This is a genomic window from Parvibaculum sp. (genome assembly GCF_045863935.1).
Lineage (GTDB): Bacteria > Pseudomonadota > Alphaproteobacteria > Parvibaculales > Parvibaculaceae > Parvibaculum.
The window spans coordinates 1-57,325 of record NZ_BTVP01000009.1 but is presented as its reverse complement, the minus strand read 5'-3'; the positions used below and the strand labels follow the sequence as shown (position 1 = coordinate 57,325).

Annotated in this window: 51 protein-coding genes, 1 tRNA gene and 1 pseudogene (1 of these 53 cut by a window edge); 25 read left to right on the top strand and 28 right to left on the bottom strand. The window is 63.3% G+C overall.

Going from position 1 to position 57,325, the window contains the following annotated elements; all coding sequences use genetic code 11:
* Together ACKUUH_RS05745 and ACKUUH_RS05740 are read right to left on the bottom strand one after the other, a co-directional pair.
* Positions 1-1,511, bottom strand: partial view of an autotransporter domain-containing protein gene (locus ACKUUH_RS05745; RefSeq protein WP_407948918.1) — the start only. Its footprint begins 4,186 nt before the window's first position; 1,511 of the gene's 5,697 nt are visible here — the first part of the coding sequence; it begins with the start codon at positions 1,509-1,511; its stop codon lies beyond the left edge, outside the window.
* Between the two features lie 293 nt (positions 1,512-1,804).
* The gene (locus tag ACKUUH_RS05740; protein ID WP_407948917.1) at positions 1,805-2,971 is read right to left on the bottom strand and encodes a TIGR03032 family protein; all 1,167 of its coding nucleotides are present in this window, start codon (positions 2,969-2,971) and stop codon (positions 1,805-1,807) included.
* A gap of 211 nt (positions 2,972-3,182) precedes the next feature.
* Here ACKUUH_RS05740 and ACKUUH_RS05735 point away from each other — a divergent pair, with 211 nt between their 5' ends.
* Together ACKUUH_RS05735 and katG are read left to right on the top strand one after the other, a co-directional pair.
* Positions 3,183-3,899 carry a TIGR02466 family protein gene (locus ACKUUH_RS05735; protein ID WP_407948916.1) on the top strand — a complete coding sequence of 239 codons (717 nt, stop codon included), beginning with the start codon at positions 3,183-3,185 and terminating at the stop codon, positions 3,897-3,899.
* A gap of 180 nt (positions 3,900-4,079) precedes the next feature.
* Complete coding sequence (katG, locus tag ACKUUH_RS05730) at positions 4,080-6,263, top strand: catalase/peroxidase HPI (RefSeq protein ID WP_407948915.1); 2,184 nt, start codon at positions 4,080-4,082, stop codon at positions 6,261-6,263.
* An 840-nt stretch (positions 6,264-7,103) separates the two neighbouring features.
* Here katG and ACKUUH_RS05725 read toward each other — a convergent pair.
* On the bottom strand, positions 7,104-7,532 hold the full coding sequence (locus ACKUUH_RS05725) for a hypothetical protein (protein ID WP_407948914.1): 429 nt from the start codon (positions 7,530-7,532) through the stop codon (positions 7,104-7,106).
* A gap of 386 nt (positions 7,533-7,918) precedes the next feature.
* Positions 7,919-8,008, bottom strand: a tRNA-Ser gene (locus ACKUUH_RS05720).
* A gap of 163 nt (positions 8,009-8,171) precedes the next feature.
* Between ACKUUH_RS05720 and ACKUUH_RS05715 the strand changes: the two genes are divergently transcribed.
* From ACKUUH_RS05715 to ACKUUH_RS05645, 15 genes and pseudogenes are all read left to right on the top strand, one after another.
* A complete protein-coding gene (locus ACKUUH_RS05715; protein WP_407948913.1) occupies positions 8,172-8,939 on the top strand; it encodes a CDP-alcohol phosphatidyltransferase family protein in 768 nt (255 codons plus the stop codon).
* Between the two features lie 119 nt (positions 8,940-9,058).
* Complete coding sequence (gene rplU / locus ACKUUH_RS05710; protein WP_407948912.1) at positions 9,059-9,373, top strand: 50S ribosomal protein L21; 315 nt, start codon at positions 9,059-9,061, stop codon at positions 9,371-9,373.
* Positions 9,374-9,394: 21 nt separating this feature from the next.
* Positions 9,395-9,670 (top strand): 50S ribosomal protein L27, encoded by a 276-nt coding sequence (gene rpmA / locus ACKUUH_RS05705; RefSeq protein WP_407948911.1) that lies wholly within the window; start codon positions 9,395-9,397, stop codon positions 9,668-9,670.
* Positions 9,671-9,779: 109 nt separating this feature from the next.
* Positions 9,780-10,304, top strand: coding sequence for a GNAT family N-acetyltransferase (locus ACKUUH_RS05700; RefSeq protein ID WP_407948910.1), 525 nt, complete (start codon positions 9,780-9,782; stop codon positions 10,302-10,304).
* 1 nt (position 10,305) lies between these two features.
* The gene (gene obgE / locus ACKUUH_RS05695) at positions 10,306-11,346 is read left to right on the top strand and encodes a GTPase ObgE (protein WP_407948908.1); all 1,041 of its coding nucleotides are present in this window, start codon (positions 10,306-10,308) and stop codon (positions 11,344-11,346) included.
* The gene (proB, locus tag ACKUUH_RS05690; protein ID WP_407948962.1) at positions 11,334-12,461 is read left to right on the top strand and encodes a glutamate 5-kinase; all 1,128 of its coding nucleotides are present in this window, start codon (positions 11,334-11,336) and stop codon (positions 12,459-12,461) included. The genes obgE and proB overlap by 13 nt, the downstream gene beginning before the upstream one ends.
* Before the next feature lie 153 nt (positions 12,462-12,614).
* Positions 12,615-13,856: a glutamate-5-semialdehyde dehydrogenase gene (locus ACKUUH_RS05685; protein WP_407948961.1), complete on the top strand. Its 1,242-nt coding sequence runs from the start codon at positions 12,615-12,617 to the stop codon at positions 13,854-13,856.
* 1 nt (position 13,857) lies between these two features.
* Positions 13,858-14,454, top strand: a complete 597-nt coding sequence (locus tag ACKUUH_RS05680) for a nicotinate-nucleotide adenylyltransferase (RefSeq protein ID WP_407948907.1) — start codon at positions 13,858-13,860, stop codon at positions 14,452-14,454.
* A gap of 270 nt (positions 14,455-14,724) precedes the next feature.
* Positions 14,725-15,057 carry a ribosome silencing factor gene (gene rsfS / locus ACKUUH_RS05675; protein ID WP_407948905.1) on the top strand — a complete coding sequence of 111 codons (333 nt, stop codon included), beginning with the start codon at positions 14,725-14,727 and terminating at the stop codon, positions 15,055-15,057.
* 78 nt (positions 15,058-15,135) lie between these two features.
* Positions 15,136-15,618 carry a 23S rRNA (pseudouridine(1915)-N(3))-methyltransferase RlmH gene (rlmH, locus tag ACKUUH_RS05670; RefSeq protein WP_407948904.1) on the top strand — a complete coding sequence of 161 codons (483 nt, stop codon included), beginning with the start codon at positions 15,136-15,138 and terminating at the stop codon, positions 15,616-15,618.
* A 151-nt stretch (positions 15,619-15,769) separates the two neighbouring features.
* Complete coding sequence (locus ACKUUH_RS05665) at positions 15,770-17,323, top strand: hypothetical protein (RefSeq protein WP_407948903.1); 1,554 nt, start codon at positions 15,770-15,772, stop codon at positions 17,321-17,323.
* Between the two features lie 49 nt (positions 17,324-17,372).
* Positions 17,373-18,656, top strand: coding sequence for a murein hydrolase activator EnvC family protein (locus ACKUUH_RS05660; RefSeq protein WP_407948902.1), 1,284 nt, complete (start codon positions 17,373-17,375; stop codon positions 18,654-18,656).
* Positions 18,657-19,985, top strand: coding sequence for a S41 family peptidase (locus tag ACKUUH_RS05655; RefSeq protein ID WP_407948901.1), 1,329 nt, complete (start codon positions 18,657-18,659; stop codon positions 19,983-19,985).
* Between the two features lie 41 nt (positions 19,986-20,026).
* On the top strand, positions 20,027-21,292 hold the full coding sequence (locus ACKUUH_RS05650; protein WP_407948900.1) for a divergent polysaccharide deacetylase family protein: 1,266 nt from the start codon (positions 20,027-20,029) through the stop codon (positions 21,290-21,292).
* A gap of 37 nt (positions 21,293-21,329) precedes the next feature.
* A pseudogene (locus ACKUUH_RS05645) lies at positions 21,330-21,824 on the top strand (RNA pyrophosphohydrolase).
* 3 nt (positions 21,825-21,827) lie between these two features.
* Here the strand turns inward: ACKUUH_RS05645 and ACKUUH_RS05640 are convergent.
* A complete protein-coding gene (locus ACKUUH_RS05640) occupies positions 21,828-22,730 on the bottom strand; it encodes a hypothetical protein (protein WP_407948899.1) in 903 nt (300 codons plus the stop codon).
* Between the two features lie 410 nt (positions 22,731-23,140).
* Here ACKUUH_RS05640 and ACKUUH_RS05635 point away from each other — a divergent pair, with 410 nt between their 5' ends.
* Positions 23,141-23,926 (top strand): peptidoglycan DD-metalloendopeptidase family protein, encoded by a 786-nt coding sequence (locus tag ACKUUH_RS05635; RefSeq protein WP_407948898.1) that lies wholly within the window; start codon positions 23,141-23,143, stop codon positions 23,924-23,926.
* On the opposite strand, the gene ACKUUH_RS05630 is transcribed toward ACKUUH_RS05635, so the two are convergent.
* The 7 genes from ACKUUH_RS05630 to ACKUUH_RS05600 form a co-directional block, all read right to left on the bottom strand.
* Positions 23,927-24,751, bottom strand: coding sequence for a ferritin-like domain-containing protein (locus tag ACKUUH_RS05630; RefSeq protein WP_407948897.1), 825 nt, complete (start codon positions 24,749-24,751; stop codon positions 23,927-23,929).
* Positions 24,752-24,957: 206 nt separating this feature from the next.
* The gene (locus ACKUUH_RS05625) at positions 24,958-25,356 is read right to left on the bottom strand and encodes a F0F1 ATP synthase subunit epsilon (protein ID WP_407948896.1); all 399 of its coding nucleotides are present in this window, start codon (positions 25,354-25,356) and stop codon (positions 24,958-24,960) included.
* A 28-nt stretch (positions 25,357-25,384) separates the two neighbouring features.
* Complete coding sequence (gene atpD / locus ACKUUH_RS05620) at positions 25,385-26,821, bottom strand: F0F1 ATP synthase subunit beta (RefSeq protein WP_407948895.1); 1,437 nt, start codon at positions 26,819-26,821, stop codon at positions 25,385-25,387.
* A 93-nt stretch (positions 26,822-26,914) separates the two neighbouring features.
* On the bottom strand, positions 26,915-27,799 hold the full coding sequence (locus tag ACKUUH_RS05615; RefSeq protein WP_407948894.1) for a F0F1 ATP synthase subunit gamma: 885 nt from the start codon (positions 27,797-27,799) through the stop codon (positions 26,915-26,917).
* A gap of 22 nt (positions 27,800-27,821) precedes the next feature.
* Positions 27,822-29,351 (bottom strand): F0F1 ATP synthase subunit alpha, encoded by a 1,530-nt coding sequence (gene atpA, locus ACKUUH_RS05610; RefSeq protein ID WP_407948893.1) that lies wholly within the window; start codon positions 29,349-29,351, stop codon positions 27,822-27,824.
* Positions 29,351-29,908: a F0F1 ATP synthase subunit delta gene (locus ACKUUH_RS05605; RefSeq protein ID WP_407948892.1), complete on the bottom strand. Its 558-nt coding sequence runs from the start codon at positions 29,906-29,908 to the stop codon at positions 29,351-29,353. The genes atpA and ACKUUH_RS05605 overlap by 1 nt, the downstream gene beginning before the upstream one ends.
* A 265-nt stretch (positions 29,909-30,173) precedes the next feature.
* Positions 30,174-32,369: a primosomal protein N' gene (locus ACKUUH_RS05600; RefSeq protein ID WP_407948891.1), complete on the bottom strand. Its 2,196-nt coding sequence runs from the start codon at positions 32,367-32,369 to the stop codon at positions 30,174-30,176.
* Positions 32,370-32,555: 186 nt separating this feature from the next.
* On the opposite strand from ACKUUH_RS05600, the gene fsa reads away from it, so the two are divergent.
* Genes fsa through ACKUUH_RS05585 form a run of 3 tightly spaced genes read left to right on the top strand, consistent with a single transcriptional unit; the run spans position 32,556 to position 34,947 of the window.
* Entirely contained in the window at positions 32,556-33,212 is a 657-nt protein-coding gene (gene fsa, locus ACKUUH_RS05595; RefSeq protein WP_407948890.1) for a fructose-6-phosphate aldolase, read from the top strand.
* A gap of 41 nt (positions 33,213-33,253) precedes the next feature.
* A complete protein-coding gene (locus ACKUUH_RS05590) occupies positions 33,254-33,994 on the top strand; it encodes a DUF484 family protein (RefSeq protein ID WP_407948889.1) in 741 nt (246 codons plus the stop codon).
* Positions 33,967-34,947 carry a tyrosine recombinase XerC gene (locus tag ACKUUH_RS05585; RefSeq protein ID WP_407948888.1) on the top strand — a complete coding sequence of 327 codons (981 nt, stop codon included), beginning with the start codon at positions 33,967-33,969 and terminating at the stop codon, positions 34,945-34,947. The genes ACKUUH_RS05590 and ACKUUH_RS05585 overlap by 28 nt, the downstream gene beginning before the upstream one ends.
* Positions 34,948-34,952: 5 nt before the next feature.
* On the opposite strand, the gene lpdA is transcribed toward ACKUUH_RS05585, so the two are convergent.
* The 7 genes from lpdA to mdh form a co-directional block, all read right to left on the bottom strand.
* The gene (lpdA, locus tag ACKUUH_RS05580; RefSeq protein ID WP_407948887.1) at positions 34,953-36,344 is read right to left on the bottom strand and encodes a dihydrolipoyl dehydrogenase; all 1,392 of its coding nucleotides are present in this window, start codon (positions 36,342-36,344) and stop codon (positions 34,953-34,955) included.
* Between the two features lie 9 nt (positions 36,345-36,353).
* A complete protein-coding gene (gene odhB, locus ACKUUH_RS05575; RefSeq protein ID WP_407948886.1) occupies positions 36,354-37,574 on the bottom strand; it encodes a 2-oxoglutarate dehydrogenase complex dihydrolipoyllysine-residue succinyltransferase in 1,221 nt (406 codons plus the stop codon).
* Positions 37,575-37,612: 38 nt separating this feature from the next.
* Positions 37,613-40,804, bottom strand: a complete 3,192-nt coding sequence (locus ACKUUH_RS05570) for a 2-oxoglutarate dehydrogenase E1 component (protein WP_407948885.1) — start codon at positions 40,802-40,804, stop codon at positions 37,613-37,615.
* Between the two features lie 236 nt (positions 40,805-41,040).
* The gene (gene sucD / locus ACKUUH_RS05565; RefSeq protein WP_407948884.1) at positions 41,041-41,916 is read right to left on the bottom strand and encodes a succinate--CoA ligase subunit alpha; all 876 of its coding nucleotides are present in this window, start codon (positions 41,914-41,916) and stop codon (positions 41,041-41,043) included.
* On the bottom strand, positions 41,916-43,085 hold the full coding sequence (gene sucC / locus ACKUUH_RS05560) for an ADP-forming succinate--CoA ligase subunit beta (RefSeq protein ID WP_407948883.1): 1,170 nt from the start codon (positions 43,083-43,085) through the stop codon (positions 41,916-41,918). Before sucC ends, sucD begins: the two co-directional genes overlap by 1 nt.
* A 215-nt stretch (positions 43,086-43,300) precedes the next feature.
* Complete coding sequence (locus ACKUUH_RS05555; RefSeq protein WP_407948882.1) at positions 43,301-44,377, bottom strand: MBL fold metallo-hydrolase; 1,077 nt, start codon at positions 44,375-44,377, stop codon at positions 43,301-43,303.
* Positions 44,378-44,519: 142 nt separating this feature from the next.
* Entirely contained in the window at positions 44,520-45,524 is a 1,005-nt protein-coding gene (gene mdh / locus ACKUUH_RS05550; protein WP_407948881.1) for a malate dehydrogenase, read from the bottom strand.
* Positions 45,525-45,832: 308 nt separating this feature from the next.
* Here mdh and ACKUUH_RS05545 point away from each other — a divergent pair, with 308 nt between their 5' ends.
* On the top strand, positions 45,833-46,474 hold the full coding sequence (locus ACKUUH_RS05545) for a hypothetical protein (RefSeq protein WP_407948880.1): 642 nt from the start codon (positions 45,833-45,835) through the stop codon (positions 46,472-46,474).
* 12 nt (positions 46,475-46,486) lie between these two features.
* On the opposite strand, the gene zapE is transcribed toward ACKUUH_RS05545, so the two are convergent.
* From zapE to ACKUUH_RS05530, 3 genes are all read right to left on the bottom strand, one after another.
* The gene (zapE, locus tag ACKUUH_RS05540) at positions 46,487-47,608 is read right to left on the bottom strand and encodes a cell division protein ZapE (RefSeq protein WP_407948879.1); all 1,122 of its coding nucleotides are present in this window, start codon (positions 47,606-47,608) and stop codon (positions 46,487-46,489) included.
* A 98-nt stretch (positions 47,609-47,706) separates the two neighbouring features.
* Positions 47,707-48,549 carry an arylamine N-acetyltransferase family protein gene (locus ACKUUH_RS05535; protein WP_407948878.1) on the bottom strand — a complete coding sequence of 281 codons (843 nt, stop codon included), beginning with the start codon at positions 48,547-48,549 and terminating at the stop codon, positions 47,707-47,709.
* A gap of 88 nt (positions 48,550-48,637) precedes the next feature.
* Positions 48,638-50,140, bottom strand: a complete 1,503-nt coding sequence (locus tag ACKUUH_RS05530; RefSeq protein WP_407948877.1) for a CoA-acylating methylmalonate-semialdehyde dehydrogenase — start codon at positions 50,138-50,140, stop codon at positions 48,638-48,640.
* Positions 50,141-50,482: 342 nt separating this feature from the next.
* On the opposite strand from ACKUUH_RS05530, the gene ACKUUH_RS05525 reads away from it, so the two are divergent.
* A complete protein-coding gene (locus tag ACKUUH_RS05525) occupies positions 50,483-50,833 on the top strand; it encodes a hypothetical protein (RefSeq protein WP_407948876.1) in 351 nt (116 codons plus the stop codon).
* Positions 50,834-50,893: 60 nt separating this feature from the next.
* On the opposite strand, the gene arsB is transcribed toward ACKUUH_RS05525, so the two are convergent.
* Genes arsB through ACKUUH_RS05510 form a run of 3 tightly spaced genes read right to left on the bottom strand, consistent with a single transcriptional unit; the run spans position 50,894 to position 52,873 of the window.
* The gene (gene arsB / locus ACKUUH_RS05520; RefSeq protein ID WP_407948875.1) at positions 50,894-51,964 is read right to left on the bottom strand and encodes an ACR3 family arsenite efflux transporter; all 1,071 of its coding nucleotides are present in this window, start codon (positions 51,962-51,964) and stop codon (positions 50,894-50,896) included.
* A complete protein-coding gene (locus tag ACKUUH_RS05515) occupies positions 51,965-52,480 on the bottom strand; it encodes an arsenate reductase ArsC (protein WP_407948874.1) in 516 nt (171 codons plus the stop codon).
* 27 nt (positions 52,481-52,507) lie between these two features.
* On the bottom strand, positions 52,508-52,873 hold the full coding sequence (locus tag ACKUUH_RS05510; RefSeq protein WP_407948873.1) for an ArsR/SmtB family transcription factor: 366 nt from the start codon (positions 52,871-52,873) through the stop codon (positions 52,508-52,510).
* Positions 52,874-53,372: 499 nt separating this feature from the next.
* Between ACKUUH_RS05510 and ACKUUH_RS05505 the strand changes: the two genes are divergently transcribed.
* Positions 53,373-53,669, top strand: a complete 297-nt coding sequence (locus ACKUUH_RS05505; RefSeq protein WP_407948872.1) for a putative quinol monooxygenase — start codon at positions 53,373-53,375, stop codon at positions 53,667-53,669.
* Between the two features lie 274 nt (positions 53,670-53,943).
* Positions 53,944-54,477 (top strand): hypothetical protein, encoded by a 534-nt coding sequence (locus tag ACKUUH_RS05500; RefSeq protein ID WP_407948871.1) that lies wholly within the window; start codon positions 53,944-53,946, stop codon positions 54,475-54,477.
* Positions 54,478-54,645: 168 nt separating this feature from the next.
* On the opposite strand, the gene ACKUUH_RS05495 is transcribed toward ACKUUH_RS05500, so the two are convergent.
* The 3 genes from ACKUUH_RS05495 to ACKUUH_RS05485 form a co-directional block, all read right to left on the bottom strand.
* Positions 54,646-55,008, bottom strand: a complete 363-nt coding sequence (locus ACKUUH_RS05495) for a hypothetical protein (RefSeq protein ID WP_407948870.1) — start codon at positions 55,006-55,008, stop codon at positions 54,646-54,648.
* A gap of 10 nt (positions 55,009-55,018) precedes the next feature.
* On the bottom strand, positions 55,019-55,798 hold the full coding sequence (locus ACKUUH_RS05490; protein ID WP_407948869.1) for a succinate dehydrogenase iron-sulfur subunit: 780 nt from the start codon (positions 55,796-55,798) through the stop codon (positions 55,019-55,021).
* Between the two features lie 436 nt (positions 55,799-56,234).
* Positions 56,235-57,325: FAD-binding protein (locus ACKUUH_RS05485; RefSeq protein ID WP_407948868.1), on the bottom strand; the 1,091-nt coding region annotated here is incomplete at its 5' end.

Genomic DNA, 57,325 nt, shown 5'->3' with positions numbered 1-57,325 from the left:
TTGCGCAGATCGGCGAAACCTTCTTCGGCAGTGACGTTCACGGCATCGGAGTAGTCCTCGGTGGCCGTGACCGTTCCGCCCTCGCGGTTGATGAAATAGGCATTGCCTTCATAGACATTGATGGAGAGGGTCGTCTCGTCGTAACGATCCGAGAAAATGGAGCCGCTATTGTCGACCAGGGCGTATTCGTCGACATCGATGTCGACATTGCCGATGATCGAACCGTTGTTATAGAGATAGGCGGCATCCGACTCGTCGATATCGATGGCCTTGTCTTCGGCCGAATAGATCAGGCCCGTCGCGACGATTTCCTCGTCCACGATGACGACGTCGTTGGTGATGCGGACGGTCGGCCCGAAGGCTTCGATGGCCCCCGAATCCTCGCCATAGGATGCGATGATGCCTGTGTTGACGATCGTCGTGGTGGTGTAGCCATGGGATCCGGCCCTGACGGCATCCACGTCGTAGCCGTAGGTCTTGATGCTGCCGCTGTTGTCCAGCGAGACCGAATAACCATAGATGGCGACACCGTCGGCATCCTCGCCATAAGTGAGGATGGTCCCGGCATTCGTCACACTGACGCTGTCGCCGCTCCCATAGATGCCGTCCGAATCCTCGCCCGAGGTGCGAATGATACCGTCTTCGGCATTGACGATTTCGACGTCGCCGCTGCCCCATTCGAAATAGCCGTCCGCGACGGCGCGGATGCCGTCGGAGTAATCGCCTTCCGTTTCGACCTCGCCCGAATTGTAGACATAGACTTCGTACTTGCCGTAGGCGTAGAGGCCGTGCGCTTCATAGCCGTCGGTGAAAACAAGACCCGTATTCTCGACATTGGCGTATTTGCCGTCGGCATGGACGCCGTGGCTCCCCTCGCCCGTCGTGGAAACCGAGCCCGCATTGACCGCCGTGGCCGTGCCGTACCAGCCCCATTCTGTCGACGCATAGACGCCGTAGGAACTTTCGCCCGTGGTGGCGATGATGCCGGTCGAGCCGTTTTCGGCGCGCGCGTCGTAGCCTTCCGACGCATAGGCGACGATACCGTGATGTCCGCCATATTCGTCGAAATAGTCCCCCGTCAGCACCGTGCCGTTGTTGATGACGGTCTGGTCGCCTTCGCCGCTGACGATGATGCCGATATTGTCGCCGTACCAGCTCGCTTCCTCGTTCGTCGTATCGACCATCGCCCCATCGCCGAGCGTGACCGTCGCGTCCTCGACGTCGATGTCGATGGTTTCGTTGAAATCGCCGATGCAGAGGATCTGCGTGCCGGGGCCCGCCTGCGGCACGCAGGTGCCCGCCCGCGCGGCTCCCGTGCCGGCAAGGCCGACCGCCGCGATCGACGCGCCGGAAAGAAGCGCCGCGGCAAGGAGACGCCGCACACCGCCAGCCGTTGTTGCCCGGCCGCTCGTTCGTACGACGCCGCCGTAATAGCTGTAGGCGGAGTTGAGCAGTGTCTGCTCTTCGCTCCGCACCTTGCCGGTGTTCTTTTCGTTGTTTCGCTTCGTCATCGGGGGCCCCCAAAAAGAGTCAATTCGGGAGCCAGACTGCGCGAGCGGGAAAAGGCGCTCCACTTGAGTCTAAGCCAAATAGGCAAGTGCTTTCGCACCATTGCGGATGAATTCCGCGCGTTAACGGAGTCAATCCGTAGACAGATGGAGTTTTCGGGAGAAAGCCGCGGAAATTGCGGGAATTTGAGTTTTGAAAAGTTAGCGGAGTATGGAAAACCGATTCAATCCGGCACGCGAAACGGACGAAATGACGGGGTGGCGCGGACGGCGGGGGGACACCGTCCGCGCGCCTTTCAGGCGACCGCTTCCTTCGCGGGTGCCTTTTCCATGTTTCCGTCGGCGCCGCGCATATCCTGCGGCGCCCAGTTCTCGATGGAAATTTCGTTTCGAATCGATCCATCGAGAAGGCCCGTCGCCTTGGGGCAGGTGACGCCCGGCAGCACGAAGACGTCGAACAGCTCGCGCACTTCGCCCTTGAGCCTGATCCATTCCACGATGTCGCCATTGCGCATGTCGACGATCTGCACGCCGCACCAGGGATCGGCGTCGCGTTTGGCAAGCTCGTCGTCGAGCTCGAGACCGGAGAAGCTGCCGTCGCGCGGGAGCGACAGGCCGACAAAGGCGTAGGGCCCGTGAAAACCGAGGCCGCGCGCAAATCCCGGCAGGAAGGTGATGACCTCGCGCTTGCCCGTCTGCTCATCGACGCGGCAGAGTTCGCCCCGTCCGGAATTGAGCACATAGAGAGAACCCTCGTGCAGACGCGGCGAATGCGGCATGGAAAGCTCTTCGGTGATCATGCGGTCGTCGCGCACATCCATGACGAAACCGCCCGACGCGCGCCTGTCGCGCCAGCCCGTGACGACATCGCTGCGGCAGACCGCCGTGACGTAGCGCGCCTCGCCATCGGCCATGGCAAGCCCGTTGAGGTGGCAACGGTCTTCCGGCGCGAGGCGCGAAATGAAGGGCGGCTTCCAGATCGGCCTGAAACTGTGCGTGAGGCTGAAGGTTGCGAGGCAGGAGAATTTCGTGTTGACGAAGATGACGCGGCCGCCCTTTTCGACGCCGATCTCATGCGCATCGAGGTCGCCCGTCGTTTGCGCATTGCGCGGCACATAATTGCGGTCGAAGCCGTCAAGCGTCTGCCCCTCGCGAAGGACGTTTTCGAGCCGCCATATCTGGTGCTGGCCCGCGAGATAGAGACGCTGCGGCGTGGCGGCAACGCCCATGGCATGCATGAAGTGGCGCTCGTGGAAGCTGACCTTGCCCCGGGGCAGGCGGCCGACGAGATAGAGCCGGCCGCTCTGATAGGAAGTGAAGCCGAAGCTCAGCCTGTTGCGCTCCATGAAACTGTGAAGCCCGCGCGAGCAGGAAATCTGCGTCGGCTTCTTCTCCGCCGGTTTCTGTTGGGCGGGTTTCAGTTCGGTCACGTTGGGCGCGCCCTTTTTCGGTTTCTCCGTCATCGCGAATTCGTTTCCTTCCATTCGGATGCGATAGCGCGTTGCGCCCGCGGGAGCTTCGCTATGCTTCGCAAATCACGCGGCGGTGACCGGCCCCGCGCCGGATACAACCGCCTGCAACGGAGACAGATTGCAGCATGGCCAACACACGATTCTCGACACGAGTTGCCTCCATTTCCGCATTCATCTGCGGGCGCACGGGGAGGATCTCCGCATGACCCGCATGGCAAAGCCGGCCCGGAACCCAGACACCAGGGCAGAAACGAAGAGCGCCTCGAAGGCAGCGCCGGCGAGGCTGACGGAGGTGGCGCCCGCCGCCGAGAAGCGCCGCAGCTTCACGCCCGAGACATGGTTCCCCTCGCCCGTCTGGTCGCGCCGGGTGCCCGACCATGAGCGCATCAACGCACATATTCTCTCCGTTATGGAGGAACTGGAGACGAAGGGCCGCGCGATCAAGCGCTCCAATGTCGGCGGCTGGCACAGCGCCGCGAACCTGCACGGCATGCCCGCGCTCGGCGAGATTCGCCGCATCATCGGCAACGCGGTCGCGGGCTGCGCGACGCAACTCGCATTCGACTTCGACCACTTCGAGCTTTTCTTTCAGGAGATGTGGCTGAACAAGAACGGCCCCGGCGACTTCAACAAGGCGCATGTGCATCCGAACTCGCTGCTGTCCGGCGCCTATTACGCGAAGGTGCCCGAGGGGAGCGGCAATATCGAGTTCTACGACCCCGTGCGCGAGCGCGTCATGTGCACCTTCCCCGTGAAGGAGCGCACCCGCATCAACAGCCAGGAGATGGAATACAAGGGCAAGGAAGGCCTGCTGCTGATCTTCCCCGGCTGGCTGCAGCATTCCGTGCAGCCGAACCGGAGCGAGGAGTTCCGCGTCTCGATCAGCTTCAACATGGGGTTCAGGCGGAAAGGCGGGTGACGGCCCCGCCCTCTCCCCAAAAGCCCCCGGAAAACGGGGGTTTTTTTGTTTTCCATCAAGGCTGCCGCTGCCCGCGCGCAATAGCGTGGCAGGGGCTTGCTTTTTCGGCAGCGGATGTTACTTTTGAATTATTATAATTCTAAAGTAAGACGATCCAAGGCAACAAAAGGAGCCAACCAGATGAGCACGGCCCAGAAACCCTCAACCGGCGGCAAGTGCCCTGTGATGCATGGCGGCGCCACCACCATGTCGGCGGGGACCACGAACATGGAATGGTGGCCGAACGCCCTCAATCTCGACATTCTCCACCAGCACGACAGCAAGACGAACCCGCTCGGGCAGGACTTCGACTATCGCGAGGAGCTGAAGGAGCTCGACGTGGCGGCGCTGAAGAAGGACCTCCACGCGCTGATGACGGACAGCCAGGCCTGGTGGCCGGCCGACTGGGGCCATTATGGCGGCTTGATGATCCGCATGGCATGGCACGCGGCGGGCTCCTACCGCCTCGCCGACGGGCGCGGCGGCGGCGGCACCGGCAACCAGCGCTTCGCCCCCCTCAATTCCTGGCCGGACAACGTCAATCTCGACAAGGCGCGGCGCCTGCTCTGGCCGGTGAAGAGGAAGTACGGCAACAAGGTGAGCTGGGCCGACCTCATCATCCTGGCGGGCAACATCGCCTATGAATCCATGGGCCTCAAAACCTTCGGCTTCGGCTTCGGCCGCGAGGACATCTGGCACCCGGAAAAGGATGTCTACTGGGGCTCGGAAAAGGAATGGCTCGGGCGCGAACGCTATCGCAGCGACGAGGACGCGACGTCGCTCGCCAACCCGCTGGCCGCCGTGCAGATGGGCCTCATCTATGTGAACCCGGAAGGCGTGGGCGGTAAACCCGACCCGATGAAGACCGCGCAGGAAGTCCGCGAGACCTTCGCGCGCATGGCGATGGACGACGAGGAGACCGCCGCGCTGACGGCAGGCGGCCACACGGTCGGCAAGACGCATGGCAATGGCGATGCGGCGCTGCTCGGCGCCGACCCGGAAAGCGCCGGCCCCGAGACGCAGGGGCTGGGCTGGCTCAACCCGAAGCAGGAAGGCCTCGCGAACCACACGGTGACCTCCGGTCTCGAAGGCGCATGGACGACGCATCCGACGGTGTTCGACATGGGCTTCTTCGAGATGCTCTTCGGCCATGAATGGGAACTGCGCAAGTCGCCCGCCGGCGCCTGGCAGTGGGAACCGGTCGACATCGAGGAAGAGGACAAGCCCGTCGACGCGAGCAACCCCTCCATCCGTCACAACCCGATAATGACCGATGCCGACATGGCGATGAAGGTGGACCCGGTCTACAACGCGATCTGCCGCAAGTTCATGGCCGATCCCGAATATTTCAGGGACACTTTCGCGCGCGCCTGGTTCAAGCTCACGCATCGCGACATGGGCCCGAAGGCGCGCTATGTCGGCCCCGACGTGCCGAAGGAAGACCTGATCTGGCAGGACCCCGTTCCCGCCGGAAGCACGAGTTACGACGTGAACGCGGTGAAGGCGAAGATCGCGGGCTCGGGCCTCACGGTTCCCGAACTCGTCGCAACCGCATGGGACAGCGCCCGCACATATCGCGGCTCCGACATGCGCGGCGGCGCGAACGGCGCGCGCATCCGGCTTGCGCCCCAGAAGGACTGGGCGGGCAACGAGCCCGACCGTCTCGCAAAGGTGCTCTCCGTGCTCGAACCGATCGCCAAGGCGGCGGGCGCGAGCGTCGCGGACACCATCGTGCTCGCGGGCAATGTTGGCGTCGAGAAGGCGGCAAAGGCCGGCGGCTTCGACATCGAGGTGCCCTTCGCGCCGGGCCGCGGCGACGCGACCGGCGAGATGACGGATGCCGCTTCCTTCGACGTGCTGGAACCGGTCCATGACGGCTACCGCAACTGGCTGAAGGAAGATTATGCCGCCACGCCCGAGGAACTGATGCTCGACCGCACGCAGCTCATGGGCCTGACCGCGCCGGAAATGACGGTGCTGGTGGGCGGCCTGCGCGTCATCGGCGTCAATCACGGGGGCGCGAAGCACGGCGTCTTCACCGGCCGCGAAGGCACGCTGACGAACGACTTCTTCGTCAACCTGACGGACATGAGCTATGCGTGGACGCCGAAGGAAACGAACCTCTACGAGTTGCGCGACCGCAAGACCGGCGCGGTCAAGTGGACGGCGACGCGCATCGACCTCGTCTTCGGCTCGAACTCGATCCTGCGGGCCTACGCCGAAGTCTATGCGCAGGACGACGGACACGAGAAGTTCGTGAAGGACTTCGTGGCCGCCTGGGTCAAGGTGATGAACGCGGACCGGTTTGACCTGAAGGTCGCCTAACATCTTTCAGGCTTGATGACAGAAAATGCGCCGCTCACGGAGAAATCCGCGGGCGGCGTTTTTTTGAGTCGTTTACCGTTTCGTGGAAACAATACCGTCATTGCGAGCCTCCCGTAAGGGAGGCGTGGCAATCCATAGGGCGCCTGCTACGGATTGCGGTCGCATGGATTGCCGCGTCGCATCTGCGATGCTCCTCGCAATGACGAGATTGGATTGCCTTTCCAATCTTGAACTCAGCACTTGAATGACGATTCCAGAGAAATTTGGAGAAAAAATTCTCGACAGATTTATAGGTGTCGGCTTTTTCTTGATAACTCCGACTCATCGTTGACAAGGTGAGCCTTGGAGGCATACGCGGATGGGCGATGTCAAAGCACAGATTCGTATCCAGCCGAATGTCGCACGCCTCATAACAAAGCGCGGAAATTAAATATTTTTGAAAATTGGTTTTACCTGTTTTGTCGTTCCCAACTAGTATGTAAGCCCAATATGAAAACATCTGGGTCTCCTATGATTCCAGGCCGTCACACTCACTTGAAAATCAGCGAGGTGTTGACGCCGCCGAAGCGCGATAAACTGCACCAACAATGATCTGCACAAAGAGCAACATGCCCTCCCGGCACAAAATCCCCGCGCGCAAATCCGACCGGGTGAACGGCGAAAGACAGCGTCGCGGGCGCAGAATCTCGCTGACCTTCCGGACCCTCACACTCTCTTGATCTCCGTTTCCCAAAAATCGGGTGGGATTGACGCCCGGCGGATTGCGCTGCTTGCACACCGCATTCAGGCCGAAAATGGAAGACGGACGGGCAATCGATGCAGCCCGTCCGTCGCCAGATTCTATTTCGGTTCCGGCGGCAAAGCCGTATCCGCCGACGACACGGCAACCTCGGGCACCAGCGTTATGTTCACCGGGCTTTCGTATTTGTTGTCGGCGCCGGAAGCGCTGTCGATGGCCCATCCGATGCCGCCGCCGAGGAGCACGTTCCCGACAGTGGCACCCGCAACGTCCGAATGATTCAGATAAGTGACATCGCTGTAGCCGCTCTTCGTGCATTCAATCGTTATGTCGTGTTTGGTTTTTTTGATTGTCGCAGCCCCCGGCGTCGGATTGACACGGGCGATGGAAACACCCTCCCGCATCAGCGAACAATCGGCACCGGCCGGATTGGTATTGACGAGAATTTCCTGACTTGTGCCTTCGATAATCGACGAGCACGCAGACAGAGAAATCAGCAGAATCAGTGCAGCAGATATCTTGGAAAACATAGGCACACCCCCCAGTATGTCCTTCGTAGACTGACGATTTATATTACAATGAACGGTGGGTAAAGACGAACCTCTCTGGCAGTCATGTGCAAATTTCCAGGGATTGAAGAGCGGGATTGACTGGAACCGTATCTGGAACAACGCTCAAGCTCGCGCGAGAGAGAGTGGGCGTGCGTTGCACAATGTCCGAAGCGAGATCGAGGTTCAGCGAGGGTGGGATTGGCGAAAACAGGCTTTGGCCTGTTTTCGTCCTTGGCCTGACGGCCTGCGGATCGAGCGGCGGGGCCGCTCGCCCCAAAACGCCTCCGGCGTTTTGTCGAACATGGGTTCTTTCCGCCCGCTCTTCCGCCATTAAAAAAGGCCCCCGTGAAGGGGGCCGTTTTTAATGGCGGAGAGGGTGGGATTCGAACCCACGGTACCCTTGCGAGTACGCCGCATTTCGAGTGCGGTACTTTCAACCACTCAGCCACCTCTCCGCAGAGGACGGGCAGACCGTTGAGGCCGCCCGTGAGGTCGAAACGGCGCGGAATGTAAACGCCACGCGGGTCCGGCACAAGGCCGGATCGAGGCTTTTGCAGCCCGTAGGTGAAGGCCGTCCGTCCTGCTAGACTGCATGGCTTCGGGGGAGCGGGAAGGGACATGAGCGAAGCGGAACGAGAGCGCGGCGAAGGGGACAAGCGGCCGGCGGCACGCGTGGCGGCGGCCTGGGCGGTTCACGCCTTTACGGCATCGGGCGTCGTCACCGCGCTTCTGGCGATCGCCGCGTTGATCGCGGGCGATCTTCGCCTCGCCCTCTTGTGGCTCGGCGCCGCGCTCATCATCGACGGTTTCGACGGGCCCATGGCCCGCAAGGTCCGGGTAACGGAATTCGCGCCGCGCTTCGACGGGGCCGTGCTCGACCTCGTGATCGACTATCTCACCTATACGGTGATCCCGGCGCTGCTGATCTACCGTTTCGGCCTGGTGCCGCCGGGATGGGAGATCCCCGCCGCCGCCTGGATCATGACGACCTCGCTCTATTGCTTCGGCAACCGGGAGATGAAGACGGCGGACAATTATTTTTCGGGCTTTCCGGCGACCTGGAACCTGATCGTGCTCTGCTTTTACGTGCTGGGCACCGGGCCTTGGGCAAATCTGGCGGTGATCGCCTTGCTCGGTGTCCTTACTTTCGTGCCTTTCAAATATATCCACCCCTTCCGGGTGACGACATTCCGGCCGCTCACGCTGGCCGTAACGGCCCTCTGGGCGCTCTCGACCTTCTGGCTGGTGCTGAGGAGCGGCGCGGGCACTCCCCCGGCGGTGGCCTCCCCCGCCGCCTGGTGGACCTTTCTGGCAGCATCGCTCTATTTTCTGGCGATCTGCGCCTGGCGCACGGCGAAGGACCGGGAAGGGCCGGGAAAGCCTTGAAATCAGGCCCTTTCGCGGCTTGACAGGGCGACCTCCCCCTGTATATTGCGCGCCAATTCGGCCCGTGCCGCTGTCACCGGCGGCCGCAGGGCCTTTTTCGTTACATGGTGGTATCAACGATGTTCGCAGTCATCCGGACAGGCGGCAAGCAATACAAGGTCGCGAAAGACGATCTCCTCGAGATCGAACGCCTCGACGCCAAGGCCGGCGACAAGATCGATCTGGGCGAAGTCCTCATGCTCGGCGCCGAAGGCGGCGAGACGAAGGTCGGCGCGCCGCTCGTCGATGGCGCGACGGTGAAGGCCGAGGTCGTAGACCTCACCCGCGGCCCGAAGCTCACGATCTTCAAGAAGCGCCGCCGCCAGAACTATCGCCGCAAGAATGGCCATCGCCAGGATCTGATGCTCGTCAAGATCCTCGACATCGCCGGCTAAGCGGACTGAAGGAGTAGAAACATGGCTCACAAAAAGGCAGGCGGTTCCTCCCGCAACGGTCGCGACAGCGCCGGCCGACGCCTCGGCGTGAAGAAGTTCGGTGGCGAAGCCGTCATTCCGGGCAACATCATCATCCGCCAGCGCGGCACGAAGTGGCATCCGGGCCGCAATGTCGGCATCGGCAAGGACCACACGATCTTCGCGAAGGTCGAGGGCGTGGTGTCATTTCACAAAGGCAAGAACGAGCGCGCCTTCGTGTCGGTCGTGACCGCCGGCATGCCGGAAGCGGCGGACTGAAACGCGAGGTGAGCCACCTCGCAAAGGTGGCGGCCATCGGGAATTCAAAGGGAGATGGGCCGCCATCTCCCTTTTTTCATGCCCTCACGAGAAGCGAGGGAGGAGCCCGATGCTGGAAGAACTGAAGACGGAAAGACTGCTCTTGAGGCCGCTCGCGCCGGCGGATGCCGAACGCCTGACGGGCCTCGCCAACAACTGGAACGTGGCGGCGATGCTCGCCCGCATGCCTTATCCCTACTCGCTCGACATGGCTGAGGGCTGGATCGCCCGGCAGGCGGCGCAGCGCGCGGACGGCGAGGAATTCGCCTATGCGGTGACCAATGGCGATGGCTTCATCGGCTGCTGCGGCGTGCAATCCCATGCCGACGGCACGCATGAGATCGGCTACTGGATCGGCGAACCTTACTGGAACCGGGGCTATGCGAGCGAGGCGGCAAGCGCGGTGCTCGGCGAGGCGACGAGACGCTTTGGCGCCGGAACGGTCATTGCCGGACATCAGGCCGACAATCATGCGTCAGGACGCGTGCTGACGAAACTCGGCTTCCGCTATACTGGCGAGGAAAGCCGCTGGTGCGAGGCAAGGCAGGAAAAGGTGCGCTGCCTCACCATGAAGCTGGCGCAAACAGGCAAGTGACATGAAGTTCCTCGACGAGGCGAAAATCCATATCCGCTCGGGCAATGGCGGCGCGGGCTGCGTGAGCTTCCGCCGCGAGAAGTTCATCGAGTTCGGCGGACCGGACGGCGGCGATGGCGGCCGGGGCGGCGATGTCGTTGTCGAATGCGTCGAGGGCCTCAACACACTCATCGACTACCGCTTCCAGCAGCACTTCAGGGCCAAGACCGGCATGCACGGCATGGGCAAGAACCGCTCCGGCGCGAACGGCGCCGACGTCGTGCTGAAGGTGCCTGTCGGTACGCAGATATTCGAGGAAGACGGGGAAACGCTGATCGCCGACATGATCGAACCCGGCCAGCGCCTCGTGCTCGCCAAGGGCGGCAATGGCGGCTTCGGCAATACCTATTTCAAGAGTTCGACCAACCAGGCGCCACGGCGCGCCAACCCGGGCCTTGAGGGCGTGGAAAAGACGGTCGTGCTGCGCCTGAAGCTCATCGCCGATGCGGGGCTGGTGGGGCTGCCCAATGCGGGCAAGTCGACCTTCCTCGCGGCGGTGAGCGCGGCGAAACCGAAGATCGCCGACTATCCCTTCACCACGCTGACGCCGGGGCTCGGCGTCGTCACCGTCGACACACGCAGCTTCGTGCTGGCCGACATTCCCGGCCTCATCGAAGGCGCGCATGAAGGCGCCGGCCTCGGCGACCGCTTCCTTGGACATCTGGAGCGCTGCCGCATCCTGATCCACCTGGTCGACGGCACCTCGGACGATGTGGGCGAGGCCTATGGCATCATCCGCAGCGAGATCGAGGCCTATGGCGCGGGGCTGGAGGAAAAGCCCGAAATTCTCTGCCTCAACAAGGCAGATGCACTGAGCGAGGAAGAGCGCGAGGCGAAGAAAGCGATTCTCGCGGCGGAAAGCGGCGGCGAGGTGTATGTGATTTCCGGCGTGTCCGGCGAAGGTGTCACCGACGTATTGCGGCTCGCGGCGGACGAAATCGGCGTACGGCGCGCGGAAGAACGCGCCGAAGAAGCGGATGAAGAAGAGGGCTGGCGGCCTTGAGCATGCAACTTGAAAAAGCGCAGCGCGTCGTCGTGAAGATCGGCTCCGCGCTGCTGACGGACGCGGAGACGGGCAAGCTCAACCGCACCTGGCTGCAGGCGATGGTCGAGGATGTGGCGAGGATGCGCGCGCGCGGGCAGGAAATGCTGATCGTTTCCTCCGGCGCCATCGCGCTTGGACGCCGCGCACTGAAACTGCCCGCCGGAAAGCTGAAACTCGAAGAAAGTCAGGCTGCTGCCGCTGTCGGCCAGATCGGCCTGGCGCAGGCCTTTCAGGAAATCCTTTCGGCATATGGCTTTTCCTGCGCGCAGATACTGCTGACGCTCGAGGACACGGAGGAGCGCCGCCGCTACCTCAACGCGCGCTCGACCCTGCAGACGCTGCTGAAACTCGGCGCCGTGCCCGTCATCAACGAGAACGACACGGTGGCAACGTCGGAAATCCGCTATGGCGACAATGACCGCCTCGCCGCCCGCGTGGCCAGCATGGTGTCGGCGGACTGCCTCGTGCTTTTGTCCGACGTCGACGGCCTCTACACCGCGCCGCCACACCTGCCCGGCGCGAAGCATCTCGCCGAAGTCGCCGAAATCACGCCCGAAATCGAGGCGATGGCGGGCGATGCGGCAAGCATCTATTCGCGCGGCGGCATGAAGACCAAGATCGCAGCGGCGCGCATTGCAACCGAAGGCGGCGCGCGCATGGCGATCGCGAACGGCCGCGCGCTGCATCCGCTGAAGGCGATCGAGGACGGCACACGCTGCACCTGGTTCGCGGCGCATTCGACGCCCTTTGCCGCGCGAAAGCGGTGGATATCGGGCTCACTGAAAAGCCTCGGCACCATCATCATCGACGATGGCGCCGTGAAGGCGCTGACCCAGGGCCGCAGCCTGCTGCCGGCAGGCGTGACCGCCGTCGAGGGAGAGTTCGGGCGCGGCGACGCCGTGACCGTGCGCGATGGCGCGGGCCACGAGATTGCGCGGGGGTTGAGCGCCTATGCAAGCGAGGATGCGCGCGCGATCATGGGCCATCCAAGCCAGGAGATCGAGGAGCTGCTGGGCTTTTCCGGTCGCGCGGAAATGATCCATCGCGACGATCTGGTGCTTAAAAAGCCGTGAAATGAGCAAGGCCCGGGCCCATATGACGCTGGGCCCTGCGGCATTGAAAGACGTGAGGCTGCCTGAAATACTCTTCCAGCCTATCGACGTAGACAGGTGACGACCGTGAGCATCGTGAAACTGAATACCGGCGAGACGAACATCGCGGGCCTGATGGCCGAAATCGGCGAGAAGGCGCGCGCGGCGGCGACGGCGCTTGCCACGACGCCGACGAAGCAGAAGGATGCCGCGCTGCTGGCCGCCGCCATGTGCGTTCGCGCCAATGCGGACGACATCCTGAAGGCCAATGCCGACGATGTGGCGGATGCTCTGAAGAATGGCCTCGCGCCTTCCATGATCGACCGGCTGACGCTCGATGCGAAGCGCGTGGAAGCGATTGCGAAGGCGCTGGAGGAAATCGCCGCTCTGCCCGACCCCGTGGGCTCGAAGATCGCGGAATGGGACCGCCCGAACGGTCTTCACATCGAACGCGTGCGCGTGCCCCTGGGCGTCATCGGCATCGTTTACGAGAGCCGCCCGAACGTGACGGCGGATGCCGGCGCACTCTGCCTGAAGGCCGGCAATGCCGCCGTGCTGCGCGGCGGCTCGGAAGCATCGCGCTCGAACAAGGCAATCCATGCCTCGCTTGTCGAGGGCATTCTCGCCGCGAACCTTCCCGAAGCCTCGATCCAGCTCGTGCCCGTGACGGATCGCGCGGCGGTTGGCGAAATGCTGAAAGGGCTCAACGGCAATATCGACGTCATCGTGCCGCGCGGCGGCAAGAGCCTCGTCGCGCGCGTGCAGGAAGAAGCGCGCGTACCGGTCTTCGCGCATCTCGAAGGCGTCTGCCATGTCTATGTGGATGGCGAGGCCGACCTCGACATGGCGCGCAACATCGTGCTGAACGCGAAGCTTCGGCGCACCGGCGTATGCGGCGCGGCCGAGACGTTGCTTGTGGACGAAGCCTGCAAGGACACGCATCTCGCCCCTCTCGTCCAGGCCCTGATCGCCGAAGGCTGCGAGGTGCGCGGCGATGAGGCGACGCAGAAGACGGACGCGCGCGTGAAGCCCGCCGCGGAAGAAGACTGGTACACGGAATATCTGGACGCGATCATCGCGGTACGCGTGGTGAAGGGCGTCGGCGGCGCCATTGCCCATATCGGCAAATACGGCTCCAGCCACACCGAGTGCATCGTGACCGCGAACGGCAAGACGGCCGACCGCTTCTTCGCCGAAGTGGACAGCGCGATCCTGCTGCACAACGCCTCGACGCAATTCGCCGATGGCGGCGAGTTCGGCATGGGCGCGGAAATCGGCATCGCGACCGGCAAGTTCCATGCGCGCGGTCCCGTCGGCGTCGAGCAGCTCACGAGCTTCAAATATCTGGTGCGCGGCAGCGGTCAGGTTCGTCCCTGACATGCGCCGCGAGATGCTGACGCCGGGACTGAAGGTGGGCCTCCTCGGTGGCTCCTTCAATCCCGCGCATGAAGGCCACCTGCATCTGACACGCATGTGCCTGCAATCTCTCAGGCTCGACCGCGTCTGGTGGCTCGTCTCGCCCGGCAATCCGCTGAAGCCCGAAAAGGACATGGCGCCCTATGCCAGGCGCTTCGCCTCGGCGGAAAAGATGGCCCGCGATCCGCGCATCGTGGTGAGCGGCATCGAGGCTGAGCTCGGCACGCGCTATACCGCCGACACGCTGGCCGAACTGACCGCCCACTTTGCCGGAACCCGCTTTGTCTGGCTGATGGGAGCCGACAACATGCTGCAGTTCCCGAAATGGCGGAACTGGCAGGAAATCGCGGCAACCGTGCCGATCGCGGTCTATCCGCGCCCTGGCTACACGCTCAAGGCGCGCCTCTCCCCGGCCGCCGCCATGCTGCGGCCCTGGACGCTCGATACGAGCGATGCGGCTCTGCTGCCGCTCATGGAACCGCCCGCCCTCGTCTTTCTCGGCGGACCGGAAAACCCCGCCTCGGCGACCGCAATCCGCGCGGCCGGCGGCAAAGCCTGAGCCATTCGGGCCGAACGTCGCCTGCCTGTCAAAATCCCGTCATTGAATTGAAGCCTTGCGAGGCTTATTCTTTAGGCGTTACGGGCATTTCATCGTCCGTTGCGCAAGTTGGTAAACATGTTTGCTGAATAGAGGAGTGTGTTCCTGAGCAGACAATCACCGGACCTCAAGGTCCAGCAAGGGCCCGGCGCGGCAAAGTCCGCCGGAGCAGTAAAACGGCCCCCCGCATCCCGCAAGGGACAGGCGGCCGACACCGGCAAGTCTTCGGAAATGCTCGCTCTCGTGCTCGAGAGCCTGGAGGAAGACAAGGCCGAAGATGTGGTTTCCATCGATCTGACCGGAAAGACACCCATCGCCGATCACATGGTGGTCGCGAGCGGACGGTCGCAGCGCCATGTCGGCGCGGTGGCCGACCATCTCGTACGCCGCCTGAAAGAGGCCGGGTTCGGCACGTCGCAGGTCGAGGGAATGAAACAGGGCGACTGGGTGCTCATCGATGGCGGCGACGTGGTGGTCCATGTCTTCCGTCCCGAGGTGCGCGAGTTCTACAAGCTGGAGAAGATGTGGTCCGCCGATATTCCGGCAGACCAGATGGCCGTTTGAGGCGACAGACCCCTCGAACCTCGCCGGATGCTTCTCCCCGCGTCCGCTAATGGCCGGCGCCATGCCGGACGGGGATTTATGCGCGTCCAGATCTGTGCCGTGGGGCGGCTGAAGAACGGCCCCGAAAAACTCCTTCTCGACGACTACATGTCGCGCTTCGACGCGGCGGGGCGCGGCATCGGCCTTACCGCGCTGCCCCTTGCCGAGGTCGAGGAAAAGCGCCGCAGCGACGCGGCGGAACTCATGGAACGCGAAGCGGCCCTTCTCGCCGCCGCGATGCCGAAAGGAGCGCTCGTCGTTGCGCTCGACGAACGCGGCCGTGTCGAGACGAGCGAAGCCTTCGCAAAAAGACTGGGCAAGTGGCGCGACACGGGAACCGCCGATATCGCCTTCCTGATCGGCGGCGCGAACGGGCTTGCCCCTTCGCTGCGCGACGGCGCCGCCCATGTCATGGCCTTCGGCGCGATGACCTGGCCGCACATGCTTGCCCGCGTGATGCTGGCCGAACAGCTTTACCGCGCCGTCACGATACTTTCCGGCCACCCCTATCATCGCGCCTGACACGATTGCGCGCGATAGGCGGATTTTCGTCTTCGAGTGTTACCGCTTTGCGATTCCATCCGGCCGGGTTCTGCTCTAGGTTTCGGGTTTGCTGCGGGTGCGGCGATTCGAACCTCGGGGTTCGCCAAATTTCATATTTTTCAGGATTGCGATGAGCGGCGTTCGACCAATTGTCCTTGCCTTGCTGGATGGCTGGGGCGTCCGGGCGGAGCGTGAGGGGAACGCGGTCGCCCTGGCGCGGACGCCGATCTACGACCGGCTGGCCGCCACCTCGCCGCGCACGCTGCTCGACGCCTCGGGAGCGGCGGTGGGCCTCGCACCCGGCAAGCCCGGCCATGCGCAGGCAGCCTATGCGACGCTCGGCGCGGGCCGGCCCGTGGAACCGCCGCTCGCAAGGATCAACCGCGCTTTCCAGTCGGACGGCCCCGGCGGCATTGCCTCTCACCCCGTTCTGAAGCAGATCGTCTCGCGCGTGCGACCCCTGGGTGGCGCAGTGCACTTGATCGGCGCGATGACGCCGTCGGGCATCGCCGGACACCAGAACCATCTGGCCGTGCTCGCCGCCCTTTTGAGCCATGAGGGCGTGAAAGTCCGGGTCCATGCCGTCATGGACGGCATCGACACTGATCCGCAGGGCGGCATCGAGCATCTGCGCGAGTTCCTCGACGACATCGCGGGCGCGGAAAATGCCGAACTCGGCAGCGTCTTCGGCCGGAGTTTCGGCTTCGACGAACTATCCGATCCCGCCGCAACGGCGAAGGTCTGGCGCGCGCTCACCGAAGCCGATGCACCGTATACGGAATATCCCACCGCCTATCTCGACGAATGCTACCGCAAGGGGCTCGACGACGACCGCGTGCCACCCGCCCTCGTCTCCTCGTTCCGCGGCATCCGGCCGGACGACGCCCTGCTTCTCGTCAACCTCCAGCCCGATCACGGGCATGCGCTGCTCGGTGCGCTCGCCGATCCGGTCGCCGCCGGACTGTCGCAGAAGGCGTTGCCGTTGAGCGGCGTCTATTCGCTCGTCCGCCTGACCCCGCCGCTCGGCGGCAGCGTCGAACCGCTGTTCGAGGCGATCGAGTTCCGGCCGAGCCTCGCCGAAGCGCTTTCGCGCTCCGGCCTCCGCCAGCTCACCCTTACCGAGAGCATCGCGGAGGCAAACCTCTGGACCTTCGCCCGCGGCGGGGCACCAGCACTCCTTCCCGGCGAGAACGTCCTCGTGACCGATACGCCGCCGCTCGCGCAAGCCGAGAAGAGACCGGAACTGGCTGCGGCGGCGCTTGCCTCCGAACTGCTCTCCGCTCTCAAGACGGGCGAGCACGATCTCATTACGGCGAGCTTCTGCAATGCCGCTGTGCTCGGCCGGACGGGCAATCTGCGCGCGACCGTGGGCGCGATCGAGGCGATCGACAAGTATCTCGGCAAGATCGCCGCGCAGATCGGCAAGCGCGGCGGCACGCTTATCCTCTGCGGGACTTATGGCAAGGCGGAGCAGATGCTGGACCCGGCAACGGGCGCCGCCTGCCGCCGGACCACGGCCGCGCCCGTGCCCTTCGTCGTCGCGGGCGGCACCAAGGTGAGCCTTGCGGGCGGCACGCTCGCCGATGTCGCTCCGACGATCCTGGACCTGCTGGGCGTCGAAGTGCCGGGCGAGATGTCCGGCCGCTCCCTGGCGGCCGAACGGACCGACAAGGTCAGTGCGTGAAACCCTGCATAGGACGCTTGCCCCGCTGCTCCTCGCAGCGGCGCTGACAATGCCGTCGGCCCTGCCCCTTCTTGCCGAAACCGCGGAGCCGGGCGAACTCGAAAAACTGCAAAGGGAAATCGGCACAAGCCTCGAACGGCAGAAGGAATTGCAGGCGCAGGCCGAAGCCGCGCGCGCTGAAGCCGAGGCGATCCGCGCGAAGCTCATCGAGACGGCGGCGCGCGTGCAGACGCATGAAGCCGACGTCTCCGCCTCCGAGGACAGGCTGCAGGGACTGAAGGGCGCCGAAGCCGTGCTGACCGCGCAGCTCGAAAGGCGTAAGGACGACATGGCCGAGTTGCTGGCCGCGCTCACCCGCCTCGACAGGCATCCGCCGCCGGCGCTCGCCGTCCGGCCCGACGATGCGCTTGCCTCGATCCGCAGCGCCCTCCTCCTCGGCACGCTGGTGCCCGAGCTTCAGGCCGAGGCAACCGAACTGCGCGACCGGCTGGAACAGCTTGCCGCACTTCGCCGCGAGATCGGCGAGGAACGGACGGTGCTCGCCGAGGCGGAAGCCATGCTCGACCGTGAGCGCAGCGAACTTCAGGGGTTACTCGACAGGAAACTCGCCACGCAGCAGAAATTTGCCGCCGCCGCCGAGAGCGAGCAGGCGAGAGCCGAACGCCTTTCCCGTCAGGCGACGGACCTCTCCGACCTGATTTCGAAGCTGGAGGACCAGGCGGCCGAGCGCCTGCCCGCGACGCGGCCGGAACCGCGTCCCGAGCCTCAGCCCGAGGAGCCGACGCGGGTCGCGCCCGCCCCCGCCGGCGAGCAACAACGCCAGGTCGCCATCCTGCGTCCGCCCGCCTCTCCCCCGTCCATGCCCTCCTCCAGACGCTTCTCGGACGCCCGGGGTCTCATCCGGCCACCGGTGACGGGCACGGTCATTCGCGCGTATGGCAGCCGGGAGGGCGGCACCAGGACGCAGGGGATAACCATTTCGACACGTTCCGATGCTCAAATTGTTGCCCCATTTGACGGCAAGGTCTCTTATGCGGGGCCATTTCGGCACTACGGCCAACTCTTGATAATTTCGGTCGGAGAGGGCTACCATGTATTATTGGCGGGTATGGCTAGAATTGACTGCTCGGTGGGTCAAAGCATCCTTGCCGGCGAGCCGGTCGGCATGATGGGTCCGCCGCCCGCAGATGACGATCCGGCCGCACAAGACAGGTTGGCGACGCGGGGCGAGACGGACCGCGGGCCGGCGCTCTATATCGAGTTTCGGAAGGACGGCGACCCCATCGATCCGGGACCCTGGCTGCTCATGAGTGACAAGAAGGCACGTGGTTAAATGAACAAGTCCGTCTTCGCCGGTTTTGCGGTCGGTACGCTCCTGTCCTTTGCCGCCATTGTTGGCGTGAAGCAGGGCTTCCTCGATACGCCCGCTCAAGCGAACGAATCGAACACTTACCGGCAGCTCAATCTTTTCGGCGACGTTTTCGAGCGCGTGCGCGCGGATTATGTCGAACCGACAGACGACGCGAAGCTTGTCGAGAATGCCATCAACGGCATGCTCACCTCGCTCGATCCTCACTCGAGCTACATGACGCCGAAGACCTTCCGCGACATGCAGGTGCAGACGCGCGGCGAGTTCGGCGGTCTGGGCATCGAAGTGACGATGGAGAACGGCATCGTGAAGGTGGTGACGCCGATCGACGATACGCCGGCGAGCCGCGCGGGACTTCGCCCCAACGACTACATCACCCATATCGACGGGACGCAGATCCTCGGCATGACCTTGAGCGACGCGGTCGACAAGATGCGCGGCGCGGTCGACACCGACGTCACGCTGACGGTGGTGCGCAAAGGCAAGGACGAACCCTTCGACGTGACGCTGAAGCGCGACATCATCACCATCAAATCGGTGAGGTACAATCGCGAGGGCGATATCGGCTATATCCGCATCACCTCCTTCAACGAGCAGACGACGGACCTTCTGGAAGACGCGATCGGCGCTCTTTCGAAGCAGATCGGAGCCGGCAGACTGAAGGGCTACATTGTCGATCTTCGCAACAATCCGGGCGGCCTGCTCGACCAGGCGATTGCGGTCAGCGACGACTTCATCGACGGCGGCGAGATCGTCTCGACGCGCGGCCGCCATCCCGAGGACACGCAGCGCTATAATGCACGCGGCGGCGATGTCACCGGGGGCCGGCCGATCATCGTGCTTTTGAACGGCGGCTCGGCCAGCGCGTCCGAAATCGTCGCCGGCGCGCTGCAGGACCATCGCCGCGCGACCATCCTCGGCACGCGCTCCTTCGGCAAGGGCTCGGTCCAGACCATCATCCCGCTCGGGTCGGACGGTGCGTTGCGCCTGACGACCGCGCGCTACTACACGCCCGCCGGCCGCTCGATCCAGGCGAAGGGCATCGATCCCGACATCGTCGTCACCCAGACGGCGCCCGAAGAGAAGAAGCAGATCAACCGGACGGGCGAATCCGCGCTTCCCGGCCATCTGGCTGCCGAAGAAGGCGACGAAATGGCCGGTTCCGACAGCTTCGTGCCGAAGGACAAGAGCGAAGACAAGCAGCTTCTCTATGCGATCGACCTGCTGAACGGTGCACGCAAGGATTCGGCCTTCCTCGGCGCCGGCAGCACCTCGAGCGCCATGGCCAACTGAGACGCTGCGCGGAAAAAGCCCGCCGGAGATGAATTGCGAGCATGGTGGCGAAGACAGCGGCGAGCGGCACTTCCGCTTCGATTGACGGCGGACCCGCGGACAATAGCGGGCGCCGCCTTCGTGCGCTTCCCATAGCGGCCGCACTGGTCGCCACCGTTTATGGTGGCACCATCGCCTGGCTTCTCATGTCGGACAGCCGCTTCGCGGGGGAACCCGTCATTCACGTCGCGCTCGCGCCCGAAGCCGCTATTTCTTCCGCACCCGAAGACGCAACCGGAGGTGAGGCGCTTTCCGGCGATGGAATCGCAGCCACGACGCCCGAAATGCCGGCCATAAGCCCTCCCGGTCCAGGCGCCCTGAGCGCGGAGGAACGCGCGCTTTTCGAAGCGGCGCAAAACCTCGACAAGGGCGTCGACGAGGACGTCGCCTCCGAGGTGCGCATCGTCGGCGCCGAAACCGTATCCGGCGACGAAGCGGCGAGCGAGAACGGCGATATCCGCTCCGCCATCCTGTTGCCGCCGGTTCCCGATCCGGCGCTGATCGAGACATCCGCAGACGGCCCTTTGCCGAAAATCGGCCGCGACGGACGCAGACCGTCCGACGTCTACGCGAGGCCGGTGCCACCCGGCACGCAAGCCGACCGGCGCATCGCGCTCGTTGTCAGCGGCATGGGCATCTCGGAGAGCGCCACCGCGCATGCGATCGAGGTTTTGCCTCCGGAAGTCACGCTCTCCTTTGCACCCTACGGTTCCGATCTACAGAAATGGATCGAACGCGCGCGCGACGCCGGGCACGAAGTGCTGCTCGAACTGCCGATGGAGCCCTTCGGCTATCCCCAGAACGATCCCGGCCCCCACACGCTGCTGACGAGCTCCGGGGCGGCGGAAAACATCTCGCGCCTCGAATGGCTGATGAGCCGCTTCACGGGCTATGCCGGCGTCATGAACTATCAGGGCGCGCGCTTCACGACCTCGCCCACATCTCTGAAACCCGTGCTCGAGACGATAGCAGCGCGCGGGCTTCTTTATGTCGACAATGGCGCTTCGGTGCGCAGCATCGCGCCATCGCTTGCCCGCGAGATCGGCCTTCCCGTCGCTCAGGCAAACCGCATCGTCGACCCGGTGCAGAACCCCGAAGTCATCGCAACGTCGCTCGACATGTTGAAAGAAACGTCGCAACAATCGGGAGTGGCACTCGGTGTCGCGTCCGGCTTCCCGGTGACGGTCGATGCGCTTGCGCAATGGGCGGTCTCGCTCGAGAAACAAGGCTATGTGCTGGTGCCCGCGACGGCGCTGACGCGCGATTGACGGGCAGACGCCCAACCGCAATCAGGATGGAATTCAGGTGAACCCGGAAACGCTTCCCTACCGGCCTTGCGTCGGCATCATGCTCATCAATCGCGACGGGCTTATCTGGGTCGGCAACCGCATACAGGAAGTCGATACCGGAAGCGCGCTCACCTGGCAGATGCCACAAGGCGGCATCGACGATGGCGAGAGCGCCGAGGAAGCGGCCATGCGCGAATTGCTGGAGGAAACGGGCATCGCGAAAGCGCGGATCGTCGGCGAGACATCGGACTGGCTCACCTACGATCTGCCGCCCCATCTTGTCGGCGTCGCGCTCAAGGGCAAATATCGCGGCCAGAAGCAGAAATGGTTCGCCATGCGCTTCACCGGCGAGGACAATGACATCGACATCGCCGCCGACGACCACCAGGAATTCAGCGAATGGACCTAGGTGCCCGTCGAGGAACTCGTCGAGTTGATCGTGCCCTTCAAGCGCGGGGTCTACGAACGGATCGTCCGCGAACTCGGCCCGCTTGCCGTTCCGGGCGAATAAGCGCTAGCTCTGCCGCCCGGCGCTCTCGCGCCACGCCGCGCCGATACTGCCAAGCTTGCCGGCCAGCGGCTCTATCCGCGTCCGGAAGGCATAATCGGCATAGTCCCAGCGTTCACCCTTGCGCAAGGCAAAGACGCGATCAAGCTTCTCCTGCACCGTTCCGATCAGCGAAGCGAGCCTGTCGATCTCTTCGCGCATCTCGACGGGGATCTGCGGCCGTACATCTGCAAGCGTCTTCCGCATGGCGCCGAGCCGGGCACTGCTTGCCGCCTCGGGGAGCGTCGCATCCCTGCTCGCAGCCATGAAATCTGCGAGTCCGGCGCGCAGGTCGTCGAGATCGCCCCGAAACGTCGCGAAGGGTCCGACCGGCCCGACCACGTCGGGCGAGGATATGGCGAGCATCGCGTCCATGATCTCCGTACAGAGCGCCTGTGCCTCGCCGAGCGCGGGCCTCACATCCTCCGTGTAGAGCTGAAGACCCGGATAGCGATTGACCGTACCGACGATCGCCGCAACAGCGCGCTGCTCCGCCAGCAACTGGTCGACAAGACGTTGCATCTCCACGAGCTCAACGAGTTTGCGGCCGTCCGTCCAGGTCGACGATTGCCGCCCGAGTGCATCCGACGCCGCCTGCAAGCGGGCGGACGCCTGTAACCATTCGCCGTGAAAGCCTTCGCCATCGGTCAGCAGATATCCGCGAAGAGCGACGAGGCTCGCCTCCTGCGCAGCCTCGAAATCGGCAAGAAGGCTTCCAAAGTCCTGCACGTTCGTCGCGCCGGCTGGAAGACCAAGCTCGGAAGCTTCGAGCGCCACATTCTGGCGCGGTGTTGCGTCGCCGACCGCTCCGCGCAGCCCCGGAGACAAAACGGCATAGACCGCGCCCGACCCCACGACGAGCGCAAGCACGATCCATCCGCGCGCGTGCAATCGCACCAGCGAAAAAACGGGCTTCCTGAAGTGAATCTTCCTGCGGAGTTTCCCGCCGCGCTTCGGTTCGGGGCCTTGTGGGCTGTTATTCGGTCCCGGAGGAAATCCGTAACGGGACCGCCAGTAAGTCTCCGCATCACGCGTTGCTGAAAAAGGCATCACACACCTATTGGTGCCGCGCCCCGAACAGCGACCTTGAAAGATGCTATAGCGAAATCGCACTGCGATGAAAGCGCTCAATTGTGTCACATTGTGACTATTGGTCCTGAACGGCGGATTCCTCTGGCCGCGAGGATCATTTGGTGGTTTGAATGGGCATTGCGGGGTACGCAGACGATGGAACCTTTTAATGGCGCCATCGAAACCGGAATTTTGGTCCGGAGGATGAGATGTTCGTCACCCGCCGCATCTTTCAGATTCTGGCGCTTGCGCTGCTCATGCTGACCGTTCTCGACGAGGACGCGCGCACCATGACGGGCGGCTTCCTGCAAAACGGCTATACCTATATGGCCGGTGGAGCGAACACGCCGGTCCCGCTCGAACGTCCGCCATTTCTCGGTCTCGCCGACCTCGACGATTGCCTGCGCGGCGCAGCACGCATCGACGGCGACGACGCCTATGCGGCTTTCTGCGCGGACCTCGCGACATTCACCGTGAGCGAGACCGATGCGGAAACAAAAAAAGTGACGGTGGCTCACACAACCACCCCCGCACTTTCCCAATCCGCCCCATCCGTGGAACGCGCCCTTGTGGAAAGGGTGGACTGCCTTGTCGATGCGCATGGTGTTCCCGCGCAGAGAACCGATGGCATCTGGATGCGATCGGCAAACGACATCGGCACCGAAAGCGGAACATGGAGCGGCAAACCGAGCCGCCTCGTGTCCGTACCGCCAGGCTGCCGCGTGGAAAGCCCTGCGGAAGGGAAGGTTCTCTATGCGGGTTTCTTCAAAGGCTATCTCGGCATCGTCATCATCGAGACGGCGAAGAAGGAGCGGATCACGATTGCCGGGCTCGGCCGTATCTCGGTCAGCCGTGACGACAAGATCGCTCACGGCGGCGAGATCGGCGAAACGTCGGAAAAACTTGCGCCCGCGCTCGCCGGACAGGCGCGAGGAAAAGAAGGTACGGCGCTGCTCTATGTTGCGGATGGAAGCGCGGCGGCGCCGGCGTCCTGATCAGACGGCTTCCCGCGCAAGCTGCCAGTTGCGAAACTGCCAGTAGCGCCAGGCGAGCGATGTGACGCCTCGCATGACGAGCCCGTGCGGCTTGAGCCCCGCCGCCTTGCCCACCATGGAAATCAGACGCTCGACATGCTGGCGGCGGTAGAGGCCGAGCGCGCGCTTCTCATAGGCTTTCGCGAAGGTCGCGCGCCTGTAGGGCACGCTGCCGTCGATGGGCGTGTTCGCCGCGTAATAGGCACAGGCGAGTTCGTCGTCATCCGCCTCGGATACCCGTCCGACCGCGACACGAATACGGTCGAGCACCGAAGGCGGCGTCTCACCGAGATCGTTGAACTGGTCGTAGAAGAGCTTGTAGTGGCGGAATTCGTCAGCTGCGATGTTCGACGCGATCTGCTTCAGCACGGGTTCGTCCGTGGCGTCTTTTATCGCCGTGTAATAGGAGGAGGTGCCGCTCTCGACAACGCAGCGCGCGATGAGTTCGCCGCCGCGGCTGCCGCGCACGCTCTCGATGGCGTCGGTCGGAATCGAATAGCCGTCGCGGAAACGCTTGAACGCCCGCTCGAAGTTGAAACCCGGATCGGCAAGCTCCGCCCAGCGCGCGAGCGCCTGACCGTGCTGGACCTCCTCATCGCCCCATTGGTAGACCGCTTCCTTGACGTCCGGCCGATCCGAGAAGACGTTGCAGAGATAGGTCACATAATCCGGCGCGTTGAACTCCACCATCGCGGCCGCCTTCACGGCGCGCAGAATGTCGGGATCGACCTTCGATGCGTCGAAGTCCCCCCATTTGATGTCGTCGAGTGTCCAGTGACGGCTCATGAAACCCTACCTCACTCCAGACCGGATGGCCGGCCGCCCATCGTCATGTGACGATAGCAATATAGCCGCCCCGGCCTCCCGGTTTAAGGGCAGGGACAAGGCCGATTGCCGCAGCCCACCGCCGAAAAACTCATTCGTTCCGGAAACGAAAAGGCGGCGCTCCGGGATCCGGAGGCCGCCTTGTGTCGTGTGAGGGCCGGAAAACCTCAGAGCGCCTGACGAAGCTGGGTCAGATAATCGAGCTTTTCCTGCGCAACCCGGCGCTTTTCGTCGGACTTCGCATCCGCCACATCTTCCTGCGCATTGGCGATTTCGCGCTCGAGCGCCGCCGAATCGAGCTCCGCAAGCGGAACCGTGTGCTCGGCAAGCACGGTGAGCCCCGCAGGCGTCACCTCGACGAAACCGCCGCGCACGAAGTAGCGCCGCTCGGGCTGCCCTTCCGCCTCGACGCCGATGACGCCGGGCCGAAGCGTCGACATGACCGGCGCATGGCCGCCCATGATGCCCATATCGCCATCCGCACCCGGCACCGTCACCAGATCGACCTGCTCGGAGAGGAGCAGCCGCTCGGGTGATACGAGGTCGAAATTCAGCTTCTCAGCCATCCGCTTTCACCTTGTCCGGTCAGACGCCTCAGGCGGCTTCCTTCGCGAGACGCTCGGCCTTCGCGATCGCATCTTCGATCGTGCCGACCATGTAGAAGGCGGCTTCCGGCAGATGGTCGTAATCGCCGTTGCAGAGGCCCTTGAAGCCCTTGATCGTGTCCTTGATGTCGACGAGAACGCCCGGCGATCCCGTGAACACTTCGGCGACGAAGAAGGGCTGGCTCAGGAAGCGCTCGATCTTGCGGGCGCGGGCGACGACCAGCTTGTCTTCTTCCGAAAGCTCGTCCATGCCCAGGATCGCGATGATGTCCTGGAGCGACTTGTAGCGCTGCAGGATCTCCTGCACACGGCGCGCCGTGTCGTAGTGCTCCTGGCCGACGACACGCGGCTCGAGAATGCGGCTCGTCGAGTCGAGCGGATCCACGGCCGGATAGATGCCCTTTTCCGAGATCGCACGGTTGAGCACCGTCGTCGCGTCCAAGTGAGCGAAGGAGGTCGCGGGCGCCGGGTCGGTCAAGTCGTCGGCGGGCACGTAAATGGCCTGCACCGATGTGATCGAACCCTTGGTCGTCGTCGTGATGCGTTCCTGCAGCGCGCCCATGTCGGTGGCGAGCGTCGGCTGATAGCCCACGGCGGAAGGAATACGGCCGAGAAGGGCCGACACTTCCGAACCCGCCTGCGTGAAGCGGAAGATGTTGTCCACGAAGAAGAGCACGTCCTGGCCCTTGTCGCGGAAATGCTCGGCGACGGTGAGGCCGGTCAGCGCGACGCGGGCGCGGGCTCCCGGGGGCTCGTTCATCTGACCGAACACAAGGGCGCATTTCGAACCGGTCGTGTCGCCATTGTTCTCGCGCGGGTCCTTGTTCACGCCCGACTCGATCATCTCGTGATAGAGATCGTTGCCTTCGCGCGTGCGCTCGCCCACACCGGCGAAAACCGAGTAACCGCCATGCGCCTTGGCGATGTTGTTGATGAGTTCCTGGATGAGAACCGTCTTGCCGACGCCGGCGCCGCCGAACAGGCCGATCTTGCCGCCGCGCGCGTAGGGCGCGAGAAGATCGACGACCTTGATGCCCGTGACGAGCATCTGCGCTTCCGTCGACTGCTCGACGAAGGAAGGTGCGTCCTGGTGGATTTCGCGGGTGCCGTCGGACTTGACCGGACCGGCTTCGTCCACAGGCTCGCCGATGACGTTGATGATGCGGCCGAGCGTACCTTCGCCCACCGGCACCGAGATCGCCTTGCCCGTATCGCGGACTTCATGGCCGCGGGTCAGACCCTCGGTCGTGTCCATCGCGATGGTACGAACCGTGTTCTCGCCCAGATGCTGCGCGACTTCGAGGACAAGACGGCTGCCGTTATTGTCCGTTTCCAGCGCGTTCAGAATGGCGGGCAAGTGGTCGGTGAACTCCACGTCCACGACAGCGCCAATAACCTGAGCGATCTTTCCGACTGCGTTGCTCATGCTAGTTCCTTCATCTTCCCGTGCGGGACGTTCGATTTCTGTCTTGCCGCATTTTCCGAGCCGCCCGGCGATACCACCGGACTTGAAAATGCTCTAGAGCGCTTCGGCACCCGAGATAATTTCGATCAGTTCTTTCGTAATCATCGCCTGACGCGACCGGTTGTAGGTGATGTTCAGCTTCTTGATCATGTCGCCCGCATTGCGCGTGGCGTTGTCCATGGCCGACATCTTCGCACCGAACTCGCCCGCCACGTTTTCAAGCAGCGCGCGGAAAATCTGCACTGCGAGATTGCGCGGCAGAAGATCCTTCAGGATCTCGCCTTCGTCAGGTTCGTATTCGTAGACGGCGCCACCGAGGTCGACGCCCTCATCGTCCGAGGCTGCGACGCTCGCCGGAACGAGCTGCTGCGCGGTCGGGATCTGACTGACCACGTTCACGAACTTCGAATAGAAGAGCGTGGCGACGTCGAACTCGCCCGCCTCGAACATGTCGAGGACCGTCTTTGCGATGTCCTCCGCCTGGGCGAAGCCGATCTGACGAATGCCCGTGAACTCGAAGGACTTCACGATGCGGTCGCCGAAGTCGCGCTTCAGCGCATCGCGCCCCTTGCGGCCGACCGTGACGATCTTCACCGTCTTGCCTTCGCCGATCAGCCTGAGGATACGCTGACGTGCGAGACGCGAGATCGACGAGTTGAAACCGCCGCAAAGGCCGCGATCGGCCGTGGCGACGATCACGAGATGCACCTGGTCGCTACCCGTACCGGCAAGAAGAGCCGGCGCATCGTCGCGCCCGGCCATGCCGGTAGACAGGTTCGCCAGCACGCGGTCCATGCGTTCCGCATAGGGACGCGCGGCTTCCGCCGCTTCCTGCGCGCGGCGCAGTTTCGCAGCGGCGACCATCTGCATCGCCTTCGTGATCTTCTGCGTCGCCTTCACGCTGGCGATGCGGTTTCTCAGGTCCTTGAGGCTAGCCATTCGCCTTTACCTTTTCGCCTGTTCAGGCGAACGCTTTGGAGAAACTCTCGACCGCGGCCTTGAGCTTGGCTTCCGTGTCGGAGGAAAGCTGCTTCTCGGTGCGAACCGCCTCGAGAATGTCCTCGTGCTTCGTCCGGATGTTGCGGAGCAGTTCTTCTTCGAAGCGGCGCACTTCACCGACCGGCAGCTTGTCGAGATAACCGTTCACGCCGGCATAGATCACGACGACCTGCTCTTCCACCTTGAGCGGGGAGAACTGACCCTGCTTCAGGAGTTCCGTGAGGCGCGCACCGCGATTGAGAAGGCGCTGCGTCGCTGCGTCGAGATCGGAACCGAACTGCGCGAAAGCAGCCATTTCACGGTACTGGGCGAGCTCGCCCTTGATCTTGCCCGCGACCTGCTTCATCGCCTTGATCTGCGCCGCGGATCCGACGCGCGACACGGAGAGACCGACGTTCACCGCCGGACGGATGCCCTGATAGAAGAGGTCCGTCTCGAGGAATATCTGGCCGTCCGTGATCGAAATGACGTTCGTCGGAATATAGGCCGACACGTCGTTCGCCTGGGTTTCGATGATGGGCAGCGCGGTCAGCGAACCGTTGCCATTGTCGTCATTGAGCTTCGCAGCACGCTCGAGCAGGCGGGAATGAAGATAGAAGACGTCGCCCGGATAGGCTTCGCGTCCCGGCGGGCGGCGAAGAAGGAGGGACATCTGGCGGTAGGCGACGGCCTGCTTGGAAAGGTCGTCATAGACGACGAGGCCGTGCATGCCGTTGTCGCGGAAGAATTCGCCCATCGTGCAACCGGCAAACGGCGCCAGGAACTGCAGCGGTGCCGGATCGGAAGCGGTGGCGGCGACGATGATCGTGTATTCGAGCGCACCGTTCTCTTCGAGCGTCTTCGCGATCTGCGCCACCGTCGAGCGCTTCTGGCCGATGGCGACGTAGATACAATAGAGCTTCTGGCTCTCGTCATCGCCCTGGTTCAGCGGCTTCTGGTTCAGGATCGCATCGATGGCGATGGCCGTCTTGCCGGTCTGGCGGTCGCCGATGATCAGCTCGCGCTGACCGCGGCCGATCGGGATCAGCGCGTCGATGGCCTTGAGGCCCGTCTGCATCGGCTCATGCACCGATTTCCGGGGAATGATGCCCGGCGCCTTGACGTCCACGCGGCGGCGCTCGGAACCAACGATCGGACCCTTGCCGTCGATCGGATTGCCAAGCGGGTCGACCACGCGGCCAAGCAGGCCCTTGCCGACGGGAACGTCCACGATGGCGCCCGTGCGCTTGACCGTATCGCCTTCCTTGATGTTCCGGTCGGACCCGAAAATCACGACGCCGACATTGTCGGCTTCGAGGTTCAGGGCCATGCCGCGGACACCGCCCGGGAACTCGACCATTTCACCGGCTTCGACATTGTCGAGACCGTAGACGCGGGCGATACCGTCACCGACGGAAAGCACCTGGCCGATCTCGGAAACCTGCGCCTCTGCGCCGAAATCCTTGATCTGCTGCTTGAGGATGGCGGAAATTTCCGCAGCCTGAATGTCCATCAGGAAGCCTCTTTCATGGCGATCTTGAGAGAATTGAGTTTGGTGCGCAGCGAGGAATCGATCATCCGGCTGCCAACCTTGACGACGAGCCCACCGAGGAGCGCGGCATCGACCTTGGTATCGATATGAACGTCACGGCCCGTGGCAACCTTGAGGGCTGCCTTGAGGCTCTCGACCTGCGCCTGCCCGAGCGGATGCGCGGAGGTCACGTCGGCCGTCATTTCGCCGCGCTTCACCGCCAGTATTTCCTTATAGGCCCGGATCATGTCGGGAAGGACGAAGAGACGGCGGTTCTTGATGACGAGGCCAACGAAATTCTTCACGAGGCCCGAAGCGCCGGCCTTGTCGAGGATCGCGGCGAAAGCCCGGCCCTGCTCCTCGGCGCTGTATATGGGGCTGCGAACGAGACGGAAGAGGTCCTCGCTCTCGTTCATCATGGCACGGATACCGTCGAGATCGGCAGCCACGGCGTCGAGCGCATTCTGCGCTTCCGCCAGCTCGAAGAGGGCTGTCGCATAACGGCCGGCTACGCCAGAAACGGGATGATCGGATGACACGTGCGGCGCTCGCCTGTGCTTTTCGTGAAAATCGGCGCGGTAACCGTGAGCGACCGCACCAATTATTTGAAATCATTAGCTAATTTTGGCCTCAAGAGGAACGGGAAGAGACCCGCCCCCGAGGCCGCGCGTTAGGTAACACATGGTCTTGCCATGCGCAACATGCTGGCCGCGAAATGGGCGCACCTGCGGCATTTTGGGCCTTTTGAGGTCACGCAGGGGACCGCTGCCCCTGCGTCAGCGGGCATTCGCCGCCGGTTCCCCGCTACATGAAACTGTAGGGATCCACATCCACCGAGACGCGCACGGCGTTCGGGATTTTCATGTCTTCGAGCCAGGCGCGGACAAAACTCTGAATATTGACGTTGCGGCCCGCCTTCACGAGGAAGCGGAGCCGGGTCCGGCCCCTGAGAAGCGCCAGCGGCGCGGGCGCGGGCCCGAGCACCGACACGTCCTCCGATCGCGGCACCCGGCGGGACATCTCGCGGGCGATTTTCTGGGCAAGGGCGGCGTCCGGCGCCGAAACGACCACACCGACCAGCCGGCCGAAGGGGGGAAGCCCCACCCGCTCCCGCGCCGCCGCCTCCCGGGCAAGGAACTCGTCCCGCCGACCGGAGACGAGCGCCCGCATCACGCCATGCTCCGGCATGAAGGATTGCAGGAAGACCCGGCCCGGCCGCTCGGCCCGGCCCGCACGGCCCGCCACCTGCTGCAAGAGCTGGAAGGTCCGCTCGCCGGCACGGAGGTCGCCATTTTCGAGGCCGAGATCGGCATCGACCACACCGACCACCGTGAGCCAGGGAAAGTGATGGCCCTTGGCGACGATCTGCGTGCCGATGACGATATCGACCTCGCGCGCCTCGATGGCGGCAAAGACTTCTTCATGCGCGGCCGGACCGCGAAGATTGTCGCTCGAAACGATGGCGACGCGTGCGTCCGGAAACAGTTCCGCGACTTCCTCCGCGATGCGCTCGACACCCGGCCCGCAGGCGACAAGCGCGTCCTCCGCGCCGCAGGAGGGACAAGCCTTCGGCACCGGCGCGCTGTAGCCGCAATGATGGCAGACGAGCTCCCGCCGGAAACGATGCTCGACGAGCCAGGCGGAGCATTGCGGGCATTCGATGCGATGGCCGCAGGTGCGGCAGAGCGTGAGCGGTGCATAGCCGCGGCGGTTGAGAAAGAGCATCGACTGCTCGCCCGCTTCGAGCGCTTTCTGGATCTCGCGCACAAGGACAGGAGAAAGCCACCGTCCGCGCTCCGGCGGATCGGCGCGCATGTCGATGGCGGTAACATCCGGCAGTTCCGCTACGCCGTGGCGTGCTTCGAGCCGCACCCGTGCGTAGCGGCCCTGCTCGGCATTGACCGCCGTCTCGAGCGAGGGTGTCGCCGAACTGAGGACGATGGGAAACTGGCCAAGCGAGGCGCGCACGACCGCCATGTCGCGCGCATGATAGGGGACGCCGTCTTCCTGCTTGAAGGCGGCATCGTGCTCCTCGTCGACGACGATGAGACCGAGTTCGGGGAAAGGCAGGAACAGCGCCGAACGCGCGCCGACGACAACGGGCACACGCCCCTCCGCCACACCGCGCCAGACACGGCGGCGCTCGCGCGTCGAAAGATCGGAATGCCATTCCGCCGGGCGGCAGCCGAAGCGACGTTCGAAGCGGTCGAGGAACTGGCTCGTGAGCGCGATCTCGGGCAGCAGGATGAGAACCTGCTTGCCCTGGACGAGCGCCGCCGCCACCGCTTCGAAATAGACCTCCGTCTTGCCCGAGCCGGTAACGCCGTCGAGAAGCACCGCCGCGAAGCGACGCGCCTCCACATGACCGCGCAGAAGGCTTGCGGCCTCTGCCTGCTCCGGCGACAGCGCAACGCCGGGCATGTCCGGATTGGGATCCGGGAAGGGCGCTTCGGTCGGAATATCGACCGGCAGCAGCGCGCCTGCATCGACGAGACCGCGCACCACCCCATCCGACACGCCTGCCTCTTCGGCAAGTTCCCGCACCGTACGGGCAAAGCCATCCTCCGCCACCTCGACCGCGCGGACCCTCGCCGGCGTCATCCGCTGGGGCCGCGCGGCGCCGAGCCTGTAGGCCGTGCGCATCCGTGGCGGTTCGAGCGCGCCGGGCGCCCGGATGGCGAGGCGGAGCACTGAACCGGGCGGCGAAACGGTGTAGCTCGCGACCCAGTCCACGAAACGGCGAAGCACTTCGGGCATGGGCGGCGCATCGAGCACCTCGGTAACGGGTCTTAACCTGTTATGGCCAACTTCCCCCGTCCCCTCGCCCCAGACGACGCCGATCAGCTCCTGGGGCCCCAGAGGCACGATCACATAGCTCCCCGGCCGCACCTCCATGCCGGCAGGCACCTTGTAGTCATAGGGGCGAGGCAGGGCGAGCGGCAGCAGGACGCTGACTGTTCCCGAAACGATCTCGTCTTCTGTGGATATTTCGGAAGCCATTCGAATTGCCGGGGGGAGAAGGTTCGAAATCGACACGACACTGTAACGCGCCGTAAAGCAAGAGCCACGATGAGACCTTGCGCATGAACAAGGGCGGCGGCAAAAGAAGGAAGCCTTCCGCACCGCTCTCGACTACACTGCGGTCAAAAGACGCGTACCCAACCGACCGCAAAGATCAAGGCATCCATGAAATTCTTCGTCGACACAGCCGACATCGCCGACATCCGCGAGCTAGCCGAAACCGGCCTGCTGGACGGCGTGACCACCAATCCTTCGCTCATCGCGAAATCCGGCCGCAACTTTCTCGAAGTGGTCGAGGAAATCTGCGGCATCGTCGAAGGCCCCGTCAGCGCGGAAGTGACGGCGCTCGACGCAGCAACGATGATCGCGGAAGGCCGCAAACTCGCGAAGATCGCGAAGAACATCGCCGTTAAGGTGCCGCTCACCTGGGACGGGCTCAAAGCCTGCAAGGCGCTCACGGGCGAAGGCACCATGGTAAACGTAACGCTGTGCTTCTCGGCGAACCAGGCGCTGCTCGCGGCGAAGGCGGGCGCGACCTTCGTCTCGCCCTTTATCGGCCGCCTCGACGACATCAATCTCGACGGCATGGAACTCATCCGCGAGATCAGGGAAATTTACGATAACTACCCCGCGCTCAAGACCGAGATTCTCGCCGCTTCGATTCGCAGCGCGAACCATGTGAAGGAATCGGCACTCGCCGGCGCGGATGTCGCCACCGTGCCGCCTGCCGTGCTCAAGGGCCTTGCGACGCATCCCCTGACCGACAAGGGACTGGAAGTGTTCATGTCGGACTGGAAGAAGACCGGCCAGAAAATTCTTTAGGGCAAATACTTTAGAAACGTATTTCGGGGGATGCTGACGCCATGAGCCAGCAAAACGACAGCACCGAAGCAAAGCAGATCGACGACGCGGGGACCACCCTGTCCGCGGACGAGGTGAAGACCTATCTGCGCCAGCATCCGGAGCTGCTCGCAAACGACCCCGATCTCATTTCCTCGCTCGTGCCGCCCTCGCAATCGACCGGCCGCAACGTGCTCGACATGCAGCACTTCATGATCGGCCGGCTGCAGAACCAGGTGCGCATGCTGCGCGACATCCAGTCGGACCTCATCGAGGCCTCGTCGCTCAACAGCATTGCGCGCGAACAGGTGCATGCGGCGGCGCTGCGGCTTCTCGATGCCCGCTCCTTCGAGCACCTGATCGAATATGTGACGGCGCCCGACGGTCTCGCCCGCGTGCTTGGCGTGCGTGCCTCGACCGTCTGCATCGAAACGGCGAGCGGCGTTTCCGGCATCGGCATTCGCGGCGTGCGCGTGCTGGAACCCGGCGGCGTAGATCGCATCCTCGGACTGGGCGAACGATGCCGCCTTTCGGCCCATGTGCGCGGCAGCCGGGGTCTCTACGGAAATCTGGCCGAGGATATCCATTCCGAAGCGCTGGTGCGGCTCGACTTCTCGCCCGCCTCGCCGCCCGGCCTCCTCGCGCTTGGCGGTTTCGACCCGGAACAGTTTCACCCCGATCAGGCGGTGGACCTGCTGGAATTCCTCGCCGATGTCGTCGAGCGCTGCGTGCGCCAATGGCTCGATCTGCCGCCCGCGCGTTGAGCGGCGCCCCCGCGCCGGACGAAGCCGCGAGGGCGATCCCCGCAGCCCCCGACGCGCGAACGGAAATCCGGAACTGGTATGCCCATCTGATGGGTGAGCGCCGCATGAGCGAGGCGACGCTGGTGAACTATCACCGCGACCTCACGCGCTTCTTCGAATTCCTCGTCGATCATCTGGGTGGACCCGCCAGTCTCGACGCGCTCGCCGCTCTCCAAACACGCGACTTCCGCGCCTTTGTCAGCCATCGCCGTAACGAAGGCCTGCAAAGCCGCTCGATCGCACGGCTGATTTCGAGCGTCCGTTCCTTCTTCCGGTTCCTGGACCGTTCGAACGTCTTGTCCAACGCATCGGCGACGGCGCTGCGCTCGCCGAAGCTGCCGCATGCGTTGCCGAAGCCGTTGACGGTGAAGGGCGCGCGAAATCTTCTGGACGAAGCCGAAACCGCTCCCGGCAATCCATGGATCGCCGCACGCGACATTGCGGTGTTGACGCTTCTCTATGGCTGCGGTCTTCGCGTATCGGAAGCGCTCGGGCTCGACCGGCGCGAGGCCCCATTGAAGGAGACGCTCCGCATCACCGGTAAGGGCAACAAGGAACGCATCGTCCCCGTCCTCCCCGCCGCACGCGAAGCGGTGGATGCCTATCTGAGGCTCTGCCCCTTCGGACTTGCGGGAAGCGACCCGCTCTTCGTCGGCGCGAGAGGAAAGCGGCTCGGCCAGCGGCAGGTTCGCGAAACGATGATCGGACTGCGGCGGCGGCTCGGCCTTCCCGAAACGGCGACGCCACATGCGCTGCGCCACAGCTTTGCGACGCATCTGCTTGCGGGCGGCGGCGACCTGCGCGCGATCCAGGAACTGCTCGGCCATGCGAGCCTCTCGACCACGCAGATGTATACCGAGGTCGATGCGGCGCGGCTACTGGAGGTCTATGACAAGGCGCAGCGCCGCCGTTGACGCGCCTACATATGGATCGGCGATCCCGTAACAGCGAGCGCGGCTTCCTTCACCGCCTCCGACATGGTGGGATGCGCGATGCACATGCGCGCGATGTCTTCCGAACTCGACGACAGTTCCATCGCGACGACCGCCTGCGCGATCAGCTCGCCCGCGCCGACGCCGATGATGTGGACGCCGAGAACGCGGTCGGTCTTCTTGTCGGCGAGAATCTTGACGAAGCCTTCGGTCGTCTTGTTCGCTTTCGCACGTCCATTCGCGGTGAAAGGAAACTTGCCGGCATTGTAGTCGATGCCCGCTTCCTTCAACTGCTCTTCCGTCTTGCCGACGGAGGCGACTTCCGGCGAGGTATAGACGACGCCCGGAATGACATCGTAATTGACCGCGCCGTAATGCCCCGCAAGCCGTTCGGCAAGCGCGACACCTTCTTCCATCGCCTTGTGCGCGAGCATCGGCCCCGCGATCACATCGCCGATTGCATAGATGCCGTCGACATTCGTCTTGAACGACGCATCGACTTCGACGCGGCCGCGCTTGTCGGTCGCAACGCCCACCTTGTCGAGGCCGAGCCCCTGCGTGTAGGCGACGCGGCCGATGGCCACGAGCACGATATCGGCATCGAGGACTTCCGCCTCGCCGCCTTTCGCCGGCTCGACTGTCACCTTAACGCCGGACTTCGCCTTTTCGACCTTCGTCACCTTCGTGCCGAGCTTGAAGGCGAAACCCTGCTTTTTCAGCGTGCGGGTGAAATTCTTCACAACCTCGCCATCCGTGCCGGGGAGGATGTTGTCGAGGAACTCGACCACGGTCACTTCCGCGCCAAGACGGCCCCAGACGGAACCGAGCTCGAGACCGATCACGCCGCCACCGACGACGAGAAGCTTGCCCGGCACCTTGTCGAGCTCAAGCGCACCGGTCGAGGAGACGACCGTCTTCTCGTCGATCTCGACACCCGGCAGCTTGGCGACATCGGAGCCCGTCGCTATCACGATGTTTTTCGTTTCGAGCGTGCGGTCGCCGACGCTCACCTTGCCGGGTGCGCCGATCCGTCCCTCGCCCTTGACCCATTCGATCTTGTTCTTCTTGAAGAGGAACTCAATGCCCTTGGTGTTGCCGTCGATGGCCTCGTCCTTGAATGCGAGCATCTGCTTCAGGTTGAGTTTCGGCTTCGGCACTTCGATGCCCATGTCCTCGAAGCTCATCCCCGCCTCGTGAAAGAGTTCGGAAGCGTGGAGCATGGCCTTGGAGGGAATGCAGCCGACATTGAGACAGGTGCCTCCGAGCCGGTCGCGTTTTTCGATCACGGCGACCTTGAGACCAAGTTGCGCGGCCTTGATCGCGCATTCATAGCCGCCGGGGCCCGCGCCGATCACCACAAGGTCGAATGCATCAGCCATTGATTTACCTCAGAGATCGAGCAACAGGCGCTGCGGGTCTTCCAGCACGTCCTTGACGCGAACGAGGAAGGTGACCGCTTCCTTGCCGTCGACGATCCGGTGATCGTAGGAAAGCGCGAGATACATCATCGGACGGATTTCGATCTTCCCGTCCACGACCATCGGCCGCTCCTGGATCTTGTGCATGCCGAGAATGCCGGATTGCGGGGCATTCAGGATCGGCGTCGACATGAGCGAACCGTAGACACCGCCATTCGAGATGGTGAAGGTGCCGCCCTGCAGCTCTTCCAGCTTGAGCGCACCGTCGCGCGCGCGGCGGCCAAAATCGTTGATCGACTTCTCGATATCGGCGATGGACATGTCCTGTGCGTCGCGTAGCACCGGCACGACGAGGCCGCGCTCCGTGCCGACGGCCACGCCGATATTGTAGTAGTTCTTGTAGACGAGTTCCTCGCCGTCGATCTCCGCGTTGACGGCCGGAATCTCGTGCAGCGCATGGATACAAGCCTTCACGAAGAAGCCCATGAAGCCGACGCGCACGCCATGCTTCTTCTCGAAGATATCCTTGTATTGCGAGCGCAGCGCCATGACCGCGCTCATGTCCACCTCGTTGAAGGTGGTGAGCATGGCCGCCGTGTTCTGTGCTTCCTTGAGGCGTGTCGCGATCGTCTTGCGCAGCCGTGTCATCTTCACGCGCTCTTCGCGCGCGCCCTGATCGGCGGGCGCAGGCGCCTTGACCTGAACGGGTGCCGCAGGCGTGGACAACTTCGAGGCAACAGCTTCTTCCGCATCCGCCTTGGTCACGCGGCCGCCCTTGCCCGTGCCCTCGATCTTCGAGACATCGAGATCGTTTTCGGCCGCCACGCGGCGCACGGCAGGCGAAGGCTCGGCATCGGCGGGCTTCGAGGGGGCGGCGGCTTCGGCCTTTTTCGGCTCGGGCTTCGCCTCCGCCTTCTTCGGTTCTTCCTTCTTCGGAGCAGGCGTCGCGCCCTTGCCCTCGCCGATCTGGCCGAGCAACGCGCCGACTTCGACCGTCTCGCCATCCTTGGCGATGATCTCGGAGAGCACGCCCGCCGCCGGAGCGGGGACTTCCACCGTCACCTTGTCCGTTTCGAGTTCGACGAGAGGTTCATCCGCCTGCACCGCATCGCCGGGCTTCTTGAACCACTGCGCGACGGTGGCTTCCGTCACCGATTCGCCGAGCGTGGGTACTCGAATTTCCGTCGCCATAGGGGGGTCTGCCTTTCCGAACGTCTTCCGGTGCCGGATCAGTCGATCCTGAGCGCTTCCGAAAGAAGCTGATTGAGTTCCTGATTATGCTTGCTCATGAGGCCCGTCGCCGTCGCGGCCGAGGCGGGACGCCCCGCATAGGTAGCGCGGCGGTAGCGAGAGCCGATATGATCGAGCACCCATTCGATATTCGGTTCCATGAAGTACCACGCGCCCATGTTCTTGGGCTCTTCCTGGCACCACACGAATTCCGCGTCGGCGAAGCGTGCAAGCTCCGTCATCAGCGATTTCGCCGGGAACGGGTAAAGCTGCTCGACGCGCATGAGATAGACATCGTTGATACCGCGCCGTTCCCGTTCCTCGTAAAGGTCGTAATAGACCTTACCCGTGCAGAGCACGACCCGCTTGATCTCCTTGTCGGAGACGAGCTTGATCTTCTGGCCGGAAAGGATTTCCGCATCGTCCCAGAGCACGCGGTGGAAGGAGGAGCCGGGCCCGAACTCAGTGATGTTCGAGACGCAGCGCTTGTGCCGCAGCAGCGATTTCGGCGTCATCAGAATGAGCGGCTTGCGGAAGTTGCGATGCATCTGCCGGCGCAGAATGTGGAAATAGTTCATCGGCGTCGTGCAGTTCGCGACCTGCATATTGTCTTCCGCGCACATCTGCAGATAGCGTTCGAGGCGGGCCGAGGAATGCTCCGGCCCCTGCCCCTCATAGCCATGGGGAAGCAGCATGACGAGGCCCGACATTCGGAGCCACTTGCGCTCGCCCGATGAGATGAACTGGTCGATCACGACCTGCGCACCATTTGCGAAATCGCCGAACTGCGCTTCCCAGAGAACGAGTGCGTTGGGCTCCGCGAGGCTATAGCCATATTCGAAGCCGAGCACGGCCGCTTCCGAAAGCATCGAATTGATGACTTCGTATTCCGCCTGGGCTTCCGAGATGCCATTGAGCGGCACGTAGCGGTCTTCGGTCATCTGATCGTTGAGAACCGAGTGGCGCTGCACAAAGGTGCCCCGTTCGGAATCCTGCCCCGAAAGACGCACCTTGATGCCTTCGTCGAGCAGCGAACCGAAAGCGAGCGCTTCAGCCGTCGACCAGTCGATGTTCTCGCCGGTCTCGATTGTCTTGCGGCGATTGTCCATGAAGCGCTGTATGGTCTTGTGGACGTTGAAGCCTTCCGGCACCTCGGTGATCTTGAGACCTATTTCCTTCAGCCTCTTGATTTCGACTGCCGTCTCGCCGCGCCTTGCTTCGCCTTCCGCCTTGCTGAAACCCGACCAGCGGCCATCGAGCCAGTCCGCCTTGTTCGGGCGGAAAGTCGCCACCGCCTGGAAATCTTCCTCGAGCTGGGCACGGAAAGCGGCCAGACGTTCGTCAACCTCCTCGGCCGACATCAGACCCTCATCGACAAGACGCCTGGAATAGATCTGCAGCGTCGTCGGATGATCCTTGATTTTCTCGTACATGAGCGGCTGCGTCATGCTCGGATCGTCGCCCTCGTTGTGACCGAAGCGGCGATAGCAGAACATGTCGATGACGACCGGCTTGTTGAAGCGCTGCCGGAATTCCGTCGCGATCTTCGCGGCATGAACGACCGCTTCCGGATCGTCGCCGTTCACGTGAAAAATCGGCGCCTGCACCATCTTTGCAACGTCGGAAGGATAAGGCGAGGAGCGGCTGTGGATCGGGCTCGTCGTGAAGCCGATCTGGTTGTTGATGATGAAATGGATCGAGCCGCCCGTCCGGTGTCCCTTGAGGTCCGAAAGGCCGAGACATTCGGCAACAATGCCCTGCCCCGCAAAGGCGGCATCGCCATGGATGAGCAGCGGAATGACGCTGCCCCGCTGCCGATCGTGATGCTGGTCCTGCTTCGCGCGGGCCTTGCCGAGCACGACGGGGTCCACGATTTCGAGATGCGACGGGTTGGCGGTGAGCGAGAGATGCACCTTATTGCCGTCGAACTCACGATCCGAGGAAGCGCCGAGATGATATTTCACGTCGCCCGAACCATCGACGTCTTCCGGCGTCGAAGAGCCGCCCTTGAACTCGTGGAAGACGGCGCGATAGGGCTTCGACATCACGTTCGTCAGAACATTGAGGCGGCCGCGATGGGCCATGCCGAAGACGATCTCCTTCACACCGAGCGCGCCGCCCCGCTTGATGATCTGCTCAAGCGCCGGGATGATCGCTTCCGCACCGTCGAGGCCGAAACGCTTGGTGCCGACATATTTGACGCCGCAGAACTTCTCGAAACCCTCGGCTTGAATAAGTTTGTCGAGAATGGCCGAGCGGCCCATGTCCGTGAAGGAAATTTCCTTGTCCGGCCCCTCGATGCGCTCCTGAATCCAGGCCTTCTCTTCCGGGTCGCCGATATGCATGAATTCGACGGCCAGCGTCCCGCAATAGGTGCGCCGCAAAATGTCGAGCATCTCGCGTACGGTCGCCGTTTCGAGGCCGAGCACATTGTCGATGAAAATCGGCCGGTCGAGATCGTCAGGTCCAAAGCCGTAGCTTTCCGGCTGCAGTTCGGGATGCTGAGACTTCGGGCGAAGCGCAAGCGGATCGATATCGGCATCGAGATGGCCGCGGATGCGATAGGCGCGAATCATCATCAGTGCACGGACAGAATCGAGCGTCGCCGCGCGGATTTCGTCCTCGCTAGCCGCGGGCCGCCGCTGTTCGATCTTCTCGCGGACCTTGCCGGCCTCGGTCATCGCCGAGCCCCAATTCCCGTCGAGCGCACTCACAAGTTCGCCGTTTGCATGGAGCGGCCAGTCCGCGCGCTTCCAGGAGGCGCCTCTCGCTTCTTTCAGCACATCTTCCGGCGCGTCGCCGAGACCGTCGAAAAAGGTCCGCCATTCGGGGTCGACCGAGGAGGGGCTTTCCTGATAGCGCGCATAGAGCTCTTCCACGAAGAGTGCGTTGGCGCCGTAGAGGAAGGACGTCCGCTCCATGCGGTCGTTCTCACCGTTCTTGCTCATGATGTCTGGTCCATTTGGCTTCGGCGCGGCGCTGGCCGCTCCTTGAAGAGCCGCTTCGTCGGACAGGAAATCGTTCGGCGTCACCTGGCCGCCCGTCGCCTTGTAGATCGCATCGAGCGTCTGCCATTCGGGGCGGCGCTGGCCATTCATACAGCGGGTGACCGTGGACACGGACACGCCGAGCTGCTCGGCAAAGGCACTTGCCGTGAGATTATTCGATTCGAGCCAGTCGGTGAGCTTCATGGGAGGAAATTGCCATAGAGGCAACTGCCCGTCAAACGAGATTTGCCACAGAGGCACATTTTGGAAATGACCCAGACAGCGGGCCAAATCACGTGCCTTGCCTATGAATATAGGAGCTTCGTGAAGATTTCATACCGACGAAGCTGTGAACGGCCCCAAAAAAGGAGCCGAAAAGCGAAGCGGGGCGTCCGGAAAGCCGGAAACCCCGCTCGATCAACCCGGAAACGAGGCCCGGTTCACCTATTCAGCACTTCGACCAGCGTCGTGCCGAGCGCCGAGGGCGACTTCGCGACGGTGATGCCGGCCGAACGCATGGCCTCCATCTTGTCCTCCGCGCCGCCCTTGCCGCCCGAAATGATGGCGCCGGCATGACCCATGCGGCGGCCGGGAGGGGCGGTGACACCGGCGATGAAGCCGACAACAGGCTTTTTCACCTTGGATGCCTTCAGGAATTCCGCCGCATCTTCTTCGGCAGAGCCGCCGATTTCCCCGATCATGATGATCGAGGTCGTGTCGGGATCGCCGAGGAACATCTCGAGGCAGTCGATGAAGTTGGTGCCGTTCACCGGATCGCCGCCGATGCCGATGCAGGTCGACTGGCCAAGGCCCGCCGCCGTCGTCTGGGCAACCGCTTCGTAGGTGAGCGTGCCCGAGCGCGACACGATGCCGACCGAGCCCGGCTTGTGAATATGGCCCGGCATGATGCCGATCTTGCACTGGCCCGGCGTGATGACGCCCGGGCAGTTCGGACCGACGAGGCGCGTCTTCGAAGCCGAAAGCGCGCGCTTCACCTTCACCATGTCGAGAACCGGAATGCCCTCGGTGATGCAGACGGCGAGTTCGATGCCCGCATCGATCGCTTCCAGGATCGCATCGGCCGCGAAAGGCGGCGGCACGTAGATGGCGGACGCTGTCGCGCCCGTCTTCTCGACCGCTTCGGCGACCGTGTTGAAGACCGGGAGATCGAGATGCTTCGTGCCGCCCTTGCCGGGGCTCACGCCGCCGACCATCTTCGTGCCATAGGCAATCGCCTGTTCCGAATGGAACGTACCCTGATTACCCGTGAAGCCCTGGCAGATGACCTTCGTATTCTTGTCGACGAGAACGGACATTATGCGGCCTCCTTCACGGCTTTGACGATCTTCTCGGCCGCATCGGCGAGGTTATCCGCGGAAATGATGGGCAGGCCCGATTCCGCCATGATCTTCTTTCCAAGATCGACATTGGTGCCTTCGAGACGCACCACCAGCGGCACGCCGAGCGAGACTTCCTTCGCGGCGGCGACAACGCCTTCCGCGATGATGTCGCAACGCATGATGCCGCCGAATATGTTGACCAGAATGCCTTCGACGCTCGGATCGGAGAGAATGATCTTGAAGGCGGCCGTGACCTTTTCCTTCGTCGCGCCGCCGCCGACATCGAGGAAGTTCGCGGGCTCCGAGCCGTAGAGCTTGATGATGTCCATGGTCGCCATGGCAAGGCCCGCACCGTTCACCATGCAGCCGATCTTGCCGTCGAGCTTGATGTAGTTGAGGTCGTATTTCGACGCCTCGACTTCGGCCGGGTCCTCTTCGGTGAGGTCGCGCAGCTCGACGATGTCCTTGTGCCGGTAGAGCGCGTTCGAGTCGAAGTTCACCTTCGCGTCGAGGCAGACGATATTGCCCTCGCCCGTCACGACGAGCGGGTTGATTTCGAGCATGCTCATATCTTCGGCAACGAAGGCCTTGTAGAGCTTGTCGATGAGGGCGACGCCCTGCTTTACCTGGTCGCCTTCAAGGCCGAGCGCATAAGCAACCTTGCGGCCGTGGAAGCCGCTGATGCCGGATGCAGGGTCGATCGAGAAGCTGAGGATTTTCTCGGGCGTCTTCTTCGCCACTTCCTCGATATCCATGCCGCCTTCGGTGGAAACGATGAAGGAGATGCGCGAGGTCGCGCGATCCACGAGCACCGAAAGGTAGAGTTCGCGCGCGATCGAGGAGCCTTCCTCGATATAGAGGCGATGCACTTCCTTGCCTTCCGGCCCGGTCTGATGCGTGACGAGCGTCGAGCCGAGCAGGCGCTTTGCCTCCTTCTCGACGTCTTCCACCGACTTCACGACCTTGACGCCGCCGGCCTTGCCGCGACCGCCCGCATGAATCTGCGCCTTGACAACCCACACCGGCCCGCCGAGTTCCTTGGCTTTCGCCACGGCCTCTTCGGGCGTGAACGCCGCATGTCCGCGGGGCACAGGCACGCCATACTTCGCAAGCACGGCCTTGGCCTGGTATTCGTGAATATTCATGAAAAACCGTCCGGCTGGAGAGCGGCGCGGGAACCCGCGTCGCCAGAAGGAAAGGATTGTCCGAAAGCTATGTCGGATGGCTCGGAGTTATACCACCCGAGCGGGCGGGCGCAACCGGCAGATAGCCGCCGGAGAGGGTCCAATCGGGGTACGCCGCTTACAGGAATTTCAGTTGCCGCAGCGCTGCCCGCGACGCCACAAACAGTGACGCAGCGTCACCGCAGATCGCGTTCGACGATCTTGTCCGAGCCCGCCGGAAGCTCCAGATAGAGCCCGTCATAGCCGAGCGTGACGCCCTTGCTCCGAACCTCCGGCACACCACGCAGGAACACCCGCTCGGCGAGCGCATTCGGCAGCCGTGGCACGATATGGGTGTAGACGAGGAGCGTCACACCCGCCTCGTTGGCGACCTCGGCGGCATCGACGGGTGTCGCATGGTAGTCCGGAATGTCGTGCATGACCTTGGCGCGCCGGTCTCCCCTGTGCTCGAGCCCTTCTTCGAGCAAGGCAACCATATGGGTTGCAAGCGCCTCATGGATCAGGACGTCGGCGCCGGCGCCGAACTTCGTGACATTGCTGTCCTTCTTCGTATCGCCGCTGAAGACGACGGAGCGCCCCTTGTACTCGACCCTGTATCCATAGGCCGGGTCCACCGGCTCGTGTGAGACACGAAAGGCAGTGATCTTCACGCCGTCTTCGTCGAAGACGGTGACGCCTGTATCGCGGTCGGGAACATCGACGACGATCGGCAGGTAATTGGCGCCTTCCTCGGCAAAGAATTCGGGGCCGTGATGGGCGATGCGGTAGCCGTCGTCGAGCGAATAGGCGATGTCGAAGCCCTGCGCGATCCGCTCGATGCCGGGCGGACCGTAGAGGGCGAGCGCCTCGCGGCGCCCCGCTGCCCAACTATTGAGCGCGATGTCCGGAAGGCCGCTGATGTGATCGGAGTGGAAATGCGTAATGAGGACGCCGTTAAGACCGCCGATCGGCAGTTGGAACCGCGCGAGCCTGTCCCAGCCGCCAAGCCCGGAGTCGATGAGAAAGACCTTGCCGCCCGCATAGACGATGGCACAGGCCTGTGCGCGGTCGGGATCCGGCATCGGCGAACCCGTGCCGCAAAGAACGACATGAAGCGCATCCTCATTCAGCACCGCGTCGTAGGAGCCCATATTGGAGGCGACGACACGCCTCATCACCGCGTCCTGTGCCGAAGGCGAGAACCAGACGATGCCGAGACCGGCAGCCGCAGCCACCAACAGCAGGCCGATACCGGCCGCCACCACGCGCTTCATTTGTAAGCCTCCCTGCCGACATCGCTAATGCAAAACATTAAATAAGCCTTCCCGCACTCACAATCAAGACATATTGACACTTTATATGCCAATAAAAAAGGCGGGCCCGAGGCCCGCCTTTTCTTCCCGGCTATGCGCCGGATTATTTCTTCTTCGCAGCCGCCTTGGCCTTCGCGGCATTGCCCTTGGCAACGGCCGGATCGATCTTCTTGCAGGCATCGACCAGGCCCTTCACCGCATTGACCGAGTTCATGAACTGCTTCTTTTCCGAAGCGTTCAGATCGATCTCGACGATGCGCTCGACGCCACCCGCACCGATCACGACCGGTACGCCGACATACATGTCCTTCACGCCATACTCGCCGTCGATATAGGCCGCGCAGGGCATCACGCGCTTCTGGTCCTTCAGATAGGCTTCCGCCATCGCGATACCCGAAGCGGCGGGCGCATAGAAGGCGGAGCCGGTCTTCAGCAGGCCGACGATTTCCGCACCGCCGTCGCGCGTGCGCTGGATGATCTTGTCGAGCCTTTCCTTCGTCGTCCAACCCATCTTGATGAGGTCGGGGAGAGGAATACCGGCAACCGTCGAGTAGCGCGGCAGCGGCACCATCGTGTCGCCATGGCCACCCAGCACGAAGGCCGTGACGTCTTCAACCGAAACGCCGAATTCCTCGGCAAGGAAAAGACGGAAACGGCCGCTGTCGAGCACACCCGCCATGCCGACGACCTTGTGGTGCGGCAGGCCGGAGAACTGGCGCAGCGCCCAGACCATGGCGTCGAGCGGGTTGGTGATGCAGACGACGAAAGCGTTGGGGGCGTATTTCGCGATACCCTCACCGACCTGTTTCATCACCTTGAGGTTGATGCCGAGAAGGTCGTCGCGGCTCATGCCGGGCTTGCGCGGCACACCGGCCGTCACGATGACGACGTCGGCGCCCTTGATGCCCTTGTAGTCGTTCGCGCCGGAAAGCGCGGCGTTGTATCCCTCGACGGGCCCCGTCTGTGCGAGATCGAGCGCCTTGCCCTGCGGCAGGCCTTCCGCGATGTCGAAAATGACGACGTCGCCAAGCTCCTTGAGCCCCGCGAGAAGAGCCAGCGTGCCGCCAATCTGGCCGCCGCCGATAAGTGCGATTTTCTTGCGCGCCATGGTGTTGAAGCCTCCGATATGCGTGCGCCGTGGTTAATCTCGCAGCCTAGTAGCGTGAATCCGCGCGTTCCGCAACGGAGGCAGCGGAAAGACCGCACCTTGAGAAGCCGGGATTTTAACCATGGAATCCGTCTCGCGTTGACACATAAGGCCCCCCGCCGCATGATTTTTACTCAACGTAAAGGTTGACCCGCGATGCTCATGGGGCATGCAACGCGGGCAGGCGCAGGATCCGGGGGGACCGCGCCAGGTCCGGGCGGGCATGAAGCTTGCACCCGTTCAGGACCGTTTAGTTGGGGGCGTGCGTTATGGCGCTGAATATCAGTCGCAGCATTTTCGGAAAAGCATCGCGCACGGTCCGCCTTGCGGCGATCGGCCTTGGCATTCTCGGCCTTTCGGGTTGCGCGGCGCCTGCGATTGGCGCCCTCACCATCGGCGAAGTGCTGACCATCGCCGGCATTTCCTCCACCATCATGACAGGCCGCGATCTCGGCGAGCATGCGCTTTCGGCCCTGACCGGCAAGGACTGCCGCTTTCTCGAAGCCGCGCTCCGCGAGGGCCGCTCCTTCTGCGAAGAGCGCAACTCCGTCGCAACGAAGGACGATTTCGGCGGCCTTGTCGCCCTCTTCAAGAGCGATGATGGCGACGTGAAGGAAACGACGGTCGCCGCCGCCGATCTCGATCCGCTGGCGCTCGGCTTCGTGCCGGTGGACCGCCGCGCGGCTCATGAATTCTCGCTCGAAATCGCCCGCGAAGCGGCGCGCCAGGAACCGGAAGAGGCTGTATCTTTCGGCATGATGTCGGCGACCTTCGGGCAGTCCTGGGACTACCGGCTCGACATGGCACCTGACGCATCCTCGCGCAGACTGGCCGACGCCTCCGCCGCCACGGAAGAGCCGGCGACAAGCCTCGGCCTCCGCCCGACGCACTCGCCCTATATGGGGCTCTGAGCGAGCGGAACCTCAGTCCGCGCTTCGGAGCCCGATATAATCGGCGCTCTGCATTTCCATCAACCGCGAGGCCGTGCGTTCGAATTCGAACGCACCGTCGCCCTGCGCATAGAGCTTCTCCGGTGGCGCTTCGGCCGACAGGATAAGCTTCGTCTTCGCCTCGTAAAGCGCATCGATCAACGTGACGAAACGCTTTGCTTCATTGCGGCGCTCAGGCCCCATGACCGGCACGTCGCGGACAATGACGGTGTGGAAGCATTGCGCGATCTTGAGATAGTCAGCCGCACCGAGCGGCCGCGCACAAAGGTCTGAAAAGGAGAAGCGCGCGACGCCATGCATCGCTTCGGGCACCTCGACGGCGCGCCCCTTGAGCGCGAGTGTCATGGGTTCGCCATGAACCGCATCTGTGAGCTTCTCGAAGGCATCGTCGAGCGCGGCATCCGCCGCCTCCCCGAGCGGCGCGTGATAAACCGGCAAGCCCCTGATCCGGTCGAGGCGATAGTCCGTCGCGCTGTCGAGATGCAGCACGTCCATCTTCGTCTTCACGAGGTCGATGAAGGGCAGGAAGCGATGCCGGTTGAGGCCACCCTCATAGAGCCCGTCCGGAGCGCGGTTCGAGGTGGCGACCACGACCACGCCACGCTCGAAAAGCTGCGAGAAGAGACGCCCGAGGATCGAGGCATCGGCAATGTCGTGAACCTGGAATTCGTCAAAGCAGAGGAGCGAGGCTTCCTTCGCGACCATGTCGGCCACCGGCGGAATGGGGTCCGACCCCTTCACCGCGCCTGCCTTTTCCCGCTGGCGCCAGTCGTGAATGCGCTCGTGAACTTCCTGCATGAAGGCATGAAAGTGAACGCGGCGCTTCGGCGCGATCACCGCCGTCTCGAAAAAGAGGTCCATCAGCATCGACTTGCCGCGCCCGACCCCGCCCCAGATGTAGAGCCCTTCCGGCGGCGTCACCGGCTTGCCGAAGCCGAACCGCGCGAAGGGGCCGGCCTTCTGGCCCGGCCGCCACTCGGCAAGCTCGTCGGCGAGATGCTGCAGCCGCGCGGCCACATGCGCCTGCGCGGCATCCTCGGCGATCTCGCCGCGGGCAATCTTGTCGCGATAGGCGGAAAGCGGACCTGAGATCATGACCTGCCGGAACGGAGGGGGGTGTGGTGTTCCCCTCTTATGGACGCGACAGCCGGAAACGGCAAGGTTGCCCGTAAGGGGCGCTTTGTGCCGGAAACCTAGCCGCCGGACATTGCCCGCCACCGGTCGAGATAGGGCTCGATGGCAAGCGCCTTGTCTTCCTCCGAAAGCTCGATGCCGAAATAGCTGTCGAGCACTTCGGCGATCTCGTCCGCACTGTCGAGGACGCGCGTTTCGGCCTTGCCGTCGAGACCACGGATCTTGAACTCGCGGTTGAAGAGCAAGAGCCACTTGCCCTCCTGTGGCCTGCCCGCCAACAGAAACTGCACGAAGATCGACGAGGGATGGGTCGCGGTATACCAGCTCGCCACCTCGTAATCCGTGCGGCGATGCGGCTCCAGCGTGAAGCGGTAGATCTGCGTCCAGCCGCCCGCGATCTTCGCCTGCAGCTCGAGCCCGTCCTCATGCTCGAGAAGGCGGCGCGGTTCATGCGGCGTTTCCTGTTCGGCTCCCGTCTCGAAGCGGATCGGGCCGGTCATGGTAAGACCGCCGAACCCCACATCGGCAAGGAACGGACCCTCCGGAAGCTCGACGCGCATCAGCATATGGGAGCGGGCCGTATCGGCCTCCTCGGGGGCCATCCAGCGAACACGGCCGATCAGCGTCGTGACGTCGAAGCCGAGTTCTTTCAGCACGGCAGCAAAGAGCGCGTTCACTTCGAAGCAGTAGCCGCCGCGCTTCTCCGTCACGAGCTTCTTCTGCAGCGAGGCCGGATCGAGATGGATCGGCCGCTTCGCGAGAACATCCAGATTTTCGAAGGGGATCGACACAGCCTGCGCGTAATGGATCGCCTTCAGCGTGTCGAGTGTGGGCGTCCGCGGTCCGTCATAGCCGATGCGGGAAAAATAGGCGTCGAGGTCGAGTGTCGTGTCACCGCTCATCGCGAGGCGCCCTGCGAGAAATATCCGCTCATATGGGAATGGCGCCTCCCGAAAGAAGCGCCATTTTCGCAAATCGGCCTGGGGCCAATCACTTCATCGTTGGGATGACGAAGGAGGATCCTTCCTTCACGCCGCCGGTCGGCCAGCGCGAGGTCACCGTCTTGATATGCGTCCAGAACTTCACGCCTTCCGGCCCGTGCTGGTTGGTGTCGCCGAAGGCGGAGCGCTTCCAGCCGCCGAAGGTGTGATAGGCGAGCGGCACCGGGATCGGCACGTTGATGCCGACCATGCCGACCTGAACCTTCGAGGCAAAGCTCCGCGCCGCATCGCCGTCGCGCGTGAAGATCGCGACGCCATTGCCATACTGATGCTTCGTCGGCAGTTCGGCGGCTTCCTCGAAGCTCTTCGCGCGGACGACCTGGAGCACCGGCCCGAAAATCTCGTCCTTGTAGCTCTGCATGTCGGGCGTCACATGATCGAACAGCGAACCGCCGAGGAAGAAACCGTTCTCGTAGCCCTGCAGCTTGAAGCCGCGCCCGTCGACCAGCAGCTTCGCACCTTCCTTGACGCCCATGTCGATATAGGCGCTCACCTTGTCCATATGGGCCTTGGTGACGAGGGGACCGTAATCGCTGTCGGCCGCCGTCGAGATGCCGACTTTGAGCGCCTGCACGCGCGGCACAAGCTTCTCGACAAGACGGTCCGCCGTTTCCTCGCCGACCGGCACGGCAACCGAGATCGCCATGCAGCGCTCGCCCGCCGAGCCGTAGCCCGCACCGATGAGATCGTTCACCACCTGGTCCATGTCGGCATCCGGCATGATGATCGCGTGGTTCTTCGCGCCGCCCATCGCCTGCACGCGTTTTCCATGCGCGGTGCCCGTCGCATAGACATATTGCGCAATGTCGGAAGAACCGACAAAGCTGACCGCCCGGATTGTCGGATCGGTGAGGATCGCGTCGACCGCTTCCTTGTCGCCATTGACGACGTTGAGAACGCCCGCCGGTGCACCGGCTTCCATGAAGAGTTCGGCGAGACGGATCGGAACGGAGGGATCCTTCTCGGAGGGCTTCACGATGAAGGTATTCCCGCAGGCGATGGAGACGCCGAACATCCACATCGGGATCATGGCCGGAAAGTTGAACGGTGTGATGCCCGCGCAGACGCCGAGCGGCTGGCGCATCGAATACATGTCGATGCCGGGACCGGCCCCTTCCGTGAACTCGCCCTTCATGAGATGCGGGATGCCGCAGGCAAACTCGATCACCTCCAGGCCACGCTGAACGTCGCCCTTCGAATCCGCGATCACCTTGCCATGCTCCGCCGACAGAAGTTCGGCAAGCTCGTTCATGTTCGCTTCGAGGAGGCGCTTGAATTCGAACATGACGCGGGCGCGGCGTTGCGGGTTGGTGGCCGCCCAGCCCGGGAAAGCCTTCGCCGCCACATCGACCGCCGCGCGCAGCTCGGCCGCGCTGGCCAGCGGCGTCCGCGCCGTCACTTCGCCCGTATTCGGATTGGTCACATCGAGGAAACGCCCGCTCTTGCCGGGAACATGCGCGCCGCCAATGAAATGCATGAGGTCTTTGGCCATCTTTCAGTGCCGCGCGCCGCTTAACGCGGGCCGCGTCTCCCTTCAGTGTGAATTCTTTGCCTGTTTAGCCCGCCGCCCGAGCGGACGGCAAGGCCCCGGCCCCGGCAAGCGCGGCAGGCCGGGCCGTTCCGGCCCCGTACCGGGCGTGACCCAACGTCAACAACCGCAAAAGATTTCCTGTAATCCGGCGTTTCGCGGTAGCGTTTTGCCCCAAATCATCCCTAACATCGTCGCCGGGCGCCTATCCAAACCGTGGGAGAACAAAGCGGGGGCCCCTGATCGGGCCGCATCGCTGCGGCTGGGGTGAAACCAAGGCGAAACGACCGCCAAGAGGAAAATATCATGTCCAATTTCATGAAAACCGCTATCGCCGTCATCGTGATCGCGGTGGTTCTGGTAATCGGATACCGGATGATGAATCCGGAAGATACGACCATGGAAGACGCCATGGATCAGGCTGGCGAGGCAGCGACCGACGCGATGGATGCCGCAGGCGAAGCGGCAAGCGATGCGATGGGCGCGACCGAAGAGGCGGCTGAGGACGCCGCCGAGGCGACCGGCGAAGCCATGGACGATGCGGGTGCGGCCATGGAAGATGCCGGCGAGGAAATGAGCGGCGAGGAAGCGCCGGCGGAAGAAGCCGCTCCGGCGGAAGAAACCGCGCCGATGGAAGAAGAAACGCCGGCGGAATAATTCCGGCACTTCATCCCTACGGACAGGGATCGGGCCCGCGCCTCACGGCGCGGGCCTTTTTCATTCCGCGGGCTGCGGCGAGGAGGCGCCGAACCAGCGTGTGCGAAGCCAGCGCGCAACGCTGACCAGCGCGATCAGCACCGGCACCTCGACCAGCGGACCGATGACGGTTGCAAAGGCGACAGGCGAGGCGATGCCGAAGGCGGCGATGGCGACGGCGATCGCCAGCTCGAAATTGTTGCTCGCCGCCGTGAAGGAAAGCGACACGGTACGCGGATAATCCGCGCCGAGCAGACGGCTCATCGCGAAGCTCACGAGAAACATGATGAGGAAGTAGAGCGCGAGCGGCACCGCGATCCGGAGGGCGTCGAACGGCAGGGCGAGCACCGCCTCGCCTTTCAGCGCGAACATGACCCCGATGGTGAAGAGAAGCGCAATGAGCGTCAGCGGCGCGATGCGCGGCACAAAGCCATTGTCGTAGGCGCCCGCACCGAGACGCGACCTGAGAAAGCGGCGCGTCAGATAGCCACCCGCGAAAGGTACGCCGAGATAGAGGAGCACCGCACCCGCGACGGTCCAGAAACTCACCTCGACCACCTGCCCCTCAAGGCCGAAGATAGGCGGCAGCACGGCGAGGAAGAACCACGCATAAACACTGAAAAAGATGAGCTGGAACAAGCTGTTGAAGGCAACGAGCGCGGCCACGTATTCGTTGCTGCCGCGCGCCAGCTGGTTCCAGACGATCACCATGGCGATGCAGCGCGCCAGACCGATGAGGATGAGCCCGGTCATGTAGGCCGGTTCGTCGCCGAGAAAGAGAACCGCGAGGCCGAACATCAGGAACGGCCCGATGAACCAGTTCTGCACCAGCGACAGCATGAGCACCTTGCGGTCCTCGAAGATGCGCGGCAGCTCCTCGTATCGCACCCGCGCAAGCGGCGGATACATCATGAGGAGGAGCCCCGCGGCGATCGGAATATTCGTCGTGCCGATGGAAAGGCTTTCGAGCGCGGCGGGCAGCGCCGGCAAGAGGCTGCCGAGCGCCGTGCCGAATGCCATCGCGAGAAAAATCCAGAGCGTCAATCCGCGATCGAGAAAACCGAGGCGGCGCGGTTCTTCCGTATGCGTCATTCAGATTGCCTTTTCCGGATCGTATCCGATTTCATCTATGCGCTTCTGCAAGGCAAGCTTGTCGAGAGACGCAAGCGGCAGGTTGGCGAAGATGTCGACGCGCGCCCTGATCTGCCGGAAGACATCGAGGAAGAGAGCGTGCTTCTCCGCATCGCTTCCCTCAAAGGCGGCAGGATCCGGAAAAGGCCAATGCGCCGTCATCGGCTGACCCGGCCAGATGGGACAGACCTCGCCCGCCGCATTGTCGCAGACAGTGACGACGAAATGCATTTTCGGCGCACCCGGAACGGCGAACTCGTCCCATGATTTCGACCTGAGCCCTTCGGTCGGGAGCCGCGCATTGCGCAACACGTCGAGCGCGAAGGGATTGACCGTGCCACCCGGATGGCTGCCCGCGCTATAGGCCTTGAAGCGCCCGCCGGACAGCGCGTTCATGCAGGCTTCCGCGAGAATGCTGCGCGCCGAGTTGCCGGTGCACAGGAAGAGGACATTGTAGGGTTCGGTTGCGCCGGTCATGGCGATTTACTCCGTATAAGGACGATATTAGCAGCGGGCGGGAACGGCCACCCGGTCTACACCCTCCGGAACGCAGGGGGATAAGCTCCCGCAGGCGCCCTGGCAGCAATCGTCGACGAGATAGGCGGTCAGGCCGTGCATGGCGGCGAGGTCCGCCTTGTAGATCAGGGAGCGTCCCTCGCGGCGCTGAACGATCAGCCCCGCATGAAGTAACTCCTTGAGATGAAAGGACAAAGTGGCGGGCGCGACATCGAGCGCGGACGCGATCTCGCCCGCTGCGAGACCGCCTTGTCCCTCCTCCGGCTGATGGGCGCGCATGAGAGCGCGGAAAATCGCGAGACGCGTTTCCTGCGCAAGCGCGGAGAGGGCAGTGACGGCGGTTTCCATTTCCATATTTTGACTATTATCAAAACGATAGGCGGCGTCAAGAAGCGGGGATAAACCGGGGCCTCCGGGGCCCGACTGTCATCGAAATGTCACCAAACTGTCATGAATGGCGGGTGGTGCCACGGCGGGATCGCGGCGAAAAACTTGTCCCCGGTTTCAGGCAGGCGTCGAAAACACGCGCCACCTGCCGGCGAGGGGACGCGGCAACCGGGGGCAGGAGAAAACCGGGCATAAATTTCCCGTACACCCGCGACGGAAAGGAAATCCCCGCCCGTTTGTGCTTTCGAGACCGGCGCCGGTTCCCTCCCCCTCCCTCCGGGTCCGCCTGTTTCTCCCGGCGTCAGCATCCCTCAAGAGCCGACGCCACGGCCCGTACCGCTCCTTCCCCCTTGTGAGCGGTGCGGGCCGGCTTCGGCTTTCCCGACAGATCATCCGCCCACGGAGCGTCATGCCATGCGCCGCACGCCCCTGCTATGCTTCGGGGAAGCAGGCAAGGGAGAACGGCATGATCGTGATAACGGGCGCGGCGAGAGTGGCGGAGGCGAACCGCGCCGAATTCGAGAAGGTGGCGGAACGCCAGGTGCGCCTCTCGCGCGAGGAACCGGGCAATGTCTCCTATGGCTACTACGAAGACCGGATGGAGCCGGGGCGCTACTTCTTCTACGAGGAATGGAGGGACCGCGCGGCGGTCGACTTCCATTTTGCGCAAACCTATTGCCATGAATTCATGGAGGCCACCCGCCGCCTCGCCGAGATGGAGCCCGAAATCGCGATACGTGACGTCACGGTGAAGGAAGGGTAAACCCTCCGGATGCGGAGGGCCCGGAATCCGGCGATCCTCGCAGGCGGGCGCGGCCCGAAGCGCCGTCACAACCGGCCTCGCGTTCACCGCACATTCAGACTTTCGGCTTACGCTTTATCTCAAGACGGCGCCGGATGTACGCGCCTCAAAATTTCGGGTCCCGAGCCCCGGCTGCCTAGACGCCCCGGCATATCTCGGCCCTCCCAGAACCCGGCCCGCCATACGGCGGCCGGGTTTTTCGTTATACTGCGGCGGAACCACGAGGGAGCTTCCCATGATCCGCCGTCTCGCCGCGCTTTTCGCGCCTCTTCTTCTCGCAGGCTGCCTCATTTCCGACGGCGATCTCGTGTCGCCGAAGGAGGCGGATTATCCGGTGGCGGACGGGGCGCGCTTCACCGTCCATATGCTGAACGAAAATGGCGAACGCGCGGACAAGACGCCGGAACAAGCGCGCGTCACGGTGAAGAGCGGCCGCTACACGATGCGGACGGGCGAAGAGAACAAGGCCTTCACCGGGCTGATGAAGGAAATCGGGCCGGACCTCTATGCAGTGATGATCCGCGAGGAAGACCAGGGGCAAGGCAACCTCTACGCGCTGATGCAACGCGACGGCACGACCTGGTGGCGCTGGGGCATGGTCTGCCCGGACTTCGTGTCGCTGGTCGAGGACGAAGGCATGACGCTCGCCGATTTCGGCATGATCGTGCGCAACAGCGACTGCGTGGTGACGGATTTCGGGAATCTGAAAAAGGCGCTGCTGTTTGCCCATGAGCGGCAGAAGCCGGATGCGGAGTATGTGGCGGAGTGAGGGGCAAACGAGAGGCTGCCCCCTCACCCTTCCCACCGACGCTTCGCATCGGCGGGCCCCTTCCCTCTCCCCGACGGGGCGAGGGAGACAGATGCCGCACTTCACCCCTCTCCCCTCTGGGGAGAGGGAGGGAGCCGTCGCAGACGGCGGAAGGGTGAGGGGCACGGCTTACGCTTCTTGCTCCGACAGGAAGCGGCGCTTCGTGATCCAGAGCGGTATGGGCGCTCCGAAGGCGTAGAGAAGAAAAAGGGAAACGAGAAAGCGGAAAGGCGCCCGTAGAATCGCCCGAGGCTCCGATTCCAGATCGTCGATATAGTCCTCGACGGGAACGAGGAGAGCGCGCGCGGCCTCTGCGTCATGATCGAAGACATGGAGATGTACGCCGCCGAACGCAACGACGAGAAACCAGTCGTTGCGGACATGCCAATAGCCGCTCGCCATCGACCTTATTCCATAGGCGGCAAGCATGGCGCGGAGACACGCGACCTCTGCGAGTGAATAGCTGGCGCAGAGCGGAACGAGCCGCGCCACGGGCGAACCCTTAAGCCTGCCGCTCCACCATCATCTTCTTGATTTCCGCGATGGCCTTGGCGGGGTTGAGGCCCTTGGGGCAGGTTTTCGCGCAATTCATGATGGTGTGGCAGCGGTAGAGGCGGAACGGGTCTTCGAGGTCGTCGAGACGTTCGCCGGTGGCTTCGTCGCGGCTGTCGATGAGCCAGCGATAGGCCTGCAGGAGCGCGGCGGGGCCGAGATAGCGGTCGCCATTCCACCAGTAGGACGGGCACGACGTCGAGCAGCAGGCGCAGAGAATGCACTCATAGAGGCCGTCGAGCTTCTCGCGGTCGTCGTGGCTCTGACGCCATTCCTTTTCCGGCGTCGCCGACTTCGTCTGCAGCCAGGGCTCGATGAAGGCGTGCTGCGCATAGAAATTGGTGAGGTCGGGCACGAGGTCCTTGATCACCGGCATGTGCGGCAGCGGGTAGATTTTCACATCGCCCTTCACCTCGTCGATGCCCTTGGTGCAGGCAAGCGTGTTCTGGCCGTCGATATTCATGGCGCAGGAACCGCAGATGCCCTCGCGGCAGGAGCGGCGGAAGGTGAGCGTCTGGTCGATCTCGTTCTTGATCTTGATGAGGGCGTCGAGAACCATCGGCCCGCACTTGTCGAGATCGACTTCATAGGTGTCGATGGTCGGGTTGGCGCCATCGTCCGGCGACCAGCGATAGACGCGGAAGCGCTTGACGTTCTTCGCGTCCGGCGCGGCCTTGAAGGTCTCGCCTTCGGTGATCTTGGAATTTTTCGGGAGTGTAAGCTGGACCATTTCTCACCTGCGCGCCGACTCTATCGGGTTCATCAATCTTCGGAATGTTAACTCGAAGACTTCCAATTCTTCATTTCACAAGCTGGCGACTTAGAGTTCCCCTTGAGCCGCTCCGTAGCGCATTCCATCGCCGGTACCAAGTACTGACCCATTCCACCTACTTGATCCGGGAAGGGGCACTTACGGTACTTTATGAACTCCAAGAGCTTCAGTTGCTCAGTTCTAGAATTAAGCTCAGAGAGCGCCCTATTGGTTGCCCGAGGCGCACTATTGTCTCCAATACCCTCAGCAAATTCCATCGCCAAAACTCGATCCTGCCAGTCGTACTTTTCGACCAGATTTGAGCAAGCCTCTTTTGCTATGCCTGCGCTTGGAGAAAGAAAAGCTCCCACAAAAGCCGCCAATATGACCTTCTTCATCCCCCACCCCGTTTCTATCAATACACTCTTGCTTTCGGCTTGATGTATTCGATGTCGTCGGAAAGCGTCCAGGCGTGGACGGGGCGGTAGTCGAGCGAGGGCTTGCCGCTCTGATCGTCCACCCAGCACAGCGTGTGCTTCATCCAGTTCTCGTCGTCGCGGTTCGGGAAATCCTCACGCGCATGGGCGCCGCGGCTTTCCTCGCGGTTGACCGCGCCATTGACGGTCGCAATCGCCTGAACGATGAGATTGTCGAATTCGAGCGTCTCGATGAGGTCCGAATTCCAGATGAGCGAGCGGTCGGAGACCTTGAGGTCGGGCATCGCGTCGTGAACAGCCGCCACGCGCTTCACGCCCGACTGCAGCGTCTCGCGGGTGCGGAACACGGCGACATCTTCCTGCATGGCGCGCTGCATGGTGAGGCGCAGTTCGGCGGTCGGCGTCGGCCCCTTGGCGTTGCGGAACTTGTCGAGGCGGGCAACGGCATTGTCGCCCGCGCCCTTCGCGAATTCCGGCTGGCGCTGATTGGGGGCGACGAGTTCGGCGGCGCGAAGCCCCGCCGCGCGGCCGAAGACCACGAGGTCGATGAGCGAGTTGGAGCCGAGACGGTTGGCGCCGTGAACGGAGACGCAGGCCGCCTCGCCCACCGCCATCAGGCCCGGCACGATCGTGTCCGGATTGCCGTTCTTGAGCGTCAGCACCTCGCCGTGGAAGTTCGTCGGGATGCCGCCCATGTTGTAGTGGACGGTGGGGAGAACCGGGATCGGTTCCTTCGTGACATCGACGCCGGCGAAGATGCGCGACGATTCGGAAATACCCGGCAGGCGCTCGGCAAGGATCGCGGGATCGAGATGGTCGAGGTGAAGGAAGATGTGATCCTTGTCCGGACCGACGCCGCGGCCCTCGCGGATTTCGACCGTCATCGAGCGCGAGACGACGTCGCGCGAGGCAAGGTCTTTCGCGGAAGGCGCATAACGCTCCATGAAGCGCTCGCCCTCGGAATTGGTGAGATAGCCGCCTTCGCCGCGCGCGCCCTCGGTGATGAGGCAACCCGCGCCGTAGATGCCGGTCGGGTGGAACTGGATGAACTCCATGTCCTGCAGCGGCA

Coding starts and splice junctions, on each gene's coding strand:
- ACKUUH_RS05740 (WP_407948917.1), bottom strand. CDS start 2,971: ATGACGGAGAAACCGAAAAAGGGCGCGCCCAACGTGACCGAACTGAAA.
- ACKUUH_RS05735 (WP_407948916.1), top strand. CDS start 3,183: ATGACCCGCATGGCAAAGCCGGCCCGGAACCCAGACACCAGGGCAGAA.
- katG (WP_407948915.1), top strand. CDS start 4,080: ATGAGCACGGCCCAGAAACCCTCAACCGGCGGCAAGTGCCCTGTGATG.
- ACKUUH_RS05725 (WP_407948914.1), bottom strand. CDS start 7,532: ATGTTTTCCAAGATATCTGCTGCACTGATTCTGCTGATTTCTCTGTCT.
- ACKUUH_RS05715 (WP_407948913.1), top strand. CDS start 8,172: ATGAGCGAAGCGGAACGAGAGCGCGGCGAAGGGGACAAGCGGCCGGCG.
- rplU (WP_407948912.1), top strand. CDS start 9,059: ATGTTCGCAGTCATCCGGACAGGCGGCAAGCAATACAAGGTCGCGAAA.
- rpmA (WP_407948911.1), top strand. CDS start 9,395: ATGGCTCACAAAAAGGCAGGCGGTTCCTCCCGCAACGGTCGCGACAGC.
- ACKUUH_RS05700 (WP_407948910.1), top strand. CDS start 9,780: ATGCTGGAAGAACTGAAGACGGAAAGACTGCTCTTGAGGCCGCTCGCG.
- obgE (WP_407948908.1), top strand. CDS start 10,306: ATGAAGTTCCTCGACGAGGCGAAAATCCATATCCGCTCGGGCAATGGC.
- ACKUUH_RS05685 (WP_407948961.1), top strand. CDS start 12,615: ATGGCCGAAATCGGCGAGAAGGCGCGCGCGGCGGCGACGGCGCTTGCC.
- ACKUUH_RS05680 (WP_407948907.1), top strand. CDS start 13,858: ATGCGCCGCGAGATGCTGACGCCGGGACTGAAGGTGGGCCTCCTCGGT.
- rsfS (WP_407948905.1), top strand. CDS start 14,725: ATGCTCGCTCTCGTGCTCGAGAGCCTGGAGGAAGACAAGGCCGAAGAT.
- rlmH (WP_407948904.1), top strand. CDS start 15,136: ATGCGCGTCCAGATCTGTGCCGTGGGGCGGCTGAAGAACGGCCCCGAA.
- ACKUUH_RS05665 (WP_407948903.1), top strand. CDS start 15,770: ATGAGCGGCGTTCGACCAATTGTCCTTGCCTTGCTGGATGGCTGGGGC.
- ACKUUH_RS05660 (WP_407948902.1), top strand. CDS start 17,373: ATGCCGTCGGCCCTGCCCCTTCTTGCCGAAACCGCGGAGCCGGGCGAA.
- ACKUUH_RS05655 (WP_407948901.1), top strand. CDS start 18,657: ATGAACAAGTCCGTCTTCGCCGGTTTTGCGGTCGGTACGCTCCTGTCC.
- ACKUUH_RS05650 (WP_407948900.1), top strand. CDS start 20,027: ATGGTGGCGAAGACAGCGGCGAGCGGCACTTCCGCTTCGATTGACGGC.
- ACKUUH_RS05635 (WP_407948898.1), top strand. CDS start 23,141: ATGTTCGTCACCCGCCGCATCTTTCAGATTCTGGCGCTTGCGCTGCTC.
- ACKUUH_RS05630 (WP_407948897.1), bottom strand. CDS start 24,751: ATGAGCCGTCACTGGACACTCGACGACATCAAATGGGGGGACTTCGAC.
- ACKUUH_RS05625 (WP_407948896.1), bottom strand. CDS start 25,356: ATGGCTGAGAAGCTGAATTTCGACCTCGTATCACCCGAGCGGCTGCTC.
- atpD (WP_407948895.1), bottom strand. CDS start 26,821: ATGAGCAACGCAGTCGGAAAGATCGCTCAGGTTATTGGCGCTGTCGTG.
- ACKUUH_RS05615 (WP_407948894.1), bottom strand. CDS start 27,799: ATGGCTAGCCTCAAGGACCTGAGAAACCGCATCGCCAGCGTGAAGGCG.
- atpA (WP_407948893.1), bottom strand. CDS start 29,351: ATGGACATTCAGGCTGCGGAAATTTCCGCCATCCTCAAGCAGCAGATC.
- ACKUUH_RS05600 (WP_407948891.1), bottom strand. CDS start 32,369: ATGGCTTCCGAAATATCCACAGAAGACGAGATCGTTTCGGGAACAGTC.
- fsa (WP_407948890.1), top strand. CDS start 32,556: ATGAAATTCTTCGTCGACACAGCCGACATCGCCGACATCCGCGAGCTA.
- ACKUUH_RS05590 (WP_407948889.1), top strand. CDS start 33,254: ATGAGCCAGCAAAACGACAGCACCGAAGCAAAGCAGATCGACGACGCG.
- ACKUUH_RS05585 (WP_407948888.1), top strand. CDS start 33,967: ATGGCTCGATCTGCCGCCCGCGCGTTGAGCGGCGCCCCCGCGCCGGAC.
- lpdA (WP_407948887.1), bottom strand. CDS start 36,344: ATGGCTGATGCATTCGACCTTGTGGTGATCGGCGCGGGCCCCGGCGGC.
- odhB (WP_407948886.1), bottom strand. CDS start 37,574: ATGGCGACGGAAATTCGAGTACCCACGCTCGGCGAATCGGTGACGGAA.
- ACKUUH_RS05570 (WP_407948885.1), bottom strand. CDS start 40,804: ATGAAGCTCACCGACTGGCTCGAATCGAATAATCTCACGGCAAGTGCC.
- sucD (WP_407948884.1), bottom strand. CDS start 41,916: ATGTCCGTTCTCGTCGACAAGAATACGAAGGTCATCTGCCAGGGCTTC.
- sucC (WP_407948883.1), bottom strand. CDS start 43,085: ATGAATATTCACGAATACCAGGCCAAGGCCGTGCTTGCGAAGTATGGC.
- ACKUUH_RS05555 (WP_407948882.1), bottom strand. CDS start 44,377: ATGAAGCGCGTGGTGGCGGCCGGTATCGGCCTGCTGTTGGTGGCTGCG.
- mdh (WP_407948881.1), bottom strand. CDS start 45,524: ATGGCGCGCAAGAAAATCGCACTTATCGGCGGCGGCCAGATTGGCGGC.
- ACKUUH_RS05545 (WP_407948880.1), top strand. CDS start 45,833: ATGGCGCTGAATATCAGTCGCAGCATTTTCGGAAAAGCATCGCGCACG.
- zapE (WP_407948879.1), bottom strand. CDS start 47,608: ATGATCTCAGGTCCGCTTTCCGCCTATCGCGACAAGATTGCCCGCGGC.
- ACKUUH_RS05535 (WP_407948878.1), bottom strand. CDS start 48,549: ATGAGCGGTGACACGACACTCGACCTCGACGCCTATTTTTCCCGCATC.
- ACKUUH_RS05530 (WP_407948877.1), bottom strand. CDS start 50,140: ATGGCCAAAGACCTCATGCATTTCATTGGCGGCGCGCATGTTCCCGGC.
- ACKUUH_RS05525 (WP_407948876.1), top strand. CDS start 50,483: ATGTCCAATTTCATGAAAACCGCTATCGCCGTCATCGTGATCGCGGTG.
- arsB (WP_407948875.1), bottom strand. CDS start 51,964: ATGACGCATACGGAAGAACCGCGCCGCCTCGGTTTTCTCGATCGCGGA.
- ACKUUH_RS05515 (WP_407948874.1), bottom strand. CDS start 52,480: ATGACCGGCGCAACCGAACCCTACAATGTCCTCTTCCTGTGCACCGGC.
- ACKUUH_RS05510 (WP_407948873.1), bottom strand. CDS start 52,873: ATGGAAATGGAAACCGCCGTCACTGCCCTCTCCGCGCTTGCGCAGGAA.
- ACKUUH_RS05505 (WP_407948872.1), top strand. CDS start 53,373: ATGATCGTGATAACGGGCGCGGCGAGAGTGGCGGAGGCGAACCGCGCC.
- ACKUUH_RS05500 (WP_407948871.1), top strand. CDS start 53,944: ATGATCCGCCGTCTCGCCGCGCTTTTCGCGCCTCTTCTTCTCGCAGGC.
- ACKUUH_RS05490 (WP_407948869.1), bottom strand. CDS start 55,798: ATGGTCCAGCTTACACTCCCGAAAAATTCCAAGATCACCGAAGGCGAG.